Source organism: Nocardiopsis sp. NPDC057823, assembly GCF_042797335.1.
Taxonomy (GTDB): Bacteria; Actinomycetota; Actinomycetes; order Streptosporangiales; family Streptosporangiaceae; genus Nocardiopsis; species Nocardiopsis changdeensis.
Genome location: NZ_JBHVLR010000007.1, coordinates 223649 through 277362, shown reverse-complemented (window position 1 = coordinate 277362; position 53714 = coordinate 223649). Strand labels below are relative to the sequence as shown.

Here is a 53714-nt window from a genome sequence, read left to right as displayed (position 1 = left end):
GCGGGTCCACCGGGATGTCTTCCCCGTCGGCGGCGGATGCGCACCCGGTTGCCGCAATCGGCCACCCGCCCGGGCGTTCAGGCGGGTTGGGGGATGGCGGCCCCGGCGTAGCGGGCGGCGACGGCGTGGGCGACGGCCGCGTCCGGGCACAGGGGGCCGGCCACCACGTCGGCCCCGGACCGTTCCAGCCGCCGCTGGAACAGCCCGGGGGCCAGCAGCCAGGAGGCCACCGCGACGCGCCGGTGCCCGCGGGCGCGCAGCTCGGCGACGCGCTCGGCGACGGTGGGCGCGGCGGTGGCGGCGAACGCGAGGTGGACCGGGGCCTCCAGGCGGCCCGACAGGGCGTCGGCGGCGCGGCGCAGGTCGGCCATGGCGCGGGGGTCGGAGGTCCCCGCGCAGCCCAGGACCACGGCGTCGCCGGGCCGGTACCCGGCGCGGACCAGCCGCCGCACCGCGGTGTCGCGCACGGCCGGGTGGTCGCCCAGGGCGGGGGTGACGACGGCGTCGGCGCGCCCGGCGCGGGCGAGCTGGTCGGGGATGTCGGTACGCACGTGGTAGCCCGCCGCCAGGAACGCCGGCACCACCACCAGGGGGCCCGGGGAGTCGGCGGCGACCCGGCCGACGGTGGGCTCCAGGACGTCGGCGAAGGCCAGGCGGGTGGGCACGCGCGTCAGCTCGGCCACCCGCAGCGCCAGGGAGTGGGCGACGGCGGTGCCGCGCGGGTCGCGGGTGCCGTGCAGGGCCAGCAGCAGGGCGGGGTGTCGGTGCACGGTCCTCACTCGCATCCGGGGGTGTCGTCCAGGGCCAGCCGGTAGCCGCGCTTGACGACCGTCTGGATGATCTTGGGGTCGCCCAGCGCGGTGCGCAGCCGCGCCACGGCGGTCTCCACGGCGTGGGCGTCGGCGTCCTCCCCCAGACAGGTGAGCAGGCGGGTGCGGTCCTGGACCTGGCCGGGGCGGTGGGCCAGGGCGCGCATGAGCCGCATGAGGGTGGGCGAGAGGGTGTGGACGGTGCCGTCGACCAGGACCGCGTGGCCGCGCAGGCGCAGCCGGTGCCCGGCCACGGCCAGGGTCGGGAAGCGCGCGGGCAGCTCCTCGGCCAGGGACCGCACCTGGGCGCCGATCCGGGCGCGCTCGGGCCAGGTGGTGGGGATGTCCTGGGCCATGAGCGGGCGGGCGGTGACCGGGCCCACGCACATGGCCAGCACGTCGCGGCGCAGGGCCTGGACGAGGGCGTCGCCGTGGCCGGTGGCGCGGGCGCGGGCGAGCAGCCCGGCGGCGGCCGGGGCGCTGGTGAAGGTGACGGCGTCCACTCCCCCGCAAGTGATCGCCTCGATGAGCCGGTCCAGGGGGCCGGTCTGCTCGGGCTGGGTCCACCGGTAGACGGGGATCTCCACGACGTCGGCCCCGGCCAGGCGCAGGGCGGCGGTGAAGTCGGGCAGGGGCTCGCCGTGCAGCTGGATGGCCACGCGCAGCCCCTGGACGCCGCGCTGCAGGAGGTAGTCCAGGACCTCGGCGGAGGACTCCGAGGGCGGGGACCACTCCTCGGTGAGCCCGGCGGCGCGGATGGCGCCCTTGGCCTTGGGGCCGCGGGCGAGCAGGCGGGAGGCGCGCAGGGAGTCCAGCAGGCCGTCGACGGTGCCCCAGGTCTCGCAGGCCTCCACCCAGCCGCGGAAGCCGATGCCGGTGGTGGCGACGACGACGTCGGCGGGGCGGCGGACCAGGTCGTCGGAGACCGCGGCCAGGCGCTGGTCGTCGCTCAAGGGGACGATGCGCAGCGCCGGGGCGGCGATCACCTGGGCGCCCTTGCGGCGCAGCAGGGCGGAGAGCTCGTCGGCGCGGCGGGCCGCGGTGACGGCGACGGTGAACCCGGCCAGGGGCGCGGTGGTGGGCGGGCTCGGGGTGCGCGGGCCGGGGGTGAGCGGCGGGGCGGTGGTCATGTGGTGCCCTCCGTACGGGCCCGGGCGCCGATGCGCACGGTGGTGCCGTCGTCGTGGACGGCCCAGGTGTCCAGGGCCACGTCCGGATCGTCCAGACTGCGGCCGGTACGCAGCGAGAAGACGTTCTTGAGCAGGGGCGAGGCGATGGTGGGCTCGCCGGCGCGGTCGCCGACGATGCCGCGGGACAGGACGGCGGCCCCGGTGAAGGGGTCGATGTTGTCGACGGCGTACAGCTCCCCGGTGCGGGTGCGGAACAGGGCGGCCTGGCGTCCGCCGGGCAGCAGGACGGCGACGCCGTCGTCGGGGCGCAGCCGGGCGCTGGGGCAGGCGGCGGTCCAGGCGGAGCCGGTGTCCTCGGCGGCCGGGCGGGCGGCCTCGGTGGCGTAGGCGGTCATGCGTTCTCCCGGGTGCGCAGGGTGGGGATGCCGAGCCCGACGGGCGCGGCGGGGACGGGCTGGTCGCGGGTGGTGGTGAAGGCGATGGTGGGGTCGGGGGTGTCGGGGGCGTTGGCGAAGGACTGGAAGCGGGCCAGCTTGTCGGGGTCGGCCAGGACGGCGGCCCACTCGTCGGTGTAGGAGGCGACGTGGCGGTCCATGGCGGCCTCCAGGTCGGCGGCGATGCCCAGGGAGTCCTCCACGACGACCTCGCGCAGGTGGTCCAGGCCGCCGTCCAGGGCCTCGATCCAGGCGGCGGTGCGCTGGAGGCGGTCGGCGGTGCGGATGTAGAACATCAGGAACCGGTCGATGTAGCGGATGAGGGTGGGCTCGTCCAGGTCCGAGGCCAGCAGGTCGGCGTGGCGGGGGGTGAAGCCGCCGTTGCCGCCGACGTACAGGTTCCAGCCGTGCTCGGTGGCGATGATCCCGAAGTCCTTGCCGCGGGCCTCGGCGCACTCGCGGGCGCACCCGGAGACGGCGGACTTGAGCTTGTGGGGCGAGCGCAGGCCCCGGTAGCGCTCCTCCAGGCGGATGGCCAGCCCCACGGAGTCCTGGACGCCGTAGCGGCACCAGGTGGTGCCCACGCAGGACTTCACGGTGCGCAGCGACTTGCCGTAGGCGTGCCCGGACTCGAACCCGGCCTCGACCAGGCGGGTCCAGATCGCGGGCAGCTGCTCCAGGCGGGCGCCGAACAGGTCGATGCGCTGGCCGCCGGTGATCTTGGTGTAGAGGCCGAAGTCGCGGGCGACCTCGCCGATGACGATGAGCTTGTCGGGGGTGATCTCCCCGCCCGGGATGCGCGGCACGACGGAGTAGGTGCCGTTGCGCTGCATGTTGGCCAGGTGGCGGTCGTTGGTGTCCTGGAGGGAGGCCTGCTCCCCCTCCAGGATGTGGCCGTTGCCCAGGGAGGCCAGGATGGAGGCGACGGCGGGCTTGCAGATGTCGCAGCCGGCGCCGGTGCCGTGGGCCTCGATGAGGGCCGAGAACGTGGTGATGCCGGTGGCGCGCACGATCTCCAGCAGCTCGGCCCGGGAGTGGGCGAAGTGCTCGCACAGGGCCTTGGACTGGGCGATCCCGGCCTTGTCCAGGAGGTTCTTGAGCATGGGCACGCACGAGCCGCAGCTGGTGCCGGCGCGGGTGCACGCCTTCAGGGCGGGGACGTCGTGGTTGCCGTCGCAGATGGCCTGGGCGATGGCGCCCTTGGTGACGGCGTTGCAGGAGCAGATCTGCGCCGAGTCGGGCAGGGCGTCGGCGCCCAGGGCCTCGCCCTGGGGGGTGATCAGGGCCAGCGGGTCGCCGGGCAGGGGCGAGCCCACCAGGGGGCGCAGGGTGGCGTAGGCGGTGGCGTCGCCCACCAGGACGCCGCCCAGCAGGGTGGTGGCGTCGTCGGACAGGACGAGCTTGGCGTAGCGGCCGGTGGCGGCGTCGTTGACCACCACGTCCAGGCAGTCGGCGGTGCGGCCGTGGGCGTCGCCGAAGCTGGCCACGTCCACGCCCAGCAGCTTGAGCTTGGTGGAGGTGTCGGCGCCGGTGAAGGTGGCCCGCCCGCCGACGAGGCGGTCGGCCAGGACCTCGGCCATGGCGTTGCCGGGGGCGATGAGCCCGTAGACGGTGCCGCGGTGGCAGGCGGCCTCGCCGATGGCGTGGATGCGGGCGTCGGAGGTGGTGCAGGTGTCGTCGACGGTGATGCCGCCGCGTTCGCCCACGTCCAGTCCGGCCGCGCGGGCGAGCTCGTCGCGGGGGCGGATGCCCACGGAGAAGACGACCAGGTCGGTGTCCAGGCGGGTGCCGTCGGCCAGGAGCAGGCGGGCGGCGCGGCCGTCGGGGCCGGCCTCCACGGCGGTGGAGGCGGCGCCGGTGTGGACGTGCACGCCCAGGTCGGAGACGAGCCCGGCGAGCAGCGATCCGGCGCCCTCGTCGATCTGGGCGGGCATCAGGTGGGGCGCGAGTTCCACGACGTGGGCGTCCATGCCCAGCAGGCGCAGGGCGTTGGCGGCCTCCAGGCCCAGCAGGCCGCCGCCGATGACGACGCCGGTGCGGGCCCCGGCGCGGGCGGCCGCGGTGATGGCCTCCAGGTCCTCGATGGTGCGGTAGACGTGGCAGCCGGGCAGGTCGTGTCCGGGCACGGGGGGCACGAAGGGGCTGGAGCCGGTGGCCAGGACGAGCCGGTCGTAGGCCAGGGTGCGCCCCGAGGCCGTGGTGACGGTGCGGGCGGCGCGGTCGACGGCGGTGGCCCGCTCGTCGACGTGCACGTCCACGGCGGGGCCGGACAGGTCGCCCAGGGACAGGTCCTCGGCGGTGGCGCCGTCGAAGTAGGAGGACAGGGCGACGCGGTCGTAGGCGGTGCGGGGCTCCTCGCCCACGACGGTGATGTGCCAGTGGCCCGCCGCGTCGCGGTCGCGCAGGGCCTCGACGAGTCGGTGGCCGACCATGCCGTTGCCGATGACGACGAGTTCTTCCATGGGGGTGTTCCTCCCGGTGCGGTTGCGTTTCAGGCAACCTCCGAGGTGTTACCCGGGCGTTGGGCGATGGTGTCGGGCATGTTTCGTTGTGCTGTCACCGCAGGTGGGAGCCGAGTGATGGGGGCATAGTGCGAGCGTGGGCGGGGTCGCGGGCCCCGGTGGGACCTCGGTCACACCCTGTTCGGGAGGGCGCGGGTGGGGGAGGATGGCGGGCGATGACCACCTCTCCGCTCTCCTTCGACGCCTCCGAGCGCGCCCGCCGCGCACTGTCCAGCCTGTCCGCCCTGGCCGTGGGCGACGCCTTCGGCTCCCAGTTCTTCGTGCCCGGCAACCGGTTCCGGCACCGCGCCCGGGAGCTGCCCGAGGGGGTGTGGTCGTGGACCGACGACACCGAGATGGCCGCGTCGGTGTACCGGGAGGTCGTCCGGCACGGGGAGGTGGACGCCGACCGGCTGGCGGGGTCCTTCGCCGCCCACCACGACTTCGACCGCGGGTACGGGCCCGCCACCGGCCGCCTGCTGCGGCTGGTGCGCGAGGGCGCCGACCACCGGGACCTGGCGGCGGGCCTGTTCGACGGGGCCGGGTCGTGGGGCAACGGCGCGGCGATGCGGGTGGCGCCGCTGGGCGCGTTCTTCGCCGACGACCCCGGGGCCGCGGCCGGGTGGGCGGCGGTGAGCGCGCGCGTCACCCACACCCACCCCGAGGCGGTGGACGGGGCGGTCGCGGTGGCGGTGGCCGCCGCCCTGGTGGCACGGGGCGAGGCGGGGGCTCCGGGGACGTTCTTGGGCCGGGTGGCCGACCTGCTGCCCCGGGGCGCGCTGCGGGAGGGGGTGCGGGCCGCGCGAGCGCTGCTCATCGTGCCCGAGCCCGTGGGCGCGGCCCACCGGCTGGGCAACGGCTCGCGGGTGCGGGCCCTGGACACGGTGCCGTTCGCGCTGTGGGTGGCGGCCAAGCACCTGCGCGCGCCGCTGGAGCCGGCGCTGTGGGCCGCGGTCGCGCCGGGCGGCGACATGGACACCGTGGCCGCGATCGTGGGCGGGGTGCTGGGCGCGGACCCGGCGGCGGCCCCGCGGTGGGCCGACCGGGTGGAGGCGCTGCCCGCCTGGGCGCTGGACTGACCGGCCGCCCTGGTCCGCGTTTGGAGGGTTTCGGGGACCCCACCCCCGGTTCCACGGGGTGAATGCGGCTCCAGGGTTCCGAAAGGAGTTCAAGGCCACGATGGAAGGCACGGGCCACCCACCGGGGCCCGTGGACCGACCGGAAGGGGCCTGCCATGACCCAGGACGAGATCATCGCGTTCATCGAAGGACTGCCGGAGGTGGGCACCGTGCGGGCCGGCCCCGAGAACGGGGCGCCGGAGGCGGCGTGGGGGGACGTGTTCTTCTTCCACGAGCCCGGCGGCGACCCCGAACGGCGGCGGAACATGCCGTTCGCGACGGTGGTGGCCTCGGACTACCCCGGGTTCGACACCGCCTCCCGGCTGGACCGGCCCGGGGTGTTCCGGGTGAACATCGCGGTGGGGCGGGAGCTGTTCGAGGAGCTGGTGGGGTACCCGCCGGCCGCGCACGCCGAGCACGCCGACGGGACGGACCCCTCGCAGGCGGACCGGATCATCGCCCACCCGCTGTACGCGGCCCAGGGGTGGGTGGCGGTCGTGTGCCCCGGCGAGGCGACCTCGGAGCGGGTGCGCGCACTGGTGCGGGCGGCGCGCGAGGCGGACGCGGCGCGCAGCGCCCGCCGCACCGGCGGCGCCTGAGAACCGCCGCACCGCGGCCCGGCGGCCGCGGGCCTTCGGGGCGGGGCGTCCGGGAAGGGGCGCAGGGCGTGTTCGTTGGACGCCCTCGTCTGGTTCGGCGCCCGCCCCGAGTGCCGGGGGCGTTCGTCGGGGTCGGGCGCCCGGGCACGGGCGCAGCGGCGAGAGGCGGCCGCGACCGGGATGACCCGCCGGAGCCGTCCTAAGCCCCGGGCCGCTCGCGATCGTGGCGTTCGCGGGCGGCCCGGACGTCCTCCCGGTGCTCGACGGCCCACCGGTCCAGCGCGGTCAGGGGTTCGAGCAGGGTGCGGCCCAGGCCGGTGAGGGAGTACTCCACCCGCGGGGGGACGCTGGCGTGGGCGGTGCGCTCCACCAGGCCGTCGCGGACCAGGGCGCGCAGGGTGAGGGTGAGCATGCGCTGGCTGATGCCGTCGATGGTGCGGTGCAGCTCGCTGTAGCGGTGGGTGCGCCGACCCAGCAGCACGATGACGAGCACGCTCCACTTGTCGCCGATGCGGTCCAGGACCTCCCGGACCGGGCAGTCGTCGGGGTTCACGGCGGGGCCGACACCCTCCCCCGGGGGAACACGGGTGTTCGTTGCGGACATTGAAGTGCCTCCTTGTCCCTGACCTGCGACTCCCCCATACTCACTGATAATGTGGTTACGCACAATATGTAAGTGAGGGGGCGTCGTGGACGAGCAGGACACCGAGCGGACCGCGCCGCAGCAGGCCACCGGCACCACCGACGGGCGCGAGGCGGCCCCCGCGGACCCGGCACCGCCCGCGACACCGCCCCTGGCCATGGTCACGGGCCTGGTGACGGTGGGGACCGAGGACGCGCCCGCGTGCTCGGACGGCGTGTGCTGGTGAGTGGGGAGTTCGTTCCGTGCAGGTAGAGATCTGGTCCGACATCGTCTGCCCGTGGTGCTACATCGGCAAGCGCCGCTTCGAGAGGGCGCTGGAGTCCTTCGCGCACGCCGACGAGGTCGAGGTCACCTGGCGCAGCTTCCAGCTCGACCCCGGCTTCGCCAAGGGCGAGAGCATCCCCGTCTACGACGCGCTGTCCAAGAAGATGGGCGCCCCGCGCGAGCAGGTGCGCGCCATGACCGAGCAGGTCACCCGGGTCGCCGCCGAGGAGGGGCTGGAGTACGACTTCGCCTCCGGCGTCATGGTCAACACCTTCGACGCCCACCGCCTGGTCCACCTGGCCCAGGGCAGGGGCCTGGGCGACGCCGCCCACGAGGCGTTCATGAACGCCCAGCTGGTGCGGGCCGAGGACCTCTCCGACCCCGAGACCCTGGTGAAGATCGCCGTGGAGATCGGCCTGGAGGAGGACGAGGCCCGCGAGGTGCTGGCCGGGGACGCCTACACCGCCGAGGTGAACGCCGACATCGACGCCGCCCGGCGGCTGGGCGCGACCGGGGTGCCGTTCTTCGTGATCGACCGCGCCTTCGGGGTGTCCGGCGCCCAGCCGGTGGAGGTGTTCGCCTCCGCCCTGGAGAAGGCCCACCAGGCCTCCCGCGGCTGACCCCGGCCCCACCGCGCAGGTGAGGACCGCCCGGCCCCGCGCCGACAGGCTTGGTGGAGAAGACACCGCACGCCTGTGAGGAGCACGCCGTGAACACCTCGGCACCCCCCGCCGTACCCGGGACCGCATCCGCCGCCCGGACCGCACCGATCACCTGGGCCGTCCTGGCCTGGTCCGCGGTCGCCCTCGCCCTGGGCCTGGGCTGGGCCGCCGGCCTGCTGCCGCCGGGGGTCCCCGACGGCGACGGGTTCGGCTCCCTGTACGGGCGCTGGGGCGCCGGCGCGGCCGCCTGGACCACCCTGGCCCTGGGGGCCGCGGGCACCGCGACCGCCCTGCTGATGATGCGCCCGGGCCGCGGCGGCCGGGCGGTGGCCTACGCCGCCTGGGGCATGTCGGCGGCCGTGGTGGCGCTGTTCGTGACCGGGAGCCTGCTGGCGTTCCTGGGGTACACGATGATCATGCCGGTGGCGGGCTGGTTCGTGCCCGGCCTGGCCGGGATGTGGATCACCCAGATGATGCTGCCGGAGAACCTGGGCCTGTTCTTCTTCGCCGCCGGCGCGGCGCTGTGGGCGGTGGCCGGGCTCTCGGCCCTGCGGGCCGCGCGCGGCGCCTGCCCGGACTGCGGACGCGCCCACGACTGGACCCCGCACGCCGAGCACGCCACCCGGGTGCGGGCGCTGCGGGCGGGCCGGATCGCGGTCCTGGTCGCCTGCCTGAGCGCCCTGCTGTACCCGTCGATCCGGTTCCCCTGGCTGTTCGGCATCACCCCGGGCATGGGCGAGGGCTTCGCCGAGGAGCTGCGGGCCGACCCGGGCACCCTGTTCATCGGGGTCGGCCTGGGCTCGGCGGGAGTGGTCGGCGCCGTGCTGATGCTGGGGCTGGTGCAGCGCTGGGGCGTGCGGTTCCCGTTCTGGATGGTCGGCCTGGCGGGCCGCCGGGTGCCGGTGGCGCTGGCGGTGGTCCCGGCGACCGCGGTCGCGGTCGCGCTGATCGCCATGGGGCGCAGCGTCATCGTGCAGTTCGCCCTGGACCAGGTGGGCATGACGAGCTCGTCGGCGCTGCACACCGCGATCTTCATGTCGATGGCGGTGTGGGGCGTGGCCCTGGCCGCGGCGGTGGCGGCCTACGCGGTGCGCCGCCGCGCCGAGTGCGGGACCTGCGAGCGCGGCCTGCCCGAGGCCGAGCCGCGCGACCTGCGCACCGCCGCCTGAGAGGCCCCGCGGCCCCGGTCCCCGCACGGGGGCCGGGGCCGCCCGCGTCAGCGGCCGTGGACGGCCATCCGGACGCCCAGGCCGACCAGCACCGTCCCGCTGACGGCATCCGACCAGCGGCGGACCGCCGGGCGCCGGAACCACTCCCCCGCGCGGCCGACCACGGCGGCCAGCCCCAGGTACAGGGCGATCTCCACGGCCACCTGGAGCAGCGCCAGCAGGGCGGTCGTGGCGAACAGCGGCCGGTCCGCCGGGACGAACTGCGGATAGAACGCGACCATGAACGCGGCGGCCTTGGGGTTGGCCAGCATCACCAGGAACCCCTCCCCGAAGGCCCGCCACCAGGCCCGGGCCGCCTCCCGCGGCGGGGGCGCGTCGACGGGGCCGGCCCCGGCGGGGCCGCGCCGGGCGGACAGCAGCGCCTTCACCCCCAGGTACAGCAGGAAGGCCGCACCGGCCACGCGCAGGACGAGGTAGGCGGCCTCGGAGGCCGCCACCAGGGCGGCCAGGCCGGCGCCGACGCACAGCGCCCACACGTACAGGCCCGCCTCCAGGCCCAGGACCGTGGGCACGGCCCCGGGCAGGCCGCGCTGCGCGGCACGGCGCATGATCAGCACCATCGCGGGTCCGGGGGAGGCGGAGATGAGCACCACGGCGACGAGGAACGCGGGCAGGGAGGTCGTCAGGTCCATGCCCCCTATGACACCCCTCCCCCGCCCGCGGCACAATCCGGTTTCCCCGGCGGCCCTTCCGCGGGTCCCGTCCGGCGAAGGCCGCGCGGGGGACGGCCGGTCAGGGGCGGGGGTCCCCGGCCAGGCGGGCGTACAGGTACAGGTCGCGGCGCTCGCCGCCGATCTCCTGCCACCGGCGCATCAGGCCCTCCCGGCGGAACCCGGCGGCCCCGGCCACCCGCAGCGACCCGGTGTTCCACGGCTCGATCGCCAGCTCCAGCCGGGGCACCCCCAGGGCGTCGTGCGCCCAGGCGGAGGCCAGGCGCAGGGCGTGGGCGGCGGCACCGCACCCCCGGTGGCCCGGGGCCACCCAGTAGCCGAGGGAGGCGCGGCCCTCGGACGCGTCGCGCAGCGACAGGGTGATCCCGCCGACCCCGCGCCCGGTGCGGGTGTCGGCGATCACCAGCGGGACGCCGATCCCGCGGGAGAGCACCAGCGCCCGGCTCTCGATGTACCGGCGGGCGGCGGCCTCGTCACAGGGGTCGGGGAGCGTGGTGACGCTGACGGTGTAGGGGTCGGCGGCCGCCGCCACGACCAGGGGCAGGTCGGCCTCCTCCCACAGTCGCAGCAGGAAGGGCGAGGGCCCCGGCGGGGGCGGTGGCGGCAGGAGGGGCGCGCCGCCGGGCCGCGCTCCGGTCAACTGAAGAAGCCCGCCACGCCCCGGCCGGCCGCGTCGGCGGCCCGGCACCACCCCATGCAGGACTCGGCGGCCTGGAGGACATCGGGGTCGAGCGCGGCCTTGGCCCCGTCGTCGGCGGCGCCCCACTGCTCCAGGGCCTTGCGGCACCGCTCGGTGCTCCACTCGCCGTAGCCGGGGACGAAGTCCGAGGGCGCGGGGACCGGGTCGGGCGCGCGGCCGTAGCCGAACTCCGCGACGCTCACCGCGGTCACCCCCACCGCCCCGAGCCCCTCGTCGACGGTCTCGGGCCACCCGGCCCGCATCGGGGAGAAGTCGTTGTTGTCCAGGTACCGGCCGTGGAACTCGCAGATCCACTTGTAGGCGTAGTTGTACATGGTGCCCTGGTCCGGCTCGAAGGGTCCGCCCTCGATGACCGCGCGGATCGCGTCGCGGACGGGGAGGAGGTCCAGGCCGGAGAACTGGGCGTCGAAGTGCTCCAGGTGCTGCTTGAACCGGCCGCCGATCATCCGCCGCAGCTTGTCGTCCCCCGAACCCACGGAGGCGTGCAGGACGTCGAGGTCGACCACGTAGGCCGTCAGCGCGTAACTCATGCGGGAACGCTACCGGCCCCCGCCGACACCGCGCCCCGGACGGTCGCGCCCCCACGGACGGCGGGAGCGGACCGGGCCCCGCCCCGACACACCGGACCGCGCTCGCGGTGCCGGTGCCCGCCCCACCGACGGTGAGCCTTCGCATCGGGTCCGCCCTCCGCGCCCGGGGTCCGGACACACCAGTCGGCCGGCGCCGGCCCGCGCAGGCGGCCCGCTCGGATCAGGACGGCTCGGAACCGGCCGGCGCCGCCCTGTGGCGCCGGTAGTAGCGGGCGACGCGGGCGCGGTTGCCGCAGCGGGAGGGCGAGCACCAGCGGCGCCGGGGGTGGGCGGGCAGGAACAGCATCACGCAACCCTGCGCCTCGCACCGCTTGATCCCGGCGGCCCCCGGCCCGGTGACGAGATCCGCCGCGGCCTCGGCGAACACCGCCGCCAGCACCGCCCCCGCCGGTCCGGAACGGCAGGTCACAGCCCTCACCCCGGTGCCGTCCCGGTGCAGTTCGCGCACGGGCGGCGCGGCGCGCTGGGCGGCGTTGAGCCCGGCCAGGGCCGCCCGGGGCGGGGCCACCCCCTCCAGCAGGGCGTCCACCACCGCCCCGGTGTCGGCGCGCACCGCGTGCAGGGCGGCCAGGTCCGCGGCGGTGGCGGGACCCCGGGCCTCGGCGGGCAGGCGGTCCGCCTCCAGGGACAGCCAGGCGGCCAGCAGCCCGGGGGTGGCGATCAGGTCCGTACGGCGTCCGTCCGGGCCCGCGGGCCGGGTGTTGACCAGGTCCAGGGCCAGGGGTTCTCCGGTGAGGGGTCCGCGCTCATCCATGGACTAATGCTACATGGCGGCATTGACCCATTAGCCGACACCGGAGTAGAACTAATGCATCTTCTCCACAGGAAGGCATGTGACATGTCCGTTCGCACCGCCCCGCCGCTCGCACTCCCCGCCCGGACCGCCCACCGCCGCGTCACCGTCGCCGGGGCGGACGTCTTCTACCGCGAGTCCCTCCCCGAGGCCGAGGACGCCCCGACCCTGCTGCTCCTGCACGGCTTCCCGTCCGGCTCACACCAGTTCCGCCGCCTCATCGACGCCCTGGGGCGGCGGTACCGGCTGATCGCCCCGGACTACCCGGGCTTCGGGCGCACCCGGGAACCGGAGGGGTTCGCCCACACCTTCGACCGCCTGGCCGACGTCGTGGACGCGTTCACCGACGCGCTGGGACTGGAGCGGTACGCGCTCTACATGTTCGACTTCGGGGCACCGGTGGGATTCCGCCACGCCCTGCGGCACCCCGAGCGGATCACCGGCCTGGTGGTGCAGAACGGCAACGCCTACGAGGAGGGCCTGTCGGAGGGGGCGCGGGACTTCATCGCCCTGACGCCGGACGCCCCCGGCGCACGGGATGCCGTCCTGGGACTGCTCACCCCGCAGGGCATCCGCGGCCAGTACGAGACCGGGGCTGCCGCACCGGAGCTGATCGACCCGGACGGCCCGCTGCTGGACGCCGCGTTCTTCGACCGCCCCGGACGCGAGCGGGCCCAGCTGGCGCTGGCCTTCGACTACAAGAACAACGTGGCCGCCTACCCGGCCTGGCAGGCGTGGCTGCGCGGGCACCGGCCGCCGACGCTGATCACGTGGGGCGCCCGGGACCCCTTCTTCCCGGAGCCGGGCGCGCGGGCGTACCTGCGGGACGTGCCCGACGCCGAACTGCACCTGTTCGACACCGGGCACTTCGCACTGGAGGACCACCTGGGGGCCATCGCGCCGCTGGTCGCCGACTTCCTGGACCGGCTCCCGCGGTGAGGGCCCGCTCCCCGGTGTCCCCGACGCGACCCCGGCCGCTCCCGGAGGGGGCCTCCCGTGAAGAATGAGGCCATGGAGTTCTTCTGTTACCACCGCGACCGGCGGGGATCCCTGGCCCTGCGCGAAGAATTGCTGGAAGCGCACTGGTCCTACATGGACCGGTTCGCCGAGGGGATGATCGCGCGCGGGCCGACGTTCGCCGAGGACGGGGAGACGCCGACCGGCAGCGTGCACATCGTGGACCTGCCGGACGCGGCGGCCGCCCGGGAGTTCGCCTTCGCGGAGCCGAACTACCAGGCGGGGGCGTACCGGGACGTGCTGCTGCGCCGGTGGCGCAACCTGCTGGGACGCACCATGTGGGACTTCCCGCGGGCCGAGGGCGGAGGCGATGACGGCCACCTGTTCCTGTTGCTCGGGCTGGGCCCCGAGCACACCGGGGGCGCACCGGACACCGCGGTGCCCGACGACCGGGACGCACTGGTCGCCTACGGGCCGCTGCTGTCCGACGACGGAACGGTCCGGGTGGGGACGGCGGCGCTGGTACGGGCCGCCGACGCCGGGGCCGCGCGGACCGTGCTGGACGGGGAGCGGTACGCCGAGGTCGAGGTCCACCCGTGGGAGTTCGGCGGGCGCCGCTGAACCGGGGCGGGCCCGCACGGCGGTAAACCGCTGGCCGCGCCGGAACGGCCGATGACAGGATGCGGCCCATGACGCAGTACCGGATCCGCGCCGACTACGACGCCCGCACCATCGTGGTCTACCAGGCGTACCCGCCCGCGATCGCCGACGCCGCACTGCGGGCGGGGCGCTTCGTCGCCCCCTTCTCGTTCCAGCGGATGACCTGGATCAAGCCCTCGTTCCTGTGGCTGATGCACCGCAGCAACTGGGCCCGCAAACCGGGGCAGGAACGCGTCCTGGCGGTGCGGATGACCCGGCAGGGCTGGGAGCGGGCCCTGTCCCAGGCCGTACCGACCACCGCCGCCCCAGAGAAGCTGTCCCGGGCCGCCGTGCACCTGCAGTGGGACCCCGAGCGCTCGCTGCGCGGAGCGGCCCTGAACCACTACAGCATCCAGGTCGGCATCGGCCGCCACCTGATCCGCACGTTCGCCGAGGACTGGGTGGTCGGCCTCACCGACCTCACCCCGCAGGTCCACAAGGCGGCGGCGCTCGTCCGCGGCGGGCGCGCCGACCAGGCCCGGCGGCTCCTGCCCCCCGAGCGCGTCTACCCGGTGGGCCCGGACCTGGAGGAGCACCTCACCCCGGCCTAGGAGGCGGCCCGCCGGCCGACGGGCGTGGCGGTGGACGGGGGCGGAGCCGGCCGGATGGTCGGGCGAGCCGTGGCCCGCCGGTGCGGGCGCGCGGCGCCGGACATGGCGGTGAGAGCCCCGTCGAGGTCGCGGTGAGGAACGCACCGGTCGGGGCGCGGCAAATGGATGGCGCCGGCGCACGGTTCTTCGGCAGGGTGGAGGCGGGAACACCGGTGCCGGAGAAAGGGATGCCGACATGGCCAGCAAGTTCACCGAGCTCGCGTTCGACTGCGCGGATCCGAAGGCCCTCGCCCGGTTCTGGTGCGAGGTCCTGGGCTATGAGGTGCAGGGGCGGGAGGACGGCTTCGTTTCCATCGGCTCACCCGGGGTCCCCAAGGGCGCCCGGCGGCCCGGACCGGTCCCCCCGGTGCTGACCTTCGCACGGGTACCGGAGGGCAAGGTCGTCAAGAACCGGCTGCACATCGACGTGAACCCGACCGACCGGGACCAGGCCGAAGAGGTCGATCGGCTGCTGGGGCTGGGCGCCCGGCGCGTGGACGTGGGCCAGGGCGAGGGGGACACCTGGGTGGTGCTGGCCGATCCGGAGGGCAACGAGTTCTGCGTCCTGGCCACACGCCGCCCCTAGGGCTGTTCGGCGGATCGTTCCGGGTCGCGCCCCCGGGCCGACCCGTGGCCGCGCGGCGGGGCCGGGGCGCGGGAAAACGCCTGGCCCCGCCGGAGTGCGCCCTGTGACAATGCTCCACGTGGAAGAGGTCGAGGTGGTCGTCGCCCACCGGGACTGCGCGACACTGCGCGTCGGCGACGTGTTCCTGAAGGTCGACGCCGACCAGAGCCGCACCGACACCGAGGTCGAGGCGATGGCCCTGGCGCCGGTCCCCACCCCCGAGGTCCTGTGGCGCAGACCCCCCGCGCTCGCCCTCGCCGCCCTCCCGGGCCGACCCCTGGGCCGCCTCGGCGAACCGTCCACCGCGTCACCGGCGGCGTGGGCCGCGGCCGGGGCCGCCGTGCGGGCACTCCACGACGCGCCGCCGCCCCCCTGGCCAGGCAGGGACCCCGACCGGCTCGCGGCCGACCTGGACGCCGAGTGCGCCCGCCTCCTCGACGACGGCCTCCTCCCCGCCGACCTGGTCGCGCACAACCGCCGGCTCGCGCAGGCCGCGCTGCGGCCGTGGACACCGGTGTTCGTCCACGGCGACCTGCAACCCGCCCACGTGTTCGTCGACGGCGACGAGGTCACCGGCGTCATCGACTGGACCGAGGCGGGACCGGGCGACGCCCTGTTCGACCTCGCCGTCCTGACCCTGGGCCACGAGGAGCACCTCGGCGACGTCATCGCCGGCTACGGCGCCGACGTCGACCCCGACCTGATCCGCGCGTGGTGGTCCCTGCGCTGCCTGCTGGCGATCCGCTGGCTGGTCGGGCACGGCTTCGACCCGGCGGCGCCGGGCTGCGAGATCGACGTGCTCAAGGCCCGGATGTGAACACCGAGAAAGGACCGACCCGCATGCGGGCAGCACAGTTCCCACGGGCGGTGGCCGCGGCCACCGCGATCGCCTCCTCGCTCGGCCTGGCCGCCCGGGACGCCGTCGTCCTCCACGACTCGAACAAGCTCACCCTCCGGCTGCTGCCCTGCGACGTCCTGGCCCGGGTGGCGCCGACGGCCGAGCAGGTCGCGCGGTTCGAGGTCGACCTCGCACGAAGGCTCGTCGGGGCCGGCTGCCCCGTCGCCGCCCTCGACCCCCGGGTGGAGCCGCGCGTGCACGAACGCGACGGCTTCACGGTCACCCTGTGGACCTACCACGAACCCGTGACCTCCCACCCGGTCCCGCCGGCCGACTACGCCGACGCCCTGGAACGCCTGCACACCGGCATGCGCGGCATCGACCTCCCCGCGCCGCGGTTCACCGACCGGGTCCGGGACGCCCAGCGGCTCGTGGCGGACCGCGACCGCACCCCGGCGCTCACCGACCCCGACCGCGAACTGCTCGGCGACACCCTGGCCACCCTCAAGAGGACCGTCGGCGAACGCGGCGGCGCCGAACAGCTCCTGCACGGCGAGCCCCACCCCGGCAACCTGCTCACCACACGCGAGGGCCCGCTGTTCGTCGACCTGGAGACGTGCTGCACCGGACCCGTCGAGTTCGACCTCGCCCACGCCCCCGAGGAGGTCGGCGCGCACTACCCGGGAGTCGACCACGACCTGCTGCGCGACTGCCGGATCCTCGTGCTGGCGATGGTCGCCACGTGGCGCTGGGACCGCGACGACCGGTTCCCCGACGGACACCGGATGGGCACCGAATGGCTCGCCCGGATCCGGGCCGCCCTCGCCTGAGGAACACCGCGCGCCCCCTCGCGATGAGTTCCGGCCCGGGTAGGGGTCTGTCATAGTGACCGACCCGGCACGAGACACCCGGAGGACACCATGACGACCACCCACGGCGGCCCGGGCACCACCGCGCTCCCCGGCCGCCCGCCCGTCGTCGACCAGGCCACCTGGCAGGCCGCCCGCGACGAGCTCCTCCTCCGAGAGAAGGCCCACACCCGCGAGGGCGACGCCATCGCCGCCGCCCGCCGCCGCCTGCCCATGGTGGAGTTCGACGGGACCGTCGAGGTCGTGGGCGCCGACGGCCCCGTCCCGTTCACGGACCTGTTCCAGGGACGCGACGAACTCGTGGTCTACAGGCACATGTGGAACGACGGAGAGCCCCACCAGGGCCAGTGCTACGGCTGCACCACCGCGGCCTGGCACCTGCGGGACGCCTCCTACCTCAACGCCCGCGGCGTCTCCCTGGCGTTCGTGACCGAGGGCCGCTGGGAGGAGGTGGAGCCCTTCGTCGGGTTCATGGGCTACACCCAGCCCTGGTACTCGGTGCGCGGCCTGCCCGAGCCCGTCGGCGGCGAGATGGGCTACCTCGTCTGCTACCTGCGCGAGGGCGAGCGCACGTTCCTCACCTACTCCACCACCGGCCGCGGCTGCGAGCGGGTCAACGCCTCCATGGGCCTGCTCGACATGACGCCCTACGGCCGCGGCGAGGCGTGGGAGGACAAGCCCGAGGGCTGGCCCGAGGGCGGGGACTCCTGCTGGACCTGGTTCACCGACGCCGACGGCAACCCCACCTGGGGGCCGACCGGCCGCCCCACCCCGCAGTGGACCCGCCCCGGGGCGACCCGGCTGTAGGCCCCGCGGCCGCACCGGACCGCCCGACGGGGGCCGGTCGGGGCGGGGCACGCCGCCGCGCCCCGCCCCGACCGCACGGGCTACAGCAGCAGGAACGAGAAGTCCTGCGCCGTCCTGCGCTTCAGCGGGAAGTCCGCCTTGACACGGCGGGCGACCTCGCCGCGGCTGATGCCCAGGGCCTGGGCGATGAGCCGTTCGGGGCGGACCGGCACGGGGTCCTCGAAGGACACCTCGACCCGGACGGGCCACGGGTCCTCGGGGGCCGGGGGCGCGTCGAGCTCCCAGCAGCCCTCCCAGTCGAGCGCGAACCGGTTGCGCCGGGCGGTCGACGGGTCGAGCAGGACCCGGGCGACGAGGTCCGCCGAGTTGGCGGTGTACCCGGCGAGCAGGTCCGCGGGCAGCGAGCGGACCGGGACGCGCTCATGGACGATGAGCTTGCCGGTCCGGTCGCAGCCGACGCAGTTGACCAGCAGCCAGACATGGAGCAGTTTGCCGTTGGCGTTGACGCGGAACCGGCCGTCCTTGGTGGTGGCGCGCTCACAGGAGCAGTCCACGCAGGTGAGGACGGGCAGGGGCAGGCGGGTGCGCCGCACGGCCCAGGGCAGCACGGAAAAAGTATGTGAGGACAAACCTGATCTCTCTCAAGACCTGACGGAGTGCACGGGAAAGAGAGCCGACGGTGTCCGTCGGCGTCCGATGCGCGAAAAAGCGTCAGGGTCAGAGAGCAGGGGGCGTCATGCGCGCGTTGTCCTCACGTAGGTGAACGGGGCGGGAACACGCTAGGGCCCCGCCGCCCGCCGGGGCAACACATTTATCCGGACGCCGCCGGCCGGCGGGAGGCCCCGGCGCGCGGACCCCTCAGGAGAACGCGTACACGGTGAAGTCGGCCAGCGGGACGTACCCGATCCGCCGGTACAGGGCCGTGCTGGTGGGGTTGCCCGGGTCGGCGAACAGCACCACGTCCGTCGCGCCCGCCGCCAGCGCGGCCCGGCTCACCTCCACCGTGACGGCGCCCGCGTAACCGCGCCCGCGCAGGTGCGCCGGGGTGGAGACGGGGTCCACGCGGACCATGCCCGCGACCATCGGGGTCGTGCCCGCCATGGAGGCGGGCGTACCGTCCGGGGTCTCCCAGAAGGTGAAGCCCTTGTCCCCGAAGCGCGTCTGCGCCCAGTTCCCGGCGTCGATGGCGTCGATGGACTCCTGCTCGCCGACGTCGACGCAGAAGTCCCGGCACCAGCGCACGACCCGCTCGCGGTCCCCCGGGCCCGCGACGCGCGCCCGCCCCGCCGGGACCGGCCCCGGCGCCGTCAGGCCGCCCAGCCGGTGGAGGCGCACGCGCCACCCCCCAGGGGTGGCCGCCGCGCCCGTGCGCCGCTGCCACGCCCGGGCGAAGGCGGCGGCGGTGTCCCGGTCCGCGAGGACGCCGGGCAGGGAGCTGCCCAGGCCGGAAAGGCGGGCGGCGAGGGCGTCGGCCTGCCCGGGGGACACGGCGGTGAGATACAGGCGGCGGCCCCCGAGGCGGTAGAAGAAGGCACCGACCCCGTCCCCGTCCTGCCACCACCCGAACTCGGCCGGGTCGGCGCCCGGCGGGCCCGCTCCGCCGGCGCGCGCCTTCTCCAGCGCCGTCAGCGGTGTGGTGTGCAGGGCCGGGCGCGAGCGCAGGAAGCCCCCGGCCCGGTCGAGGAAGGCGTCGATGTCGTCGGTGAGGTGCCAGCCGTCCGGATGCATGCGCGCCATCCTCCCGGAGGGCCGCCCCCGGCGCCAGACGGTGTTCTCGTGAACCCGCGGTCCGTGCCCGGTGTCGCAGGAGGGCCTCCGGGAGCAGACGCTAGGCGGTCCCCCGGGCGAAGGCGAGGCCGTCCAGGCCGGGCAGGTGGGCCGGGTCCAGCGGCGCGTAGCCGAACCACGGGGACACCCGGGCGGCGGGCTCCGCGCCGGCGAGGGCGGCGGCCAGCCCGGCGGGGTCGACGACGCAGCGCTCGCCCGGGAGCGCGTACAGCATGCCCTCCACGGTGTCGGGGGGCGGGGCGCCCACCCCCCGGTCGCCGATGGCGCCCACGGCGGTGGCCCAGAACGCGTACTCCTCCCCCAGCCGGGTGCCCGCCAGCGCACCCGCGCTCCACCAGCGCACCGGTCCCTGCCACATGGTCATGGTGCTCTCCTGCCGCTGGAAGTGGCTGTTGTGCCCGCTCGCCAGGACGGGTCCGCGTTCGGCGAGGGCGAGCAGCTCGGCGGCCATCATGGCGTCCCGCACGCCCAGCAGCCGGTCCATCCGCCCCGGCGAGGTGTCGGCCATCCAGTGGTGGTAGCGCAGCAGGCCCAGGGCGGTGCGCCCGTCCTGGCGCGCCCGCTCCCACTCCTCCGGGGAGGAGGACGCGATCAGGTGCGGCGCCTGTTCGTCGAGCAGCGCCACCAGGTCGTCGGCGATCAGCCGCAGCCGGGCGGCCTCGGCGGAGCGCCCCACCGACCGGGCCGGGTCCATCATGGCCTCGGGCTCGGTCCACCGGCCGTCGTCGCCGAGCAGGCGGTCGAGCGTGTCGGCGGTGCACGGGAGCAGGTCGGCGCCGACCCGGGCGGCGAGGTGGCCGTGGAGCCCGGTGAGGGCCCGCCGGGGGCTGTCGGCGGCGGTGATCTCCAGCGGGCCGTCGAACCCGGCGAAGCGGACCTGTTCGGACGCGGGCCGCCCCTCGTTGTGGGCGCGCATCCAGCGCACCAGGTCGCGGTTGCCCGGGAAGGCTCCCCACCCGTGGCCGAACCCCTCCTCCATGGCCCGGTCGAGGGTGCCCGTGCCGGAGGTGACGTACCCGTCCACGATCCGCCCCTTCAGGCAGTCGCTCTCCAGCGCGATCGTCCGGTACCCCGCCTGCTCGACGAGGATGCGGAAGAGGTCGTTGCGCAGCCGGAGCAGGGCGTCCTGCCCGTGGGCGGGCTCGCCCAGGGCGAGCAGCCGGGGCCGGGCGGGGAGCAGGTCCAGGACGGCGGCCGCCTCGACGGGGCGTGCGGCCGGTGCGATGTCGATAGCCATGCCTTCAACGCTATCTTTGAAAACCCGGGTGAGACTTTCCGCGGAGAACCCCGGGACCTGCGGCAAGAACCCTCAAAGCCGCTGGTACCCCGAGGTGTCCTACATGCGGGTGCGGGCGTACAGCCGCAGCGCCTCGCGCACGAACTCCGCGCCCTCCCGGTCCCCGTAGGTCCGGGCGAACGCCGGGTCCTCCACGTAGGTGTCGGCCAGGCACGTCACCATCGCGATCGACCGCTCCCTGTCGCCCGCGTGGACCGGGGTGCCCGGGATCGCCAGCCACTCCACGTGCCGGGCCGCCAGCTCCTGGGCCCGGTCGGAGTCCGGGGCGGCGCCCTCCCGCGAGGCGGCCGCCCAGTCGGCGACCAGCGCCTCCGTCGCGCGCTTCCACTCCCGCTGCTCGCGCACGCTCTTGTTGTGCCACCACTCGTTGCCCGCCCGGAACGCCTCCTCGCCCCAGCGCTCCACGACCCCGTCCCGGTAGCGGTCGTTGAACCCCTCGAACATCACGTCCGGGCAGGGGTCCACCCCCTCCTCCCGCGCCCGGAGGGTGTGCCGCACCTCCCGGATGTACCGGTCGATCCGTTCGCGCTCCTGCTCCAGGGCGGCGATGTGCGCCCGCAGCCCCTCCGCCTCGTCGACCTCCTCGGCCAGCACCCGGCCGATGTCGGCCAGGCCCATCCCCGTGCGGCGCAGCAGCAGGATCCGCTGCAGGCGGGCGACCTGCTCGGGACCGTAGTGGCGCAGGCCCCCCGGCCCCGTCCGGGAGGGGGACAGCAGCCCGACCTCGTCGTAGTGGCGCAGGGTGCGGCTGCTGACGTCCGCCCGCGCCGCCAGCTCCCCGATCGTCCACTCCACCGCCGTCCCCCTTCCCGTCACCGGCCCAGCCGGGCCAGTGCGGTGTCGATGACCTCCGCGTGGTCGTCGCGCAGCGCCTGGGCCGCGGTGCGCCCGGTCGCCGCCAGGTAGGCGTCGACCAGCCGGTTCCCGACCGCGTACCCCGCCCCGGCGGGCAGCCCCACCGGGGCGGTGCCGAAGCGCCTGGCGCTCTCGTCGCCGTGCACCCAGGCCGTGAAGTTCTCCATGCCGGTCACCCCCAGCCCCGACACCACCTTGTCGAACACCGCCTCGTCGCGCAGGTGCGGCACGGCGATGCGGGTGCGGCCCAGGTCGTCGCCGTACAGCTCCCGGGCGAAGGCGTCGGCCAGCCCCTCGCCCACCACGTGCTCGCCGACCGTGACGGTCGCCGGGTCCCACACCACCCCGCCCGGGGCGTAGCGCAGGTTGTGGTGCAGCTCGTGCACGGCGGTGGTCTCCAACCGCTCCAGGTTCTCCCGGAACGGCCACAGCGTGATGGTGATGTACCCCCAGATGCCGCCGAACCCGGCCACGCCCAGCACGGTGTCCGTGAAATGGGCGTCGCCCGGGTCGCCCAGGGTGAGCAGCACCGTGACGTCGTGCGGCTCCAGCCCCGGCACGGCCTCGGCCAGCCGGGCCGCGCCGCGTTCCATGGCGGCCCCGATCCGGTTCCACGCGTCGGCCCGCGCCAGGTCCTCCAGTGCCGCCAGGCACCGCTCCTCGTCGCGGTCCAGCGGGAAGCCCATGCCCCGCAGGTGCACGTCCACCAGGTCGACCTCCACGGGCGCGAAGCGGTACATGCCCCGCACGGGTTCGAGCATCTCCGCCAGCAGTCCGGGGCGGTCTTCGGCCGGGGCGCGCAGCACGCGCTCCATGCCGGTACGGGTGTCCACGACAGTGATCTCCATGGCCCCGACGCTAGGGGTTGACGCTGCGTCAACCGCAAACCGGCGGACCGCCGCCCCCGCTCCGGTCAGAAGCCGGTCGCGCCGTCCACCCGCTCGCGCAGCAGGTCGGCGTGGCCGTTGTGGCGGGAGTACTCCGAGACCATGTGCATCAGGATCCAGCGGTGGGAGACGGTGTTCCCCCGCCACTCCCTCCGGGCCAGGGCGTCCAGCGGCAGCGACGCCGACACCTCGCGGGAGCGCTCCACTCCGGCCCGCCACAGCGCGAACGCCTCCCGCACCGGCGCGGTGTCCGCGCCGAGGAAGTCGCCGTCGGGGTCCTGCGGGGACTTGACCGGGTTGGGCGTGTCCTCTCCCATCAGGTGGCGCTGGAACCACGTGAACTCCACGTGCGCCAGGTGCCGCACCAGCCCCAGCAGGGACATCTGCGAGGGCGGCACGGAGCGCTCGCGCAGCCCCGCCTCGTCCAGGTCGGCGCACTTGAGGGCCAGGGTCTCGCGGTGCCAGTCCAGCCACTGGGTCAACATGGTGCGCTCGTCGGCCACGAACCGCGGGAACACACGGGGATCGCTCATGGCCGCGACCCTAGGGGCGCCCCGCAACGGCGGTCAACGGAAAATACCGCCCGCCCCCGCACCCGGCCGGATGGCCGTCGGCCGGGGCGGGCGGTGGGGCGGCAGGACGCCGCCACCGCACCGGCCCCGGCCGGTCGGAGCCCGTTCCCCGAACGTCCTCCCGTGCCGCCGGGCACGAACCGAGACCGGCTAGACGAGCCCCTGGGCGAGCATGGCGTCGGCCACCCGCTCGAACCCGGCCGCGTTGGCCCCCAGCACGTAGTCGCCCGGGGCGCCGTGGCGCTCGGCCGCCTCCTCGCAGCGGTCGTGGACGTCGGCCATGATGCGGGCCAGCTCCGCCTCGGTGTACTCGAACGACCACGACTCGCGGCGGGCGTTCTGGCGCATCTCCAGCACACTGGTGGCCACCCCGCCCGCGTTGGCCGCCTTGCCCGGGGCGAACAGCACCCCGGCCTCGCGCAGCACCCGCACCGCCTCGGGGGTGGTGGGCATGTTGGCGCCCTCCGCGACCGCCGCCACCTCGTTGCGCACCAGGGCGCGGGCGTCCTCGGCGTCCAGCTCGTTCTGGGTGGCGCACGGGAGCGCCACCGCGCACGGCACCTCCCACACGCTGCCGCCCGCCACGTACCGGGCGGCGCCGCCGCGCCGGGCGGGGTAGTCGGCGACCCGGCCCCGCTCCACCTCCTTGATCTGCTTGAGCAGGTCCAGGTCCAGGCCCTTCTCGTCCAGGACGTAGCCGCCCGAGTCGGAGCAGGCCACCACCACGGCCCCCAGCTGCTGCGCCTTCTCCGCCGCGTACAGGGCGACGTTGCCCGACCCCGACACCACCACGCGGGCGCCCTCCAGGGACCGGCCCCGGCGCTCCAGCATCCGCTGGGCGAACAGCACCGCCCCGTACCCGGTGGCCTCGGTGCGCACCCGCGAGCCGCCCCACTCCAGGCCCTTGCCGGTGAGCACCCCCGCCTCCCAGCGGTTGGCCAGGCGCCGGTACTGGCCGAACAGGTAGCCGATCTCGCGGCCGCCCACCCCGATGTCCCCGGCGGGCACGTCGGTGTGCTCGCCCAGGTGGCGGAAGAGCTCGGTCATGAACGACTGGCAGAACCGCTCGACCTCGGCGTCCGAGCGCCCCTTGGGGTCGAAGTCGGAGCCGCCCTTGCCGCCGCCGATGCTCATCCCCGTCAGCGCGTTCTTGAAGATCTGCTCGAAGCCCAGGAACTTCACCACGCCCAGGTCCACGCTCGGGTGGAAGCGCAGGCCGCCCTTGTAGGGGCCCAGCGCGCCGTTGAACTCCACCCGGAAGCCCCGGTTGACGTGCACACGGCCGCGGTCGTCGCGCCAGGGGACACGGAACACGATCTGGCGCTCGGGCTCGCACAGGCGCTCCAGGATCCCGGCCTCGACGTACTCGGGGTGCTGGACCAGCACCGGGGAGAGGGTCTCCAGGACCTCCAGCACGGCCTGGCGGAACTCCGGCTGGTCGGGGTCGCGGCGCACCACCCGCTCGTAGGCGGCCCGCACGGCGGGGTGGTGGTCGGCCAGGCCGGTGACGTGGACGTCGGACATGCGCAACGCGGTCCTCTCGATGGCGGCGCCCCGACGCCGGGCGGGGCGACCGCGACATGACGGGGTCGTGGCTGTTTCGGTGGCGTGCCATCGACGTTACACACGCTCCCACCGGCACCCCCGCCCCCGGGGTACCCCACGGCCGACCGGCCGGGACGGTCCCCCCGGTGTGGTCGAATGGCAGACACCAGCCCCAGGGGCCCCACCGGCCCCGCCCCGCGCGAGGAAACCGATGCCGAACCCGCCCGCCGCACCCCTGCCCGACCTCGTCCGCCGCTGGCAACGGGGCTGGGGGACGGCGCGCTCCCTGCCCGAGCCGGCCGAGGCCGACGGGGCGCTGCGCGTGCGCTTCGGGTTCGCGCACCGCCACTACGAGTACATCCTGCTCGACGCCGACGGCGCCCCCGACACCATCGCCGCCGCCGCCGAGCGCGTCCTGGCCTCGGAGCACACCGACTGGCTGACCGTGCCCACCGCCGCGCCCGACAAGACCGCGCTGCTGCTGGAGGAGGCCGGCCTGGCGGTCGACCCGGGCACCGAGACCCTCATGACCGCGGACCTGGACGAGCACCCGTCCCTGGACCCGCCCCGCCCCTACCGCGTCACCGTCGGCAGGGCCCGCGCGGTGATCCGGGTGCGGGTCTCCACCGCCCAGGGCGAGGAGGCCGCCACCGGGGTCATGGGCATCTCGGCCGACGACGCCGTCGCCGACTCCATCACCACCGAACCCGACCACCGCCGCCGCGGCCTGGGCGCGGCCGTGATGTCGGCCCTGGCCGGGCACGCCCGCCGCGCGGGCGCCGTCCACGGCCTGCTGGTCGCCTCCCCGCAGGGGCGCCACCTGTACACCTCCCTGGGCTGGACGCCCCGTGCCACCGTCCTCATCGCCCGCACGCCGCCCGGAAAACCCCGCGCGCCCGGCCCCGGCCCTGCCCCATCATGGGCGCCATGACAGACCCTCTCCGCCCCGGAACAGCCGTCCCCTCCGCGCCCTCGCCCGCGCGGGAACCGTCCGCGCGACCCGTGCGGATGGGGGTGGTCGGCCTCGGGCAGGGGCTCCACCTGGCCCGCTGGGCCCGCAGGGTCGGCATCGACGTGGCGGCCGGGTGCGACACCGACCCCGCCGCCCGCGAACGGGCCCGCGCCCACCTGCCCGGCGTCCCGCTGGGCGGGCACTGGCGCGACCTGCTCGACGCCGACCTGGACGGGGTGCTCCTGGCCGACGACTTCGACACCCACGCCGCACCCGCCCTGGCCTTCCTCGAACGCGGCGTCCACGTCCTGTCGGAGACCGCCGCCTGCACCGACGCCGAGCAGGGGCGCGCCCTGGTCGAGGCCGCCGACAGGTCCCAGGCCACCTACTCCTTCGCCGAGAACTACGTCCTGCACCCGCACGTGCGGGTCCTGCGCCGGCTGGCCGCCGAGGGCGCCCTGGGCCGGATCTCCCTCATCGAGGCCGACTACCTGCACGGCATGTCACCGGAGGCGGTCCGCGCCCTCACCGGCGACCCCGCGCACTGGCGCGGCCGCATCCCCTCCACCGCCTACTGCACGCACTCGCTGTCGCCGATCCTGGCCGTCACCGGGGCGTGGCCGGTGGAGGTCACCGCGTTCCCCGTCGACACCGCCGACCCGCGCCGGGCCGCCGTGATGGCGGTGCGCCTGTCCACCGGCGCCCTGGCCCTGACCCGCAACGGCTTCCTCCAGGGCGAGTCCGACGCCCACTGGAGCCGGATGTCGGTGCACGGCACCCTGGCCGCCGCCGAATCGGTCCGGGCGGCCGGGGAGCGCGCCTGGTCGGTGCGGGTACGCCGCGAGGGCTGGACCCGCGACGACGGCGCGGCCCACGAGGAGGAGCTCACGGCCCCGCCGGTGCTGCTGGACGGCGCCCCTCTCGCCCGGGGGGAGGAGGGCACGGTGCTGATCCTGCGGGGGTTCCGCGACACGGTCGAACACGGCACCCCGCCCCCGGTCGGGGCGCGCGAGGCGGTGGCCGCCTCCCTGGTCGGGGTGGCCGGCGCCCGCTCGCTGGCCGAGGGGTCGCGGCCGGTCCCCGTACCGCTGCCCTGACCCCGCCCGGCCGACGGCCCCCGGCCTCCGTCCCACCCGCGTGCGCGCGGGACGGACGGAGCAGGGTGCACGCCGCACCGCCACGAAGGAGCGGCCGCCCCGTGCGGGCGGCGGGCCCGGCCGGGGCGGGGGATCACCGCCGCCGCGGCGCCCCGCGCAGCCGGGAGCGCACCCGCTCGGCCCGTTCGTCCGCGGCCCCGTCGCCCCTGGCCGAGCGCCGCCCCATCTTGTACAGGACCTCGGTCGCCAGCGGCACGTCGGGGGCCTTGGCCCAGCGGGCGCGCCGGTTGCGCTCGACGCGCTCCTGCACGTCGGCGCCCGCGTCCAGGTCGGCGGTGGTGCGCCCGCCGGACAGGGCCACGGCCTCCGCGCGCCGGTTGCGGCGCGAGACCCGGCTCTTGGCGCGGGGGACGCCCTTGCGCGAGGCCTTGTCGTTCTCGCCGTACCGGTTGCGGCGGTCACGGGTGTAGGACAGCAGCTTCTCCTCCTGCGGAGAGCGGCGGCGGGTCATGGGCCCTCCCTTCGTTCGCCATCTGCCACCGATCCTGTCCCCCGCCCCGGCCGCGGCGCCACCGGTTTTCCCGCCGCCGGGCCCGTGCGAGGCTGGGCCCGTGAACGACCCCCTCCCCCTGCCCGGCGGCATGATGAACACCGTCACCCGCCGCGGCGACCGGGTGCTGCGCACCGCCCCCGCCACCGCCGCCGCCCTGCACCCCCACCTGCGCGCCCTGCCCGGGGCCGGGTTCGACGGCGCGCCCCGCCCGCTGGCGCTGGGCCCCGACGGCCGGGAGGAGCTGGGCTTCGTCGAGGGCGAGGTGGCGCTGCCCCCGTTCCCCGCCTGGGTCGCCGACGACGCGGTCCTGGCCTCGGCCGCCCGCCTGCTGCGCCGCTACCACGACGCGGCCGCCCGCGTCCCCGTGGACACCGCCGCGCCCTGGCCCGCCGACCTGGCCGACCCGCACGGCGGACCGCTGCTGTGCCACAACGACCCGTGCGTGGAGAACCTCGTGTTCCGCGGGCGCAGGGCGGCCGCCCTCATCGACTTCGACCTGGCCGCCCCGGGCCGCCCGCTGTGGGACGTGGCCGCCCTGGCGTACTACATGGGGCCCACCCTGCCCCCCGAGGCCGCGGCCGGGACGGTCTGGGAGGGCCTGGACACCGCCCGCCGCCTGCGAGTGGTCGCCGACGCCTACGGCCTGTCCGGCGCCGACCGGGCCCTGCTGCCGCGGACGGTGGAGGACTACCTGGCGGTGGCCCGGGCGTTCGTGGCCGGGCGGGTCGCCGCGGGCGACGCGGCGTTCGTCCGCGCCCACGCCGGTTCCGGCGGCTGGGAGCGCTGGGACCGGCGCCGCGACCGGCTCGCCGACCAGCGCCCCCGCCTGGTCCGGGCGCTGGCCTGAGGCCGGCCCCCGGTCAGGGGGTGCGGCGGGTGACCGCCACCAGGTAGCGGCACTCGCCCCGCCCGGGGTTGTGGAACTCGCAGGGGGCCGCCGAGCCCAGCCGCAGGCAGTCGCCCTCCCCCAACCCGTGCACGGCCTCCCCCTCGGTGAACTCCAGGGCCCCCTCCAGGACCCAGATCTGGTGGTGGGTGAAGGCGTAGGCCTCGGCGGGGAAGGCCACCCGCGCGCCCGGCGGCAGGTGCACCTCCACCAGTTCCAGGCGCCCGCCCGAGGCGGGCGAGACGGCCCGGCGGGTGTAGCCGGTGTCGGGGTCGGTCCACACCGGCTGGTCGGCGCGCCGGACCAGCCGGCGCTCGCCGCGCTCGGCGTCGGCGATCAGCTCCGACAGGGTGATGCCCAGGGCCGCCGACAGCCGCCCCAGCAGGGAGGCGGTGGGCTGGACGTCGCCGTTCTCGATCCGGCTGATCATGGTCCGGGAGACCCCGGACAAATCGGCCAGGGCGGCGCCGGTCAGGCCCCGGTCCGAGCGCAGGCGCTGGAGGGTGGTGGCGAGGGCCACAGAGAGGTCATCGCTCATGGTGTTCACTATAGTGAACATATTCGTTTAGCATCCTCACTATGAACGCGATGCCCGCCCTCCACACCGTCCGTGACGCCACCCCGGCCGACGCCGCCGCCTGCGCCGACATCTACGCGCCCTACGTCACCGACACCGCCATCACCTTCGAACTGGAACCCCCCACCGCCCGGGAGATGGCCGCCCGCATCGCCACCGCCCAGGACCGCCACGCCTGGCTCGTCCTGGAGGACGCCGAGGGCACCCTGCTGGGCTACGCCTACGGCGGCACCTTCCGCACCCGCGCCGCCTACGACCGCTGCTGCGAGGTCAGCGTCTACCTCCGCCGCGGCCTGCGCCGCACCGGCGCCGGGCGCACCCTGTACTCGGCGCTGCTGCCCCGCCTGGCCGAACGCGGCATGACCCGCGCCATCGCCTGCATGACCCTGCCCAACGACGCCAGCCTGGGCCTGCACCGCGCCCTGGGGTTCACCGACGTCGGCGTCATGCACCGGGTCGGCCGCAAGCACGACGCCTGGCACGACGTCGCCTGGGCCGAACTCGACCTCACCTCCCCGAACACCTGACCGGCCCGCCCCGGCGACACGGGCCGCTCCCCCCTCCCTCTATCCTCGAAAGATCCCACCTTTTCCGCGCCGCCCCGGGAGAGCCCGTGCCCCCAGCACCCGCCCGCCACCGCCCCACCGGCCTGGCCTTCGCCCTCGCCTCGGCCCTGGCGTTCGGCGGCTCGGGCGTCTTTGCCCGCCCCCTCCTGGACGCCGGCCTGGACTCGGTCCACGTCACCTGGCTGCGCCTGGCCGGGGCCGCCCTCCTGCTGCTGCCCGTCGCCGTGCGCCACCGCCGCCTGCTGACCCGCCGCCCCCTGCTCATCCTCGCCTACGGCGTGTTCCCCATGGCCGGGGTCCAGGCCCTGTACTTCGCCGCGATCGCCCGCATCCCCGTCGGCATCGCCCTGCTCATCGAATTCCTCGGCCCCGTCCTGGTCCTGGTCTGGCTGCGCCTGGTACGCCGCACCAAGGTCCCCCCGGCCGCCGTCGTCGGCGTGATCATGGCCGTCACCGGCCTGGTCCTGCTGCTGGAGGTATGGGCGGGCATGCGCCTGGACGCCGTGGGCGTCGGCCTGGCCCTGGGCGCGGCCGCCGCCCAGGCCGCCTACTTCCTGCTGTCGGACCGCACCGGCCAGGACGCCGACCCCCTGGCCGTCATCGCCTTCGGCTCCCTCACCGCCACCGTCCTGCTGCTGCCCCTGGCCCGCCCCTGGTCCATGGACTGGGAACTGCTCGCCACCACCACCGCCCTGGGCCCGCTGCCGCTGCCCGGCTGGTCCCTGGCCCTGTGGCTGGGCCTGGTCTCCACCGTGATCGCCTACTTCACCGGCATCGCCGCCGTACGCCTGCTGTCCCCGCAGATCGCCGGAGGCGTCGCCTACCTGGAGGTCGTCACCGCCATCGTGCTCGCCTGGATCCTGCTGGGCGAGGCCCTGGCACCCGTGCAGATCCTCGGGGCGGCCGTCATCGTCGCCGGGGCCTTCATCGCCCAGACCGCCGTCCCGGGCACCCCCGAACCCCCCGCCCCCGCGGAGCCCGCCGACCCCGACCGGCCCGCCGCCCTGGCCTGACCGGCCGGGCCGGCAGCCCTCAGCCGCCCCCGCCCACCGCGAACGTCTCCCGCCCCCGGGCCGCACGGCGCCGCGCCGACCACCAGGCGCCCGCCCACGAACAGGCGACCACCGCCGCGATCACCACCCGCGACGTCATCAGGTGCTCGCGCGGGTACAGGGTCCCGGTCAGGTAGAAGTCGATGAACCCCGACTCCATCACCGCTCGCCCGGTCGCCGCCCGCGACCAGTTCTCGATCTCGGTCAGAAAACACGGCCAGTCCACGATGACGATCCCCAGCGCGTAGGCGGCCACCCCCAGGTGGACCCAGAACAGGCGCGGACGCCACCAGGCGGCGAAACCGCCCAGGACGACACAGGCGAAGAACACGAAGTGCAGGGCCGCGGCGGCGTACCCGGCCGCGAGGACGAGGGAGGTCATGCCCCGAAGCTACGCAGCCGTCGGCCCCCCGCCATCCGCACGCGTACTCACCCCGCCTGAGCACCCGTACTCATCCGCACCCGCGCGCCCGCCCTGCGGCCCGGCCGCCCCCCGGTAGCGTGTGCGTCCATGACCACCGCACCCTCCCTCCTCGTCCTGGGCGCCAGCGGCCACCTGGGCGGCGAGGTCGCCCGCCGGGCCCTGGCCGCCGGCCACCGGGTGAGCGCCACCTCCACCACCGGCGCCCCCGCCGCCCCGGGCATCGCCTGGCACGCCCTGGACCTGCGCGACCGCGACGCCGTCACCGACCTGGTCCGACGGGTGCGCCCCGAAGCCGTCGTCAACACCGCCTACCGGCAGGGCGACTGGGCCGTCACCGCCGACGGCGCCGCCCACGCGGCCCTGGCCGCCGCCGCGGCCGGCGCCCGCCTGGTCCACGTCTCCAGCGACGCCGTGTTCTCCGGCACCGCCCCCGCCTACCCCGAGACCGCCCTCCCCGACCCCGTCAACCCCTACGGGGCCGCCAAGGCCGCCGCCGAGACCGCCGTCAAAGCCCTGCACCCCGACGCGGTCATCGCCCGCACCTCGCTGATCATCGGCGGCAACGGCTCCGCCCACGAACAGCGCGTCCACCACCTGGCCGCGGGCGGCCCCGGAGCCCTGTTCACCGACGACGTCCGCTGCCCCGTCCACGTCGGCGACCTGGCCGACGCCCTGCTGGAACTGGCCGCCTCCGACCGCACCGGCGTCCACCACCTGGCCGGACCCGACGCGCTCAGCCGCCACGCCCTGGGCGTGCTCATCGCCCGCCGCGACGGCCTGGACCCCGACCGGCTGCCCCGCGGCCGCCGCGCCGTCTCCGGCCCGCCCGGCCCGCTGGACGTGCGCCTGGACTGCACCGCCACCCGCGCCGTGCTGCGCACGCGGCTGCGCGGGGCCCGCGCCTTCCTGGCCCCGCGCTGACCCGTCCTCACTCCCGGGGCACCAGGGCGCGCAGCCGGGCCGCCTGCCCGTCCAGCACCGCCCGGTCGGCCTCCTCCCACACCGCGTGGATCGAGAAGGGGTCCCCCGCGAACCGGGGGAAGACGTGCAGGTGCACATGGAAGATCTCCTGCCCGGCCGCCTCACCGTCGGCCAGGAACAGGTTCACCCCCTCGCACCGCACCGCGCCGCCGCGCAGGGCCGTCCCCACCCGGCGGGCCACGCTCCACAACCGCGCCCCGACCGCGTCGTCCAGTCCGCCCAGCTCCGCCACGTGGGCGCGCGGCACCACCTGCACGTGCCCCGGCGTCACCGGGTACAGGTCCATGAACGCCACCACCAGGTCGTCCTCGTAGACGGGGCTGGACGTCAGCCGGCCGGCCGCGATACCGCAGAACTTGCACTCGTCGTCCGTCAAAGGACCTCCTCGTGGGCCGAAGACCCGCGGCGGGGGCGCCGCGGCACCACCACCGTCGCACGCGCCCCCCGCCGGGCACCACGCCTTTTCGGCTTCACCGCGCCGCACCGGCCCCGGGCGCCACGGGCCCCATGGCTCCTACCGCCGGCGGCCGGTGCCGCCTATGCTGCCGGTCATGCCAACGCACGAGCGGGAGATCACCGCCCCCGTCGACCTGTGCACACCCCGGGGCCGCCTCGACCCCCGGGCCGTGGGCTGGTCCCGCACCCCACTGCACACCACCGCCCTGCCCCGCGGCCGCGGACGCCGCAAGAAATGGGAGTACTGGTGCGTCCTGACCCCCACGCACCTGGTCGCCCTCACCGTCGCCGACCTCGACTACCTGTCGCTCACCTCCGTCTACCTGCTGGAATACGGGGGAGTGGAGACCGGCCGCAGCCACCTGGGCCCGCTCGGGCACGGGGTGCGCCTGCCCGACACCCTCAACGCCGGACCCACCACCGCCCTGGGCCCGGTCCGCGCCCGCATCACCCCCGGCCCCGACGGCGACCGCCTGCGCTTCGCCTGTGACACCCCCCGGGGCCGCCTGCACGCCGACCTCACCGTCGGCCTGCCAGAGGGGCACGAGACCATGAACGTGGTCATCCCCTGGAGCCCCACCCGCTTCCAGTACACCTCCAAGCACACCGCCCGCCCCGCCCACGGCACCGTCCGCCTGGGCGAGCGCACCCTGGACTTCTCCGGCGGCTGGGGCGTCCTGGACCACGGCCGCGGCATCTGGCCCTACGACACCCTCTGGAACTGGGGCGCCGCCGCCGGAGTCACCGACTCCCACACCGTGGGCCTGCAACTGGGCGGCCGGTGGACCCGGGGCACCGGCCTGACCGAGAACGCCCTGTGCGTGGACGGCCGCCTGACCAAGGTCGGCGAGGAACTCCAGTGGGACTACGACCCCGACGACGACTCCTCGCCCTGGTGGATCCGCTCCCCCTCCGGGCGGATCGACCTGGTGTTCACCCCCTTCCACCGCCGCCTGGACCGCACCGACGCAGGGGTCCTGGTCAACGACACCCGCCAGTGCTTCGGCCACTACACCGGCACCGTCCGCACCGACGACGGCACCGAGATCTCCGTGGACGGCCTCACCGGCTTCGCCGAACACGTGCACATGCGCTGGTGAAACCCCGCGCCGCTCCGGGCGCACCGCCCCCGGCCGGGCTACCGTCGGCGGTGTGAACGACCCGTGGACCCGCCCCCGCGCGAACGCCCGCGGCACCGCCGTGCCGCGGGCACCGGCGGGGCGCCCCGGGCCGGCACCCGAACGTGAGCCCACCTGAACACCGCCCGTAAGGAGCGCTCACCCCTGCGGCACAGGCGATCCCGACGTGGACGATCGAGCGCCGACCCCCCACGCAGGCAAGACGAACAGCCGACAACCGGTCCTGGAACATGCCGTTTCGTCCAAATCCTGCTAGCGTGCGGGACGCGCAACGACAGGCACGATGAGGAGACCTAACCATGGCCCAACAGACGCGCGAGCAGTGGGGAACGCGCGCGGGGTTCCTGATGGCGGCGATCGGATCCGCCGTCGGGCTCGGGAACATCTGGCGATTCCCCTACATCGCCTACGAGAACGGCGGCGGGGCGTTCATGGTGCCCTACCTCGTCGCCCTGCTCACCGCCGGCATCCCGCTGCTCATCCTCGAGTACTCGATCGGCCACAGGTACCGGTCCTCGGCGCCCCTGTCCTACCGGCGGATCTCCCGGCCCGCCGAGGCCATCGGCTGGTGGCAGGTGGCCATCTGCTTCGTGATCGCGGTCTACTACGGCGCGATCATCGCCTGGAGCGCCTCCTACGTCTGGTTCTCCATCACCGGCGCCTGGGGCGAGGACCCCAACGCGTTCTTCTTCGGCGACTACCTCCAGATGAGCGAGGCCCCCGGCGGGATCACCGGCTACGTGCCCGCCGTCGCCTGGCCGCTCATCGCCGTGTGGATCGTGGTCCTGGCCATCCTGGCCCTGGGCGTCCGCAACGGCATCGAAAAGGCCAACAAGGTCTTCATCCCGCTGCTCGTGGTCCTGTTCCTCATCCTCGTCATCCAGGCCCTCACCCTGGACGGCGCCACCACCGGCCTGGACGCCCTGTTCACCCCCGACTGGAGCGCCATGGCCGACGGGAGCGTGTGGGTGGCGGCCTACGGGCAGATCTTCTTCTCGCTGTCCATCGGCTTCGGCATCATGGTCACCTACGCCTCCTACCTCAAGCGCAAGGCCGACCTGACGGGCTCGGCCATGGTGGCGGGCTTCGCCAACAGCTCCTTCGAGCTGCTGGCCGGCATCGGCGTGTTCGCCGCCCTGGGCTTCATGGCCACCGCCGCGGGCACCGCGGTGGACGAGGTCGCCACCTCCGGCATCGGCCTGGCCTTCATCGCCTTCCCGCAGATCATCTCCACCCTGCCGTTCGGCGGGTCGCTGTTCGGCGTGCTGTTCTTCGCGTCGCTGGTCATCGCCGGACTCACCTCGCTGATCAGTATCGTCGAGGTCGTCGTCTCCGCCGTCCAGGACCGCGTCGGCCTGGGCCGCCTCCAGGCGGTCCTGATCGTCGGCGGCCTGATCGCCCTGGTGTCGATCCTGATCTTCCCGACCCACCAGGGCCTGCACTACCTGGACGTGTTCGACCACTTCATCAACCAGTACGGCATCGCCCTGGCCGCCCTGGTGGTCCTCATCGTGTTCGGATGGGTCCTGCGCCGCCTGCCGGCCTTCCAGGAGCACGCCAACAGCGTGTCCTCCATCCGCCTGGGCCGCTGGTGGCGCATCACCCTGGCCGTGGTCACCCCGGTCCTGCTCGGCTTCATGATGTGGGACGCGCTGCGCACCGAACTGACGGAGAACTACGCCGGGTACCCGACCGGGTTCCTGCTCACCGCCGGGTGGGGCGTGGCCATCGGCGCCATCGTCGTCGGCGCCGTCATCGCCCTGGTGCCCTGGAAGCGCGCCGACCAGATGGCCGCCCACGACCGCGAACGCACCGAGGGGACCGGGCAGGTCCACAACAAGGAGGAGGGCCACTGATGTCGGCCAGCGCGATCACCATGATGGTCATCTCCATGGCACTGCTGTGGGGCGGCCTGATCACCGCCATCGTCCACCTGCGCCGCCACCCCGAGGTCCCCGACCAGGACTGACCCGCACACGGCGCACACGGGGGCGGGGCCCGCACCGGGCCCCGCCCCCGCACCCTTCCCCCACCCGGGGCAGCCCTCCCCGGGCCCGGACCTCAGGCCCGGGACAGCTCCCGCACGATCCGCTCGCAGAACGCGGGCAGGTCGTCCGGATTGCGGCTGGTGGTGATCCCGCCGTCGGTGACCACCTCCTCCTCCACCACGTTCCCCCCGGCGTTGCGCACATCGGTGCGGATGCTCGGATACGACGTGAGCGTGCGCCCGCGCACCAGGTCGGCCTCCACCAGCGTCCACGGACCGTGGCAGATCGCCGCGATCGGCCTGCCCGTCGCCGCGAACTCGCGCACGAACCGCACCGCGTCGGCGTCGGCGCGCAGGTTGTCGGGATTGACGGTGCCGCCGGGCAGCACCAGGCCGTCGTAGTCCTGTACCGACGCCTCGGCCACCCGCCGGTCCACAGCGAACCGGTCGGCCGGCTCGATGTCCCCGTTCATCGCCTGGATCTCGCCATCCTTCAACGAGAGCAGCTCGGTGACGGCACCGGCCTCCTCCAGCGCCCGGCGCGGCCGCTCCAGCTCGACCTGCTCCACACCGTCCGCGGCCAGGAACGCCACCCGCCGCCCGCTGAGCACGTCCGCCATGGTCCTCTCCCCCTTCGGTCATCGGATCGGGCCGCACACCGCGCGGCACCGTGGTCACCGCCTACCCGCCCGGCGGGGTCCCTCACACCCCCGGGCGCCTCAGCCCTTGCGCCAGGTCGCGTCCTCCAGGGCCCCCGCGGCCTGCGGCCCCATCAGGGACAGCCCCCCGTCCACGAACAGCGAAGCCCCCGTCACATAGGACGACCCGGGCCCGGCCAGGAACGCCACCGCCTCGGCCACCTCGTCGGCGTGCCCCGGCCGCGGCAGCGGGTACCCCGCGCGCGAGTCCAGCCGCGGCTCCTCCTCGTGCTGCCCGGTCATGGGCGTGGCGATCTCCCCCGGCGCCACCGCGTTCGCGGTGATGCCGTACAGGCCCAGCTCCAGGGCCAGGACCCGGGTGAGCATCCGCAGCCCGCCCTTGGCGACGCAGTACGCCCCCGCCGTCACCCGCGGGTACTCCTCGTGGACGCTGGTGATGTTGACGATGCGCCCGCCCCGGCCCGCGTCGCGCATGTGCTCCGCCGCGATCCTCGCGCACAGGAAGGGCGCGTCCAGATCCACCGACAGGACCTCGCGCCAGCGCTCGTAGCCGGTGTCCAGCAGGTGCTCGCCCGAACCGGTGCCCGCGTTGTTCACCAGGACGCCCACCCCGCCCAGCTCCCCGACCAGGTCGGCGACGGCCTCCGAGCCCCGCACCGGGTCGGCCAGGTCGTGCCTGCGCACCGCCACCCGCCGTCCGATCCGGCGCACCTCCTCCTCGGTGCGCCGCACCCCCTCCTCGTCGCTGTGGTAGGTGACGCCGATGTCGAAGCCGTCCCGGGCCAGGCGGACCGCGGTCGCCCTGCCGATACCGCTGTCGGCACCCGTCACCACGGCCACCCGGTCGTAGTCGTCGAACGCGCTCGCCCCCGCGATGCGGTCGTCCCGTGCCATGTCTCCCCCTCACCTGCGCCGGTGCACACGTTCACGGGGGCGGCTACCCGGCCCCGGCCCGCGCCACACCCCGGCCCGCCGCACGCCGACACCGCCGGGGGTACAGCCCACCGCGTCGCGGCGGCCGGCAGGGCCACCGCCCCAGGACGAGGACCTCCACGACGACGGTGCCCACCGGGACCTCCCCTTTTCCGGCGAACGGCTCTCGAGAGGTCGGACGCCCCTCACCGCCCCCGCGGTCCCCCCTCCTCCCCCTCGTCCTCACGGCGCCCCTCGGTGGGGCGCACCCGCACGTGGGCGCGCTCGCCCTGGGGCCCGAACAGGCCCAGGTAGGAGACCGGCCCCGGGCCGGGGTTGAGGAACCCGTGCGGGATACGGGTGTCGAACTCGGCGACCTCCCCCTGCTTGAGGACCATGTCGTGCGGCCCCAGCAGCAGCCGCAGCTGCCCCTCCAGCACGTACACCCAGTCGTGGCCCTCGTGGCTGCGCTGGTCGGCCTCCACGTGCCCGCGGGGCGGGGGGATGGTGATGCGGAACGCCTGGATGCCCCCGGGGGTCCGCGAGAGCGGCAGGTACTCGACGCCGTCGCGGGTGAAGGGGCGCAGCCGCACCCGCGGGTCGGCGGTGTCGGCGCCCACCAGCTCGTCCAGCGGCACCCCGTGCACCCGGGCCAGCGGCAGCAACAGCTCCAGGGTGGGGCGGCGCCGCCCCGACTCCAGGCGCGACAGGGTGCTCACCGAGATCCCGGTGGTCTCCGACAGGCCGGCCAGGGTGATGCCGCGGTCGCGGCGCAGCTCGCGCAGCCGCGGCCCCACCGCCGCCAGCACCGGGTCGAGTTCGTCGTCCATGGGCGTCAATCTGCCACAGGCGGGACCGCCGGAGAAGGAAGGGCCCCACTGGGGGCCGCAAGGGGGTTGGACCGGATCCCAGTGGGGGTATGTAAGGGGTTACATCATACCCCCATCGAAGGGAGTTTCGATGCCCAAGGTCAACGTCTACCTCCCCGAGGACCTCGCCGAGGCGGTGCGCGAAAGCCGCATCCCCGTCTCGGCCGTGTGCCAGCGCGCCCTGGAACAGGCGGTGCGCCGCCTGGCCGCCGCCCGCGAGGCCCTGCGCGGCCCCGTCCGCGGCCGGGACCTGGACGCCCACCTGCCCCTGTTCACCCCCCGGGCCCGCACCGTGCTGCGCCTGGCCGCCGACCGCCCGGCCCCCGGAACCCCCATCACCACCGCCGACCTGGCCGCCGCCCTGGTCCAGGAGGGCGGCAACCTCGCCCTCCACGTGCTGGGGGCCATGGAGATCACCCCCGCCGCCCTCACCGCGGCCCTGGCCGGATGCGAGGCGGCCGAGGAGGAGGGCCCCAGCGCCCCGCCCGCCTTCAGCTCCCCGGCCGTCCACTGCCTGGAGGCCGCCCTGGGCGAGGCCACCGCCCTGGGGCACAACTACGTGGGCTGCGAGCACCTGCTGCTGGGCCTGGTCGCCGAGGAGGAGGGCGCCGGCGGCGCGGCCCTGCGCTCGCTGGGCGCCGACCCCCGGGCCACCCGCCGCGCGGTCACCGCCGCCCTGGCCGGGTACGTCCACCTGCGCTCCCAGCAGGCCGCCGACCCCGGGCAGGGGCCCGCCGAAGCGCTCGAGGCCCGGCTCACCCCGCTGCTGGCCCGCATCGAACGCCTGGAGGAACGCCTGGACACACAAGGCCGGGACACCCCCACCCGGTAGGCGGGACGCCCCCGCGGGGAGCCGATCCCGCCGCGGGTCAGGGCCCCTCGGCCTCCAGCAGGTCCAGGTAGTCCTGCAGGCGCGCCACCCCCGCCGCCAGGGCGCGGGCCCTGGCCGCCAGCCCCTCCTCCCGGCGGCGCAGCGCCCCCTCCAGCGCCTCCCCGCCGCCCGAGGCCCGCAGCTCCTCCATCACCGGCGCGATCTGCCCCAGCCCGTACCCGCCGCGCCGCAGCTCCGACACCACCCGCACCTCGCGCACCTGCTCGGGCCCGTACACCCGGTACCCCGTCCGCGGATCCCGCACCGGCCGCACCAGCCCGACCCGCTCCCACACCCGCAGCGCCGAGGCCCGCACCCCCACCAGGCGCGCCACCCCGCCGATCCGCAACGGCCCCTCCGCCTCCCGCGCCCGCACCCCCGCCAGCACCGCGGGCGCCTCGCGCCCGCCCGCACCGGCGGCCGCGGCCACCGCCGCCAGCGCACGCGCCGCCTCCCGCACCGCGCCCCGCTCCCGGTGCGCCCCGGCGAAGGCCGCCTCCACCGCCTCCAGCGCCGCGTCCGCCCCACGCGCGTGCAGGACCCGCAGCACCTCACCGGCCGCCATCACCCCCATGCCCGGGGCCAGCGCACGGTAGGCCACCAGCGCCGCCAGGTGCCGCTCGGTGAACCGCCGCTGCCCCGACCCCGTCCGCCGCGCCGGCGGCAGCACCCCCGAGGCCTCGCAGTCGCGCACCGTCTGGGCCGACACCCCCACCGCACGGGCCAGGTCCACCGGCCGCAGCTCCCCCCGGACGACCCCTCCCGCCACCACGGCCTCCCCCTTCTCACCCGCACCACCCCGCCCACCCGTGTTACCGTGGTCGGCGCTCCGAACGACGGTACCGACCACAGGAGCCGGGCGGGGCCCACGCCCCGGGCGCACACCGCCCCGCCACGTCCACACCTTCGGGGTCCCACCCGGGCCGCCCCGGGACCGCGGCACCGCCCGCGCACACCACCGGCGCACGCAGGGACCGGACCCCCTCACACCCGAGGCCCACCGTGAACACCGCCTGGAACACCCGCGCCGAGACCCCCGCCGACACCGCCGCCGTGCACGCTGTCAACGCCGCCGCGTTCGACACCCCCGCCGAGGCCGACCTGGTCGACGCCCTGCGCGCCGACCCGGCCTGGATCGAGGGCCTGTCCATGGTCGCCGTCACCGACCGGGGCACCGTCGCCGCCTACGCCCTGCTCACCCGCTGCCACATCGGCGACTCCCCGGCCCTGTGCCTGGCACCGTGCGCCGTCCTGCCCGAGCACCAGCGCACCGGCGCCGGATCGGCCGCCATCCGGGCGGTCCTGGACGCCGCCCGCGCCCGCGGCGAACGCTTCGTCACCGTCCTGGGCCACCCCGGCTACTACCCCAGGTTCGGGTTCGAGCGCGCCTCGACCTACGGGATCGGGCTGGACATCGAGGTCCCCGACGAGGCCCTCATGGTCCTGTCCCTGGACCCGGCCCACACCCCGCCCGCCGGGACGATCCGCTACGCCGCACCGTTCGGCATCTGACCCCGCACACCGGCCCGCACCCGGTCGGGCAGCGCAGTGGTCGGACCACACAGGGTGTGCGGGGGCGCCGCCGTCCCCGCACACCCCTCCGGGGTCAGGCGAACACCTTGCCGGGGTTGAAGATCCCCGCCGGGTCCAGGGCGCTCTTGACCGCCCGGTGCATGCCCACCACGTCCTCGCCCAGCTCCTTGGCGGCCCCGCGCATCTTCAGCAGGCCCACCCCGTGCTCGCCGGTCACCGTGCCGCCCAGCGCCAGCGCCTCGTCCACGATCACCTCGAACGCCTCCTTGGCCCGCTTCTTCGCCGCCTCGTCCCCGGCCGGGACGATGAACAGCGGGTGCAGGTTGCCGTCACCGGCGTGCGCGATGTTGCCGATGTGGGTGTCGAACCGGCGGGCCGCCTCCTCGATCCGCGCCAGCATGTGCGGCACCTGCGCCTTGGGCACGCACACGTCCTCGGTCAGCAGCGGCCCCAGCCGCTCCAGCGCCGGGTAGGCCAGCCGCCGCGCCGCGAACAGCGCCTCGGCCTCCTCGGCGTCGGTGGAGCGCACCGCATAGGCCGCCCCCTGCGCCTCGAAGCAGCCCAGGATGGTGTCGGCCTCCTGCTCCCCGGCCGCCCCGGGCTGGTCGCTGCGCGCCAGCAGCAGCACCTCCCCCTCCGCCGACAGCCCCATGTTCTTCCACTCGTCCACGGCCTGCAGGCAGAACCGGTCGATGAGCTCCAGCGCCGAGGGCACCACCCCCGACGCCGCCACCGCCGCCACCGCCCGCCCGGCGTCGGTGAGGGAGTCGAAGTAGCCCACCACCGTGTGCTCCACCCCGGTGCGCAGCGGCCGCATCCGCAAGGTCACCTCCGTGACCAGGCCCAGCGTGCCCTCCGAGCCCACCATCAGCCCGGCCAGGTCGTAGCCGGTCACCCCCTTGGCCGTGGACCGGCCCAGCCGCACCACCTGCCCGGTGCCCACCACCGCCTCCAGGCCCAGCACGTAGTCGCGGGTCACCCCGTACTTGACACAGCACAGCCCGCCCGCGTTCGTGGCCACGTTGCCGCCGATCGTCGACCAGGGGGCCGAGGCCGGGTCCGGCGGATACCACAGCCCGTCGTCGGCGACCCTGCGGCGCAGGTCGTCGTTGACCACCCCCGGCTGGACGACGGCGCTCTGCTGGACCGGGTCCACCGACAGCACCCGGTCCATGCGCTCGAAGGAGACCACGACCCAGCCGTCGACGGCGTTGGCCGCGCCCGACAGGCCGGTCCCGGCACCGCGCCCCACCACCGGCACGCGGTGCTCGGCGCACAGGGCCACCACCGCGGCCACGTCGGCGGTGTCGCGCGGGCGCACCACCGCGGCGGGGGTGCCGTAGGGCGCCCACTCGGCCTCGTCGTGGGCGTAGCCCTCCATGATCTCGGGGTCGGTGACGACCTGGTCGGCGCCGATCGCGGCGGCCAGGCTCTGGGCGATGGACATGCTCCTCCTCGGTGCGCGGGCGCCGGCCCGGATCGGGCGGCGCTGACCAGCACCCTAACGACCCGGCTCCGGCCCTTCGCCGCGCGGTGCCCCTGCACCGGGGGGCCGCGGTGCTAGCGTCGCCAGCGGCGGCGGGAAAGGAGCGGGCGATGGCGGAGATCCTGGTCACCGGGGGCACCGGGACCCTGGGGCGGCCGGTGGTGGAGGGGCTGCGGCGCGCGGGCCACGGGGTGCGCTCGCTCAGCAGGCACCCGCGCCCCGACGACCCGCTCTCCCACGCGGTGGACCTGCGCCGGGGCACCGGCCTGGACGAGGCGTTGGAGGGGGTGGACACGGTGGTCCACTGCGCCACCGACCCCCTGGGCGGCGACCTGAGGGCGGCCGCCCGCCTGATCGGCGCGGCGCGCCGGGCCGGGGTGGGCCACCTCCTCTACATCTCGATCGTGGGCGTGGACCGTATCCCGCTGGGCTACTACCGCGCCAAGTACACGGTGGAGCGGGCGCTGGCCGCCTCCGGGCTGGGGTGGACGGTGCTGCGCACCACCCAGTTCCACGACCTGGTGGCGTCGCTGTGCGCGCGGGCGGCCCTGCTGCCGGCGGCGCCGGTGCCGGACGTGGACGTGCAGCCCATCGCGGTGCGCGAGGCGGCGTCCCGGCTGGTGCTGCTGGCCCAGGGGGAGCCGCGGGGCCGGGTGGACGACATGGGCGGCCCGGCGGTGGAGCCCTTCGCCCACCTCATGGACGCCTATCTGCGCTCGCGCGGCCTTGAGCGGCGCACGGTACCGGTGCGCCTGCCGGGGCGGGTGTTCGCGGCCTACCGGGCGGGGGAGCACCTGGCCCCGGACCGGGCGGTGGGCACGGTGACCTTCGCGGACTTCCTCGCCCACCACTGAAATGAACACATCGTTGAAAACCCCATGTTGACATCGTGGGGTCGTCCCCGTCATGCTGGCCCCATGACCACACCCGACCTCACCCCGCCCGACCCCGAAAAAGCCCGCAAACAGCGCACCTACCCCGCACTCACCCGCCTCACCGAACGCCACGCCACCGGCGAGGACCGCATCCGCTGGGAGGCCGACACCCGCCCCATGGCCCCCCTGGACGCCCTGCGCCGCACCGCCGACCTGGCCGCCGGCAGCGCCGAACCCGACACCGGCGAACCCGACGTCGACCACGACGACCTCATGGCCGCCCTCACCCTGCTGCCCCTGGCCCGCGCCGAATTCGACCGCCTCGAACTGAGCCTGCTCCACATGGCCAAAGGACGCGGCATGACCTGGCAGGACATCGCCTTCGGCCTGGGCCTGGGCTCGGCCCAGGCCGCCCGCCAGCGCCACGACCGCCTCACCCGCCGCACCGACTGAAACCCGGGCGGGGGCCCGGAACCACCCGGGCCCCCGCCGCACCTCACCCCAGCACCGGATGGGCCGCCCGCACCACACCGCGCGGATCCCGCTCACGCTTGATCCGCCCCAACCGCTCCAGCACCCCCGGCGAGAACACCCGCCCCAACGGCTCCCCGCCCGCCAGAGCCGTCAACGGCTTGCGCCCGCTCACCTCCACCCCCGCGAACAGCCGCTCCAACCGGCTCCGCACCGCACCCGCCCCACCCGGACCCACCGGCGCCCCGAACGCGTACGCGTAGAACGGCTCGGTCAACGACCCGAACGGCGTCGCCGACGGCCCCGCCAGCGCACCGCCCAACCCCCGCACCTGCACCCCGAACAGCGGATCCAGCGGCTCGGCCGCCAACGCCGCACTCCACTCGCCCACCGCACCCGTCAACAGCTCCGTCCGCGCCAGCCCCGGCGTCGGATCCACCGGATCACCCGAGACCGACCCCAGCCCCGTCAACGGCAGCACCCCCAGGGTGTCGCGCACCGACCCGCCCACCGACGCCAACGGCGCCAGCAGCTTCTCCCCCACCGCCGCCGACCCCAGGAACGCCGCCTGCACCGACACCAGCGGCTCCGCCCCCGGGAACCGGTGCAGACTCCACCACACCGACAACTCCTCCGGAGCCCCCGCCAGGACCTCCGCATACGCCGCAGCCACCCGCGCCGCCCGCTCCACAGGCCACACCACCGCACCCGCGTACAGCTCCGGGGCCTCGAACAGCTCCAGCTCCACCCCCGTCACCACCGCCGCGTCACCACCACCACCGCACAGCGCCCAGAACAGGTCCGGATCCGACTGCGCGCTCACCCGCGCCCGCCCGCCCCCGGCGTCCACCACCTCCCAGGCACGCACCGCGTCGGCCGCCCACCCGAAACGGCGCCCGAACCAGCTCAAACCCCCGCCCAGCGTGTACCCGACCACCCCCACACCCGGCGAACTGCCCGGCAGACCGGTCAACCCGTGCACCGCCGCCGCCTCCTGCACCCGCCCCCACGACACCCCGGCCCCCACCCGCACCCTCCGGCGCACCGGGTCCACCTCCACCCCGTCCAGCGCCCCCGTGCGCACCAGCACCGCCCCCGACGCACTGCCCGTCGCACCGTGCCCCGTCGTCTGCGCCGCCACCGACAGCCCGCGCTCACCCGCCCACCGCACCACCGCGGCCACATCCCCCGCGTCGGCGACCTCCACCACCGCCACCGGCTCCTGCCGCACCGCCAGGTTCCACGGCCGCGACGCCGCCCCGAACCCCGCGTCCCCGCCGGCCAGCACCCGACCGCGCACCACCGTCTCCAAACCCCGCACACCCATCACGGCCCCCTCCTGTCACACCACCGGAACCCCTCACGTCGTCCCGGTGAACCGTCGAACCCATGACGGACCCCACCGCGAGAATGTGACCGATGCACGAGAAAACCTCCGAAGAAAACCGCGCCGCCCTCTTCCAGGAGCACCGGCCCCTCCTGCTGTCCGTCGCCCACCGCATGCTCGGGTCCACCGCGGAGGCCGAGGACGCCGTCCAGGAGACCTGGCTGCGCCTGGCCCGCACCACCGAACGGATCGACAACCCCGCCGGCTGGCTCACCACCGTCACCGGCCGCATCTGCCTGGACCTGCTGCGCTCGCGCACCGCCCGCCGCGAGGACCCCGCCGACCGGCCCGGCACCGAACCCGCCGACCCCGACCCCGGACCCGAACACCGGGCCCTGACCGCCGACGCCGTGAGCACCGCCCTCCTGGTGGTCCTGGACGCCCTCACCCCCGCCGAACGCCTCGCGTTCGTCCTGCACGACGTGTTCGCCGTCCCCTTCGACGACATCGCACCCCTCCTGGAACGCACCCCCGCCGCGACCCGCCAGCTCGCCAGCCGCGCCCGCCGCCGCCTGCGCGGCACCCCCGCCCCCGCCACCACCGCGACGGCCACCGGCCACCACGACACCGTGGTGCAGGCGTTCCTGACCGCGGCCCGCGGCGGCGACCTGACCGGCCTGCTCACCGTCCTGGACCCGCAGGTGACCGCCCGCGGCGACGTCTTCGCCCGCCTGCACGGGGTCCCGGCACTGGCCCGCGGCGCCGGCACCGTCGCCGCCCAGGCCGTCACCTTCTCCCGCCTGGCCCACGGGGCCCGCCCCGTCCGCGTCGACGGCCGCCCCGGCTTCCTGTCCCTGTCCGACCACCGCCCCACCGCGGTCCTGCTGTTCACCGTCACCGACGGCCGTATCACCGCCATCGACATCCACTACGACCCCGACCTGCTCACCGCCCTGTCCTGACCGGGTACCGGTGGCCGCACCCGGACACGGCCACCGGCGCCCCCGCCCGCACCCCGCCCCATCCGCCAGACTGACCCCATGCACACCACCACCGACCCCCGGGAGGCCTGATGCGACTGCGCACCCTGGGCCGCACCGGCCTGCGCGTCAGCGACCTGTTCCTGGGCACCATGGGCTTCACCACCACCGCCGAGGCCACCCGCATGATCGACCGCTACCAGGACGCCGGCGGCAACGTCATCGACACCGCCCCCGTCTACGGCGACAGCGAGGACATCCTCGGCCGGGTCCTGCATGGCACCCGCCGCGACCACTTCGTCCTGGCCACCAAGTTCACCCTGCCCGCCGACCCCGCCAACCCGCTCACCGCCGGATCCCACCGCAAATCCCTGCGCCTGTCCCTGGAACGCAGCCTGCGCCGCCTGCGCACCGACCACATCGACCTGCTGTGGGTGCACTGCCACGACCCGCGCACCCCCGTCGAGGAGACGATGCGCGCCCTGGACGATGCCGTCCGGGCCGGCACCGTCCTGTACACCGGCGCCTCCAACCTGCCCGCCTGGGCGGTGGCCGCCGCCAACACCGGCGCCGACCTGCGCGACCGCACCCCCTTCAGCGCCCTCCAGGTCCCCTACAGCCTCGCCCGCCGCGACATCGAACGCGAACTCCTGCCCATGGCCCGCACCCTGGGCCTGAGCACCGCCGCCTACAGCCCCCTGGGCGGCAGCCTGCTGTCCGGCCGCTTCGCCCGCCCCGACGCCCCCGCCACCGGCCGCGTCGACCCCGCCGACCTCACCGAACACGAACGCGCCCTGGCCCGCACCCTGCACGAGGTCGCCTCCGACGAAGGCGTGGGCGACGCCCCCGCCGCCATCGCCTGGCTGCTCTCGCGCCCCGACCCCGTCCACCCCATCCTGGGCCCGCGCACCGACGCCCAGCTCACCGACCTGCTCACCGCCGCCGACACCACCCTGTCCCCCCACGCCCTGGACCGGCTGGAGGAGGCCTCCCGCACCCCGCTCGGCTACCCCGCCGACCTCATCGCCCAGACCCTGCCCTGGCTCGACGGCCCCCGCGAGGTCCACCCCCGCTGAGGCAGCCGCGGCCACGTGAGCGACCCGACACCGAAACCGCCACCCCCTCCCCCGCACCGCCCCCAGGGCCCCGCCCCCGCCCACGGGCCGTAAAACCACTGGCCACCCCCGCCCCCCACCGCCTACCCTGGGCCACATGCAGTACGTCCTCTACCTCTAACGGCCCCACGCAGACCCGCCCCACGCCCGGCGTGGCCGCGGGTGCCCACGCGTACCCGGACCCCGCCTTCACGGGTCCACCGTCAGAGGAACCGGGAGGCTCCCCGCCCACACGGGTCGAGCCCCCGCACGAGGAGAGACATGCCCACCCTGGACCCCGCCGCCGCGCCCGCCGGCGAACGCGCCCAGCTCACCGCCACCGACCTGCACCTGGCCCGCGGCGGACGCCCCGTCCTGGCCGGCGTCGACATGACCGTCACCCCCCGCTCTCGCTGGGGCGTCGTCGGAGAGAACGGCCGCGGCAAATCCACCCTGCTCCAGGTACTCACCGGAGCCCTGGAACCCGACCGCGGCACCGTCCGCCGCATCGGCACCATCGGCCACGCCGAACAGGAGATGCACACCACCGGCGGCCGCACCGTCGGCGACCTCATCGACATCGAACTCGCCGACGCCCGCACCGCCCTGGCCGCACTGGACGCCGCCGCCGCCCGCATGGCCCGAGGCGAACCCGGAGCCGACACCGACTACACCGCCGCGCTCACCGCCGCCGAGACCCTGGACGCCTGGGACGCCGACCGGCGCGTGGACCTGGCCCTGGAACACCTGGACGCGGTCACCGACCGCACCCGCCCGCTGCACGAGCTGTCGGTGGGCCAGCGCTACCGGGTGCGCCTGGCCGCCCTCCTGGGCGCCGGACACGACTTCCTGCTGCTGGACGAGCCCACCAACCACCTCGACGCCGCCGGCCTGGACTTCCTCACCGCCCGCCTGCGCGAACACCGCAACGGGGTGGTGCTGGTCAGCCACGACCGCGCCCTGCTGTCGGACGTGGCCACCACCGTCCTGGACCTGGACCCCAGCCGCGACGGCCGCCCCCGCGTCCACGGCGGCGGCTTCGCCGGCTACCAGCAGGGCCGACGCGCCGAACGCGACCGCTGGGAGGAGGAGTACGAACAGCAGCAGGCCGAACACGCCCGCCTGACCCAGGACCTGTCCCACGCCCAGAACCGGCTCATCAGCGGCTGGCGCCCCGACAAGGGCACCGGCAAGCACCAGCGGGCCACCCGCGCCGGCGGCCTGGTGCGCGCCGTCCACCGCCGGCGCGCCGACCTGGAGGCCCACGCCGTCACCATGCCCCCGCCGCCGCTGCGGCTGCGCATGCCCGACCTGCCCGCCCGCCCGGGCGCGACCCTGCTGGACGCCGCAGGGGTGAGCGTGGCCGGACGCCTGCACCACCCCGTGGACGTGCACCTGGAGTCGGGGGACCGCCTGGTGGTCACCGGCCCCAACGGGGCGGGCAAGTCCACCCTGCTGGCGGTCCTGGCCCAACTGCTGCAACCCACGACGGGCACGGTCCGCACCGCCCGCGGGGCGCGGGTGCGCCTGCTCGCCCAGGAGTCGCCGCAGGCGCCCTCGCGCCGCGCCCACGAGGTGTTCGAGGCCCGGATGCAGGACCTGGTCGGCCGCGGCGCGCTCCGCGAGGCGGTGCCGCTGTCCTCGCTGGGGCTGCTGTCGGCCGCCGACGCCTCACGCCCGGTGGGCGAGCTGTCCATGGGCCAGCAGCGCCGCCTGGACCTGGCGATGGCGCTGGCCGAGCGCCCGCACGTGCTGCTGCTGGACGAGCCCACCAACCACCTGTCGATCCCGCTGGTGGAGGAGCTCACCGAGGGGCTGGGCGCCACCGCGGCCGCGGTGGTGGTGGCCACCCACGACCGGCAGCTGCGCCGCGACGTGGCCTCCTGGCCCCACCTGCCCCTGGACTCGGCCGTCCGCGTCTAGGGCGCGCCCCTGGGGTCCCGTGCCGCGCTCGGGCCCGCCCGCCGGGCGCCGGAAGGCCCCCAGCGGACGGCCCGCGGCCACGGGTCCTCCTCCGGGACGCCCCCGGCCGGGTTCCGGAATCTCCGGAACCCCGCCGGGCACCTCGCGCACCCCCCGGGGGTCGGGGCTCACAGCCACCGGTTGCGGCGCAGCCGGTGGTAGATCAGGGCGCTGATGAGCACCATCACCGCCATCATCAGCGGGTACCCGTAGTCCCAGTGCAGCTCGGGCATGCCGTCGAAGTTCATGCCGTAGAACCCGGCGATCATCGTGGGGACGGCGATGACCGCGGCCCAGGAGGAGATCTTGCGGACGTCCTCGTTCTGCTCCTTGCCCAACAGCGCCAGGTGCGCCGTCAGGGCGCTGGTGAGCAGCTCGTTGTGCGCGTCGACCAGGTCGTCCACCCGCAGCAGGTGGTCCAGCACGTCCCGGAAGTGCTCGCGGGTGGAGGAGAACTGCGTCATCCGCCCCTTGACGATCTCCTGCAGGACCGGGATGAGGGGGCCCTCGGCCCTGCGGAACTCCAGCACCTCGCGCTTGAGCCGGTAGATCTCCTCGGTGACGTCCTCGCCGCGGGGCCGGAACACCTCCTGCTCCAGGGCGATGATGTCGGTCTCGACCTTGTGCCCGATGACCCCGTAGTGGTCGACGATGTCGTCGATGAACCCGTGCAGCACCGCGGGCGGCCCCAGGCGCAGGAAGTCCGGGTCCTTCTCCAGCCGCTCGCGCACCCCGTCCAGGGGGCCGGCCGGGCCGTGCTGGACACTGACGATGAAGTCGGCGCCCACGAACAGCATGATCTCCCCCGCCTCGACGTCGAAGGCGCGCTCGTCGTAGGAGAGGGTCTTGACCACCACGAACGAGGTCTCGCCGTAGTGCTCGATCTTGGGTCGCTCGTGCGCTTCGAGGGCGTCCTCCACCGCCAGGGGGTGCAGGTCCAACTCCTCCTGGATGAGGGCGAACTCCTCCGCGGTGGGCTCGTGCAGCCCGATCCACAGGAAGCAGTCCTCGGTCTCACCGCGTTCGAGGTCGAACGCGTCGCTGATGTCGCCGTCGATCTCCCGGCGCAACCCGTGCCGGTAGATGGCCTTGTCGATGATCACCCGCAGATCATGGTGCCCCGGCCCCGGGAGCGCAACGCCTTGGCCGTACCCGGCCGCGCCCCGCTCCCGGCCGGGAGCGGCTAGGCGCGGTCGCCGTCCTCCACCACGGGCTGGCGCAAGATGGTGCGCAGCCTCTCGGGCGCGGTCCTGCGCAGGTCGCTGAGGTAGATCTCGTGGTGGCGGCCGCCCAGGCGCAGCCCCTGGGAGGGGATGAACTCGCGGTGCATCCGCTCCAGCACCGGGCCCTCCTCGTCGAAGGGGCCCACGTGCAGGGTCTGCACGCACCGGCCCTCGCTCAGCGGCGCGAGCCGCACGTCCTCCAGCCGGGCGGGGGCGTTCTTGGCGCCGGCCTGCGCGACGGCGGCGGCGAACATGTCCTGCCCGGTCCAGTCCGGGACCATGATCATCAGGGTCCAGTCCCACCGCGACTTGTCGCGCGCGGTGGTGAACGCGTCCATGTCGCCCGACCACCACAGGCCCTCCAGGGGCATGACGACGTGGTCGCGGCCCAGCTCCCTCTTGGCGGCGAACTTGAGCTTGTAGGCCACCGGGTACAGCGCCCGGACCGCCTCGGCGAAGGCGGGGGTGTTGGGGTCCCCGTGGCCGTCGATCATCAGGTAGCGCAGCTCGGGCACGTCCAGGACCCGGAAGTGCCCGGCCCGGGCGCTGTAGGAGTCCAGGGTCTTCTTGAAGTCGGTCTTAGCGGTCATCGTGCACCCGGGCCCGCGCTGCGAGCCACGTCCTTTCCGCCTCCATGAGGCTCAGCGAGTAGGAGAACACCTCGCGCGCCGCGCGGGGCAGCGGCTCCTGGGCGTCCTGGGCCGCGCGGGCGGCGGCGATGCGCTCCTCCAGCGCGGCCAGCCGCTCGCCCAGGACCGCGGCGTACTCGGCCGGGGTGAGCAGGTCCAGGTGGGCGATACCCGCCAGTACCGGGTGGGCGGCGGGGGCCGGGTCGCGCAGGAGGGCGAGCGCCCCCGCCCGGGCGGCCTCGCGCCCGGCACCGGTGGCGTGGAAGACGCGGCGGGACCGGGCGGCGTCCGGGGCCCGGGGGACGTGGACCAGTCCGCGCTTGTGGAGCCGCTCGAGCAGGTAGTAGATCGAGGAGAACCCGATGTCGGTCCAGCGGCGGATGCCGCGCTGCTCGATGACCTGCTCCAGGTCGTATCCGTGGCGGGGGCGCTCCACGACCAGGCCCAGCACGGTCAGTTCTGCGGGTGTCAGCTCCACGCCCCCTATTCTAGCACTAGAATAAGCGGGGCCGTCAGCGCCCGGAAAAGGGGAGGTGGGCGGGGCCGGCGCGGTGGCATACTCGGCCGATGGAACCCACCCTGGAACTGCGCTTCGCACCCGAACTACGGTTCTTCCTGGCCCCGCGCCACCGCGGCGGGACCCTGCGGGCGCGCGCCGACTCCACCTCCACCCTGGCCCACGTGGTCCAGTCGCACGGTGTGCCCATGACCGAGGTCGGCACACTGCTCCTGGACGGGCGCCCCGCCGGGCCCGGCACCATCCCCGCCCCCGGGCAGACCGTGGACGTCCCGCCCCTGCCCCTGCCCCAGGCGGTCCCCTTCCCCTTGCGCTTTCTGCTGGACGTGCACCTGGGCACCCTGGCCCGGCGGCTGCGCCTGCTGGGACTGGACACCGCCTACGACAACGACCGCGACGACCCCTCGCTGTTCCGGCAGGCCAACGCCGAGGAGCGGGTCCTGCTCACGCGCGACCGCGGCCTGCTCTCCCGCGCGGGGCTGCGCGCGGGCGCCCACGTGCGCAACACCCGCCCCGACGAGCAGCTGCGCGAGGTCCTGCACCGGTTCGCCCCCGACCTGGACCCGTGGACGCGCTGCCCGGCCTGCAACGGGGTCCTGGTCCACACCGAGAAGCAGCAGGTGGCCGGCGACCTGCAGGCGGGCACCCGCGCCGCCTACGACGCGTTCGCCCGCTGCCCGGCCTGTGAGCGCGTGTACTGGCCCGGCGCCCACCACTCCCACCTGGCCCGCATCGTGCGCCGGGCTCAGGAGGAGGTCTGGGCCCACCGCGCCTGATGCCCGCCCCGCCCGCGCACCGCGGTCCGGGGCGGGGTCCGCCCACCCCCGTCTAATAACGTTTCGTTGGAAACGTAACTACTAAAACGTATCCAGTTACGTTGGCCTCCGAGGCGCCCGGAAACCCCGGAATCCTGGCCCACGATAAGTGGGCCTTATAATGATGTACATCTTGTGTTGCTACATAAGTGGGACAGTGCGGCCGCATAACGTTGGCACCCCCACCCCACCCCGCCCCCGCGGGGTGCGAAAACGCGATGGGTACAGCCACCACTGAACCCAGGGGCGGGGTTAGCGTGAACCCATGACCGAGCACCCCCGCGCCCCCTGGTACGCCGACCCGCGCTGGACCGCCCCCACCGCCCTGGTCTCGGCCCTGCCCGCCCTGTGGGACACACCCCCGGCCGCGGCCGCCCTGGCCGCCGCCACCGGCGTCACCGCCGCCCTCACCCACCCGCGCGCCCCGCTCACCGCCCTGGCCCTGGCCGCCGCGGCCACCACCGTGACCCCCCTGCTGGGAATCCCCACCTGCCTGCTCGCCTACCGCTGCGGCCGCACCGGGACCGCCCTGCACCCGCGCCACCTGGCCGGCGCCGCCGCCCTCACCCTCGCCCTGGCCGCGGCCGCCCTCACCGGGGCCGCGCCCCTGAGCGCCGACGCCGTTGCCGCCCTGCCCCTGTACGTCGCCCTGCCCTGGGCGGTGGGCGCCCACCGCCGCGCCCTGGACCTGCTGGCCCGCCACCGGCAACAGGAGCAGGAACACCGCGCCCGGCTGCGCGAACGCGCCCGCATCGCCCACGACATGCACGACTCCCTCGGCCACGACCTGGGGCTGCTCGCGGTCCGCGCCGCCGCCCTGGAGGTCGCCCCCGACCCCACCCCCGACCAGGCCCGCGCCGCGGCCGCCGAACTGCGCCGCGGCGCCGCCCGCGCCACCGAACACCTGCGCCAGGTGATCGGCGTCCTGCACCCCCACACCCCCGAGACCACCCCCGCCGACGACCTGCCCGACCTGCTCGACCGGGCCCGCGCCGCCGGCATGGACATCCACACCGACCTGGACCGGGACCACGGCGCCCCCGACCCGGTGGCCCGCGCCGTCCACCGCATCGTCCAGGAGGCCCTGACCAACGCCGCCCGCCACGCCCCCGACGCCCCGGTCACCGTCCGCGTGCACACCAACACGGACGCCACCGATGTCACCGTCGCCAACACCGCGGCCCGCCGCACCCCCCAGCCCCCCGGCGGCGGCACCGGTCTGGCCGCCGCCCGCGAACGCGCCCGCGCCCTGGGCGGCACCCTGCACGCCGGCCCCCACGGGGACGGGTTCGCCGTGCGCGCCCACCTGCCCCACCACGCCCCCGCCACAACACCCCCCGCCGAACAGCCCCCCGCCCCCACCGCCGACCGGCGCCGCCTGCGCCGCGACCTGCTCCTGGCCCTGGCGCTCACCCTGGCCCTGACCTGCACCGCCACCCTCGCCCTGGCCGCCTACACCTGACCCGCCCCAGCCCGCGCCCGGGCCCGCCAGCGCACCGCGGCCACCACCACCCCCGACAGGGCGGCCACCGCCAGCCACACCATGGCACCGGCCGGCACCAGGCCCCCCGACAGCACCGCCCACACCGTGCGCGGATGCGCCCCCGAGGCCGCACCCAACACCACCAGCCACACCACCACCCCTGCGGGCACCAGCACCGGCACCGAGGCCACCAGGGCACGCCACCGCGGCCGCACCGCCAGGCGCCCGCCCCAGGCCCGGGCCCGCCGCAACCGCACCGCGCCCACCACCGCGCTGGAGGCGGCCCCGGCCCCCAGGGCCAGGTCCAGGTACAGGTTGGCGGGCGGCCGCGGCGCCGGGTCGCGCCCCTGCGCCAGGTCCAGCACCCCGGCGGCCAGGGGGTAGGCGGTGTCCAGGTAGGAGAAGGTGTCGTCCAGCACCGCCACCCCCCACTCCCGGTCCGCCGACAGCAGCTGCTGGGCCAGGTGGGAGTACTCGGTGCCGCCGTGCGCCCACCGGCCGTCGTCCAAGAGCCGCCACCCCAGCGTGTAGTCGCCCCCCGCCGTACCGGGGGCGAGCGCCTCTCGCACCGACGCCCGGGACAGGAACACCTCCCCCGACGCGGACCGGCCCGCACCGGTGTAGGGGGCCAGCCACCGCCCCAGGTCGCGGGCGGTGGAGACCACCTCCCCCGACCCCGTGGACAGGTCCGGCGGAAGCGCGCGCACCGGCCGCATCCCCAGGACGCGCAGGTGCCCCGGCGCCATGCCCTCCACGGCCGCCCCCGCCGGCACCGAGGCGCTGTCCCCCATGCCCAGCGGCGCGAACACCCGATCTTGCAGGGCGTCGGCGAACGGCACCCCGGCCACCTCCTGCACCAGGGCCGC

60 protein-coding genes (1 of these 60 cut by a window edge) are annotated in these 53714 nt (G+C 75.4%); 30 read left to right on the top strand and 30 right to left on the bottom strand.

What is annotated here, in order from left to right; genetic code table 11:
• Window positions 1–77 precede the first annotated feature (77 nt).
• Genes ACFVNO_RS15225 through nirB form a run of 4 tightly spaced genes read right to left on the bottom strand, consistent with a single transcriptional unit; the run spans window position 78 to window position 4835 of the window.
• Window positions 78–770, bottom strand: coding sequence for a sirohydrochlorin chelatase (locus ACFVNO_RS15225; protein ID WP_378892942.1), 693 nt, complete (start codon window positions 768–770; stop codon window positions 78–80).
• Window positions 771–775: 5 nt separating this feature from the next.
• The gene (locus tag ACFVNO_RS15220) at window positions 776–1939 is read right to left on the bottom strand and encodes a uroporphyrinogen-III synthase (RefSeq protein WP_220561031.1); all 1164 of its coding nucleotides are present in this window, start codon (window positions 1937–1939) and stop codon (window positions 776–778) included.
• Window positions 1936–2334 (bottom strand): nitrite reductase small subunit NirD, encoded by a 399-nt coding sequence (gene nirD / locus ACFVNO_RS15215; protein ID WP_355261247.1) that lies wholly within the window; start codon window positions 2332–2334, stop codon window positions 1936–1938. The genes ACFVNO_RS15220 and nirD overlap by 4 nt, the downstream gene beginning before the upstream one ends.
• Window positions 2331–4835: a nitrite reductase large subunit NirB gene (gene nirB, locus ACFVNO_RS15210; protein ID WP_355261250.1), complete on the bottom strand. Its 2505-nt coding sequence runs from the start codon at window positions 4833–4835 to the stop codon at window positions 2331–2333. The genes nirD and nirB overlap by 4 nt, the downstream gene beginning before the upstream one ends.
• Window positions 4836–5050: 215 nt before the next feature.
• On the opposite strand from nirB, the gene ACFVNO_RS15205 reads away from it, so the two are divergent.
• Window positions 5051–5953, top strand: a complete 903-nt coding sequence (locus tag ACFVNO_RS15205) for an ADP-ribosylglycohydrolase family protein (RefSeq protein ID WP_378892937.1) — start codon at window positions 5051–5053, stop codon at window positions 5951–5953.
• Window positions 5954–6108: 155 nt separating this feature from the next.
• Window positions 6109–6591 carry a DUF6194 family protein gene (locus tag ACFVNO_RS15200; RefSeq protein WP_355261256.1) on the top strand — a complete coding sequence of 161 codons (483 nt, stop codon included), beginning with the start codon at window positions 6109–6111 and terminating at the stop codon, window positions 6589–6591.
• 199 nt (window positions 6592–6790) lie between these two features.
• On the opposite strand, the gene ACFVNO_RS15195 is transcribed toward ACFVNO_RS15200, so the two are convergent.
• Entirely contained in the window at window positions 6791–7195 is a 405-nt protein-coding gene (locus tag ACFVNO_RS15195) for a helix-turn-helix domain-containing protein (protein ID WP_220561025.1), read from the bottom strand.
• Between the two features lie 85 nt (window positions 7196–7280).
• Between ACFVNO_RS15195 and ACFVNO_RS15190 the strand changes: the two genes are divergently transcribed.
• The 3 genes from ACFVNO_RS15190 (at window position 7281) to ACFVNO_RS15180 (ending at window position 9329) form a co-directional block, all read left to right on the top strand.
• The gene (locus ACFVNO_RS15190; RefSeq protein WP_220561024.1) at window positions 7281–7460 is read left to right on the top strand and encodes a hypothetical protein; all 180 of its coding nucleotides are present in this window, start codon (window positions 7281–7283) and stop codon (window positions 7458–7460) included.
• Window positions 7461–7476: 16 nt separating this feature from the next.
• The gene (locus ACFVNO_RS15185) at window positions 7477–8118 is read left to right on the top strand and encodes a DsbA family oxidoreductase (protein WP_355261263.1); all 642 of its coding nucleotides are present in this window, start codon (window positions 7477–7479) and stop codon (window positions 8116–8118) included.
• 89 nt (window positions 8119–8207) lie between these two features.
• Complete coding sequence (locus tag ACFVNO_RS15180; RefSeq protein ID WP_355261266.1) at window positions 8208–9329, top strand: hypothetical protein; 1122 nt, start codon at window positions 8208–8210, stop codon at window positions 9327–9329.
• A 47-nt stretch (window positions 9330–9376) separates the two neighbouring features.
• On the opposite strand, the gene ACFVNO_RS15175 is transcribed toward ACFVNO_RS15180, so the two are convergent.
• From ACFVNO_RS15175 to ACFVNO_RS15160, 4 genes are all read right to left on the bottom strand, one after another.
• On the bottom strand, window positions 9377–10021 hold the full coding sequence (locus ACFVNO_RS15175) for a LysE family translocator (protein ID WP_355261269.1): 645 nt from the start codon (window positions 10019–10021) through the stop codon (window positions 9377–9379).
• A gap of 100 nt (window positions 10022–10121) precedes the next feature.
• Entirely contained in the window at window positions 10122–10700 is a 579-nt protein-coding gene (locus ACFVNO_RS15170; protein ID WP_355261272.1) for a GNAT family protein, read from the bottom strand.
• Window positions 10697–11290, bottom strand: coding sequence for a hypothetical protein (locus ACFVNO_RS15165; RefSeq protein WP_355261275.1), 594 nt, complete (start codon window positions 11288–11290; stop codon window positions 10697–10699). Before ACFVNO_RS15165 ends, ACFVNO_RS15170 begins: the two co-directional genes overlap by 4 nt.
• Before the next feature lie 220 nt (window positions 11291–11510).
• Complete coding sequence (locus ACFVNO_RS15160) at window positions 11511–12104, bottom strand: CGNR zinc finger domain-containing protein (protein WP_355261278.1); 594 nt, start codon at window positions 12102–12104, stop codon at window positions 11511–11513.
• An 84-nt stretch (window positions 12105–12188) separates the two neighbouring features.
• Between ACFVNO_RS15160 and ACFVNO_RS15155 the strand changes: the two genes are divergently transcribed.
• The 7 genes from ACFVNO_RS15155 (at window position 12189) to ACFVNO_RS15125 (ending at window position 17528) form a co-directional block, all read left to right on the top strand.
• Entirely contained in the window at window positions 12189–13082 is an 894-nt protein-coding gene (locus ACFVNO_RS15155) for an alpha/beta hydrolase (RefSeq protein WP_355261281.1), read from the top strand.
• Window positions 13083–13154: 72 nt separating this feature from the next.
• Window positions 13155–13721 carry a YciI family protein gene (locus ACFVNO_RS15150; RefSeq protein ID WP_378892927.1) on the top strand — a complete coding sequence of 189 codons (567 nt, stop codon included), beginning with the start codon at window positions 13155–13157 and terminating at the stop codon, window positions 13719–13721.
• Between the two features lie 68 nt (window positions 13722–13789).
• Window positions 13790–14350 (top strand): DUF4291 domain-containing protein, encoded by a 561-nt coding sequence (locus ACFVNO_RS15145; RefSeq protein ID WP_355261287.1) that lies wholly within the window; start codon window positions 13790–13792, stop codon window positions 14348–14350.
• Between the two features lie 235 nt (window positions 14351–14585).
• On the top strand, window positions 14586–14975 hold the full coding sequence (locus ACFVNO_RS15140; RefSeq protein ID WP_378892924.1) for a VOC family protein: 390 nt from the start codon (window positions 14586–14588) through the stop codon (window positions 14973–14975).
• 118 nt (window positions 14976–15093) lie between these two features.
• Window positions 15094–15831: a phosphotransferase gene (locus tag ACFVNO_RS15135; protein WP_378892921.1), complete on the top strand. Its 738-nt coding sequence runs from the start codon at window positions 15094–15096 to the stop codon at window positions 15829–15831.
• A 23-nt stretch (window positions 15832–15854) separates the two neighbouring features.
• Entirely contained in the window at window positions 15855–16682 is an 828-nt protein-coding gene (locus ACFVNO_RS15130) for an aminoglycoside phosphotransferase family protein (protein ID WP_355261296.1), read from the top strand.
• Between the two features lie 90 nt (window positions 16683–16772).
• Window positions 16773–17528, top strand: a complete 756-nt coding sequence (locus ACFVNO_RS15125; protein ID WP_355261299.1) for a DUF899 family protein — start codon at window positions 16773–16775, stop codon at window positions 17526–17528.
• Between the two features lie 80 nt (window positions 17529–17608).
• Here ACFVNO_RS15125 and ACFVNO_RS15120 read toward each other — a convergent pair whose 3' ends face one another.
• The 7 genes from ACFVNO_RS15120 to gdhA form a co-directional block, all read right to left on the bottom strand.
• Entirely contained in the window at window positions 17609–18136 is a 528-nt protein-coding gene (locus ACFVNO_RS15120; protein ID WP_220561009.1) for a DUF1062 domain-containing protein, read from the bottom strand.
• A 250-nt stretch (window positions 18137–18386) separates the two neighbouring features.
• Window positions 18387–19256, bottom strand: a complete 870-nt coding sequence (locus ACFVNO_RS15115) for a GNAT family N-acetyltransferase (RefSeq protein WP_378892916.1) — start codon at window positions 19254–19256, stop codon at window positions 18387–18389.
• A gap of 100 nt (window positions 19257–19356) precedes the next feature.
• On the bottom strand, window positions 19357–20553 hold the full coding sequence (locus ACFVNO_RS15110; RefSeq protein ID WP_355261306.1) for an erythromycin esterase family protein: 1197 nt from the start codon (window positions 20551–20553) through the stop codon (window positions 19357–19359).
• Window positions 20554–20652: 99 nt separating this feature from the next.
• Window positions 20653–21408 carry a MerR family transcriptional regulator gene (locus ACFVNO_RS15105; protein ID WP_378892912.1) on the bottom strand — a complete coding sequence of 252 codons (756 nt, stop codon included), beginning with the start codon at window positions 21406–21408 and terminating at the stop codon, window positions 20653–20655.
• Between the two features lie 17 nt (window positions 21409–21425).
• A complete protein-coding gene (locus tag ACFVNO_RS15100) occupies window positions 21426–22316 on the bottom strand; it encodes a DUF2268 domain-containing putative Zn-dependent protease (protein ID WP_355261312.1) in 891 nt (296 codons plus the stop codon).
• Between the two features lie 65 nt (window positions 22317–22381).
• Complete coding sequence (locus ACFVNO_RS15095; protein WP_220561004.1) at window positions 22382–22888, bottom strand: DinB family protein; 507 nt, start codon at window positions 22886–22888, stop codon at window positions 22382–22384.
• Between the two features lie 189 nt (window positions 22889–23077).
• Entirely contained in the window at window positions 23078–24451 is a 1374-nt protein-coding gene (gdhA, locus tag ACFVNO_RS15090) for an NADP-specific glutamate dehydrogenase (protein WP_378892908.1), read from the bottom strand.
• A 232-nt stretch (window positions 24452–24683) separates the two neighbouring features.
• Here gdhA and ACFVNO_RS15085 point away from each other — a divergent pair, with 232 nt between their 5' ends.
• A complete protein-coding gene (locus tag ACFVNO_RS15085) occupies window positions 24684–25403 on the top strand; it encodes a GNAT family N-acetyltransferase (protein WP_378892905.1) in 720 nt (239 codons plus the stop codon).
• A complete protein-coding gene (locus tag ACFVNO_RS15080; RefSeq protein WP_355261321.1) occupies window positions 25400–26521 on the top strand; it encodes a Gfo/Idh/MocA family oxidoreductase in 1122 nt (373 codons plus the stop codon). Before ACFVNO_RS15085 ends, ACFVNO_RS15080 begins: the two co-directional genes overlap by 4 nt.
• Before the next feature lie 133 nt (window positions 26522–26654).
• On the opposite strand, the gene ACFVNO_RS15075 is transcribed toward ACFVNO_RS15080, so the two are convergent.
• Window positions 26655–27032 (bottom strand): hypothetical protein, encoded by a 378-nt coding sequence (locus tag ACFVNO_RS15075; RefSeq protein WP_378892902.1) that lies wholly within the window; start codon window positions 27030–27032, stop codon window positions 26655–26657.
• A gap of 130 nt (window positions 27033–27162) precedes the next feature.
• Between ACFVNO_RS15075 and ACFVNO_RS15070 the strand changes: the two genes are divergently transcribed.
• A complete protein-coding gene (locus ACFVNO_RS15070; protein ID WP_355261824.1) occupies window positions 27163–27921 on the top strand; it encodes a phosphotransferase in 759 nt (252 codons plus the stop codon).
• 13 nt (window positions 27922–27934) lie between these two features.
• Here the strand turns inward: ACFVNO_RS15070 and ACFVNO_RS15065 are convergent, their stop codons facing one another.
• Window positions 27935–28498 carry a helix-turn-helix domain-containing protein gene (locus tag ACFVNO_RS15065; protein ID WP_378892899.1) on the bottom strand — a complete coding sequence of 188 codons (564 nt, stop codon included), beginning with the start codon at window positions 28496–28498 and terminating at the stop codon, window positions 27935–27937.
• Between the two features lie 41 nt (window positions 28499–28539).
• Here ACFVNO_RS15065 and ACFVNO_RS15060 point away from each other — a divergent pair, with 41 nt between their 5' ends.
• Together ACFVNO_RS15060 and ACFVNO_RS15055 are read left to right on the top strand one after the other, a co-directional pair.
• Window positions 28540–29064 carry an N-acetyltransferase family protein gene (locus tag ACFVNO_RS15060; protein ID WP_355261330.1) on the top strand — a complete coding sequence of 175 codons (525 nt, stop codon included), beginning with the start codon at window positions 28540–28542 and terminating at the stop codon, window positions 29062–29064.
• 86 nt (window positions 29065–29150) lie between these two features.
• Entirely contained in the window at window positions 29151–30116 is a 966-nt protein-coding gene (locus ACFVNO_RS15055; RefSeq protein ID WP_355261333.1) for an EamA family transporter, read from the top strand.
• 19 nt (window positions 30117–30135) lie between these two features.
• Here the strand turns inward: ACFVNO_RS15055 and ACFVNO_RS15050 are convergent, their stop codons facing one another.
• Window positions 30136–30537, bottom strand: a complete 402-nt coding sequence (locus tag ACFVNO_RS15050) for a DUF2784 domain-containing protein (RefSeq protein WP_378892895.1) — start codon at window positions 30535–30537, stop codon at window positions 30136–30138.
• 129 nt (window positions 30538–30666) lie between these two features.
• Between ACFVNO_RS15050 and ACFVNO_RS15045 the strand changes: the two genes are divergently transcribed.
• Window positions 30667–31500, top strand: a complete 834-nt coding sequence (locus ACFVNO_RS15045; RefSeq protein ID WP_378892892.1) for a sugar nucleotide-binding protein — start codon at window positions 30667–30669, stop codon at window positions 31498–31500.
• A 7-nt stretch (window positions 31501–31507) separates the two neighbouring features.
• Here ACFVNO_RS15045 and ACFVNO_RS15040 read toward each other — a convergent pair whose 3' ends face one another.
• Window positions 31508–31936, bottom strand: coding sequence for an HIT family protein (locus ACFVNO_RS15040; RefSeq protein ID WP_378892889.1), 429 nt, complete (start codon window positions 31934–31936; stop codon window positions 31508–31510).
• A gap of 175 nt (window positions 31937–32111) precedes the next feature.
• Here ACFVNO_RS15040 and ACFVNO_RS15035 point away from each other — a divergent pair, with 175 nt between their 5' ends.
• The 3 genes from ACFVNO_RS15035 (at window position 32112) to ACFVNO_RS15025 (ending at window position 35124) form a co-directional block, all read left to right on the top strand.
• Window positions 32112–33116: a DUF2804 domain-containing protein gene (locus tag ACFVNO_RS15035; protein ID WP_220560993.1), complete on the top strand. Its 1005-nt coding sequence runs from the start codon at window positions 32112–32114 to the stop codon at window positions 33114–33116.
• Window positions 33117–33454: 338 nt separating this feature from the next.
• Window positions 33455–35011, top strand: coding sequence for a sodium-dependent transporter (locus ACFVNO_RS15030; protein WP_378892886.1), 1557 nt, complete (start codon window positions 33455–33457; stop codon window positions 35009–35011).
• Complete coding sequence (locus ACFVNO_RS15025) at window positions 35011–35124, top strand: methionine/alanine import family NSS transporter small subunit (protein ID WP_355261348.1); 114 nt, start codon at window positions 35011–35013, stop codon at window positions 35122–35124. The genes ACFVNO_RS15030 and ACFVNO_RS15025 overlap by 1 nt, the downstream gene beginning before the upstream one ends.
• Window positions 35125–35216: 92 nt before the next feature.
• Here ACFVNO_RS15025 and ACFVNO_RS15020 read toward each other — a convergent pair whose 3' ends face one another.
• From ACFVNO_RS15020 to ACFVNO_RS15010, 3 genes are all read right to left on the bottom strand, one after another.
• Window positions 35217–35762, bottom strand: a complete 546-nt coding sequence (locus ACFVNO_RS15020) for a type 1 glutamine amidotransferase domain-containing protein (RefSeq protein WP_220560990.1) — start codon at window positions 35760–35762, stop codon at window positions 35217–35219.
• Window positions 35763–35861: 99 nt separating this feature from the next.
• Complete coding sequence (locus ACFVNO_RS15015; RefSeq protein ID WP_378892882.1) at window positions 35862–36695, bottom strand: SDR family oxidoreductase; 834 nt, start codon at window positions 36693–36695, stop codon at window positions 35862–35864.
• Window positions 36696–36919: 224 nt separating this feature from the next.
• Complete coding sequence (locus ACFVNO_RS15010; RefSeq protein WP_378892879.1) at window positions 36920–37543, bottom strand: helix-turn-helix domain-containing protein; 624 nt, start codon at window positions 37541–37543, stop codon at window positions 36920–36922.
• A gap of 130 nt (window positions 37544–37673) precedes the next feature.
• Here ACFVNO_RS15010 and ACFVNO_RS15005 point away from each other — a divergent pair, with 130 nt between their 5' ends.
• The gene (locus ACFVNO_RS15005) at window positions 37674–38414 is read left to right on the top strand and encodes a Clp protease N-terminal domain-containing protein (protein WP_378892876.1); all 741 of its coding nucleotides are present in this window, start codon (window positions 37674–37676) and stop codon (window positions 38412–38414) included.
• Window positions 38415–38451: 37 nt separating this feature from the next.
• Here the strand turns inward: ACFVNO_RS15005 and ACFVNO_RS15000 are convergent, their stop codons facing one another.
• The gene (locus ACFVNO_RS15000) at window positions 38452–39225 is read right to left on the bottom strand and encodes a MerR family transcriptional regulator (RefSeq protein ID WP_378892873.1); all 774 of its coding nucleotides are present in this window, start codon (window positions 39223–39225) and stop codon (window positions 38452–38454) included.
• 230 nt (window positions 39226–39455) lie between these two features.
• Between ACFVNO_RS15000 and ACFVNO_RS14995 the strand changes: the two genes are divergently transcribed.
• Window positions 39456–39965, top strand: a complete 510-nt coding sequence (locus ACFVNO_RS14995) for a GNAT family N-acetyltransferase (RefSeq protein ID WP_378892870.1) — start codon at window positions 39456–39458, stop codon at window positions 39963–39965.
• Window positions 39966–40059: 94 nt separating this feature from the next.
• Here the strand turns inward: ACFVNO_RS14995 and ACFVNO_RS14990 are convergent, their stop codons facing one another.
• Entirely contained in the window at window positions 40060–41433 is a 1374-nt protein-coding gene (locus ACFVNO_RS14990; RefSeq protein WP_378892867.1) for an FAD-binding oxidoreductase, read from the bottom strand.
• A gap of 149 nt (window positions 41434–41582) precedes the next feature.
• Here ACFVNO_RS14990 and ACFVNO_RS14985 point away from each other — a divergent pair, with 149 nt between their 5' ends.
• Window positions 41583–42326, top strand: a complete 744-nt coding sequence (locus ACFVNO_RS14985) for an NAD(P)H-binding protein (protein WP_355261369.1) — start codon at window positions 41583–41585, stop codon at window positions 42324–42326.
• A 63-nt stretch (window positions 42327–42389) separates the two neighbouring features.
• On the top strand, window positions 42390–42800 hold the full coding sequence (locus ACFVNO_RS14980; RefSeq protein WP_378892864.1) for a DNA-binding protein: 411 nt from the start codon (window positions 42390–42392) through the stop codon (window positions 42798–42800).
• Between the two features lie 43 nt (window positions 42801–42843).
• Here ACFVNO_RS14980 and ACFVNO_RS14975 read toward each other — a convergent pair whose 3' ends face one another.
• Window positions 42844–44145, bottom strand: a complete 1302-nt coding sequence (locus ACFVNO_RS14975; RefSeq protein ID WP_378892861.1) for an FAD-binding oxidoreductase — start codon at window positions 44143–44145, stop codon at window positions 42844–42846.
• 92 nt (window positions 44146–44237) lie between these two features.
• Here ACFVNO_RS14975 and ACFVNO_RS14970 point away from each other — a divergent pair, with 92 nt between their 5' ends.
• From ACFVNO_RS14970 to ACFVNO_RS14960, 3 genes are all read left to right on the top strand, one after another.
• Entirely contained in the window at window positions 44238–45107 is an 870-nt protein-coding gene (locus ACFVNO_RS14970) for a sigma-70 family RNA polymerase sigma factor (RefSeq protein ID WP_378892858.1), read from the top strand.
• A 110-nt stretch (window positions 45108–45217) separates the two neighbouring features.
• A complete protein-coding gene (locus tag ACFVNO_RS14965) occupies window positions 45218–46201 on the top strand; it encodes an aldo/keto reductase (RefSeq protein WP_378892855.1) in 984 nt (327 codons plus the stop codon).
• Between the two features lie 300 nt (window positions 46202–46501).
• Window positions 46502–48142, top strand: a complete 1641-nt coding sequence (locus tag ACFVNO_RS14960) for an ATP-binding cassette domain-containing protein (protein WP_378892852.1) — start codon at window positions 46502–46504, stop codon at window positions 48140–48142.
• A 167-nt stretch (window positions 48143–48309) separates the two neighbouring features.
• On the opposite strand, the gene ACFVNO_RS14955 is transcribed toward ACFVNO_RS14960, so the two are convergent.
• The 3 genes from ACFVNO_RS14955 to ACFVNO_RS14945 all read right to left on the bottom strand — a co-directional run bounded on the left by ACFVNO_RS14955 (window position 48310) and on the right by ACFVNO_RS14945 (window position 50511).
• Window positions 48310–49284: a magnesium and cobalt transport protein CorA gene (locus ACFVNO_RS14955; RefSeq protein ID WP_355261387.1), complete on the bottom strand. Its 975-nt coding sequence runs from the start codon at window positions 49282–49284 to the stop codon at window positions 48310–48312.
• 80 nt (window positions 49285–49364) lie between these two features.
• A complete protein-coding gene (locus ACFVNO_RS14950; protein WP_355261390.1) occupies window positions 49365–49994 on the bottom strand; it encodes a GyrI-like domain-containing protein in 630 nt (209 codons plus the stop codon).
• The gene (locus ACFVNO_RS14945) at window positions 49984–50511 is read right to left on the bottom strand and encodes a PadR family transcriptional regulator (RefSeq protein WP_355261393.1); all 528 of its coding nucleotides are present in this window, start codon (window positions 50509–50511) and stop codon (window positions 49984–49986) included. The genes ACFVNO_RS14950 and ACFVNO_RS14945 overlap by 11 nt, the downstream gene beginning before the upstream one ends.
• An 89-nt stretch (window positions 50512–50600) precedes the next feature.
• Here ACFVNO_RS14945 and ACFVNO_RS14940 point away from each other — a divergent pair, with 89 nt between their 5' ends.
• Together ACFVNO_RS14940 and ACFVNO_RS14935 are read left to right on the top strand one after the other, a co-directional pair.
• A complete protein-coding gene (locus ACFVNO_RS14940; RefSeq protein WP_378892847.1) occupies window positions 50601–51326 on the top strand; it encodes a Mut7-C RNAse domain-containing protein in 726 nt (241 codons plus the stop codon).
• Between the two features lie 304 nt (window positions 51327–51630).
• Window positions 51631–52827, top strand: a complete 1197-nt coding sequence (locus tag ACFVNO_RS14935; RefSeq protein WP_378892844.1) for a sensor histidine kinase — start codon at window positions 51631–51633, stop codon at window positions 52825–52827.
• Here the strand turns inward: ACFVNO_RS14935 and ACFVNO_RS14930 are convergent.
• A protein-coding gene (locus tag ACFVNO_RS14930; protein WP_378892841.1) for a serine hydrolase domain-containing protein crosses the window boundary here: on the bottom strand, window positions 52818–53714 show its 3' portion. Its footprint extends 576 nt past the window's final position; the window shows 897 of its 1473 coding nt (coding positions 577–1473); its start codon lies off the right edge, out of view; its stop codon occupies window positions 52818–52820. The genes ACFVNO_RS14935 and ACFVNO_RS14930 overlap by 10 nt on opposite strands.

Coding starts and splice junctions, on each gene's coding strand:
- ACFVNO_RS15220 (WP_220561031.1), bottom strand. CDS start 1,939: ATGACCACCGCCCCGCCGCTCACCCCCGGCCCGCGCACCCCGAGCCCG.
- nirD (WP_355261247.1), bottom strand. CDS start 2,334: ATGACCGCCTACGCCACCGAGGCCGCCCGCCCGGCCGCCGAGGACACC.
- nirB (WP_355261250.1), bottom strand. CDS start 4,835: ATGGAAGAACTCGTCGTCATCGGCAACGGCATGGTCGGCCACCGACTC.
- ACFVNO_RS15205 (WP_378892937.1), top strand. CDS start 5,051: ATGACCACCTCTCCGCTCTCCTTCGACGCCTCCGAGCGCGCCCGCCGC.
- ACFVNO_RS15200 (WP_355261256.1), top strand. CDS start 6,109: ATGACCCAGGACGAGATCATCGCGTTCATCGAAGGACTGCCGGAGGTG.
- ACFVNO_RS15195 (WP_220561025.1), bottom strand. CDS start 7,195: ATGTCCGCAACGAACACCCGTGTTCCCCCGGGGGAGGGTGTCGGCCCC.
- ACFVNO_RS15175 (WP_355261269.1), bottom strand. CDS start 10,021: ATGGACCTGACGACCTCCCTGCCCGCGTTCCTCGTCGCCGTGGTGCTC.
- ACFVNO_RS15165 (WP_355261275.1), bottom strand. CDS start 11,290: ATGAGTTACGCGCTGACGGCCTACGTGGTCGACCTCGACGTCCTGCAC.
- ACFVNO_RS15160 (WP_355261278.1), bottom strand. CDS start 12,104: ATGGATGAGCGCGGACCCCTCACCGGAGAACCCCTGGCCCTGGACCTG.
- ACFVNO_RS15155 (WP_355261281.1), top strand. CDS start 12,189: ATGTCCGTTCGCACCGCCCCGCCGCTCGCACTCCCCGCCCGGACCGCC.
- ACFVNO_RS15150 (WP_378892927.1), top strand. CDS start 13,155: ATGGAGTTCTTCTGTTACCACCGCGACCGGCGGGGATCCCTGGCCCTG.
- ACFVNO_RS15145 (WP_355261287.1), top strand. CDS start 13,790: ATGACGCAGTACCGGATCCGCGCCGACTACGACGCCCGCACCATCGTG.
- ACFVNO_RS15140 (WP_378892924.1), top strand. CDS start 14,586: ATGGCCAGCAAGTTCACCGAGCTCGCGTTCGACTGCGCGGATCCGAAG.
- ACFVNO_RS15130 (WP_355261296.1), top strand. CDS start 15,855: ATGCGGGCAGCACAGTTCCCACGGGCGGTGGCCGCGGCCACCGCGATC.
- ACFVNO_RS15125 (WP_355261299.1), top strand. CDS start 16,773: ATGACGACCACCCACGGCGGCCCGGGCACCACCGCGCTCCCCGGCCGC.
- ACFVNO_RS15115 (WP_378892916.1), bottom strand. CDS start 19,256: ATGCATCCGGACGGCTGGCACCTCACCGACGACATCGACGCCTTCCTC.
- ACFVNO_RS15110 (WP_355261306.1), bottom strand. CDS start 20,553: ATGGCTATCGACATCGCACCGGCCGCACGCCCCGTCGAGGCGGCCGCC.
- ACFVNO_RS15100 (WP_355261312.1), bottom strand. CDS start 22,316: ATGGAGATCACTGTCGTGGACACCCGTACCGGCATGGAGCGCGTGCTG.
- ACFVNO_RS15095 (WP_220561004.1), bottom strand. CDS start 22,888: ATGAGCGATCCCCGTGTGTTCCCGCGGTTCGTGGCCGACGAGCGCACC.
- gdhA (WP_378892908.1), bottom strand. CDS start 24,451: ATGTCCGACGTCCACGTCACCGGCCTGGCCGACCACCACCCCGCCGTG.
- ACFVNO_RS15085 (WP_378892905.1), top strand. CDS start 24,684: ATGCCGAACCCGCCCGCCGCACCCCTGCCCGACCTCGTCCGCCGCTGG.
- ACFVNO_RS15080 (WP_355261321.1), top strand. CDS start 25,400: ATGACAGACCCTCTCCGCCCCGGAACAGCCGTCCCCTCCGCGCCCTCG.
- ACFVNO_RS15075 (WP_378892902.1), bottom strand. CDS start 27,032: ATGACCCGCCGCCGCTCTCCGCAGGAGGAGAAGCTGCTGTCCTACACC.
- ACFVNO_RS15070 (WP_355261824.1), top strand. CDS start 27,163: ATGATGAACACCGTCACCCGCCGCGGCGACCGGGTGCTGCGCACCGCC.
- ACFVNO_RS15065 (WP_378892899.1), bottom strand. CDS start 28,498: ATGAGCGATGACCTCTCTGTGGCCCTCGCCACCACCCTCCAGCGCCTG.
- ACFVNO_RS15060 (WP_355261330.1), top strand. CDS start 28,540: ATGAACGCGATGCCCGCCCTCCACACCGTCCGTGACGCCACCCCGGCC.
- ACFVNO_RS15050 (WP_378892895.1), bottom strand. CDS start 30,537: ATGACCTCCCTCGTCCTCGCGGCCGGGTACGCCGCCGCGGCCCTGCAC.
- ACFVNO_RS15045 (WP_378892892.1), top strand. CDS start 30,667: ATGACCACCGCACCCTCCCTCCTCGTCCTGGGCGCCAGCGGCCACCTG.
- ACFVNO_RS15035 (WP_220560993.1), top strand. CDS start 32,112: ATGCCAACGCACGAGCGGGAGATCACCGCCCCCGTCGACCTGTGCACA.
- ACFVNO_RS15030 (WP_378892886.1), top strand. CDS start 33,455: ATGGCCCAACAGACGCGCGAGCAGTGGGGAACGCGCGCGGGGTTCCTG.
- ACFVNO_RS15025 (WP_355261348.1), top strand. CDS start 35,011: ATGTCGGCCAGCGCGATCACCATGATGGTCATCTCCATGGCACTGCTG.
- ACFVNO_RS15020 (WP_220560990.1), bottom strand. CDS start 35,762: ATGGCGGACGTGCTCAGCGGGCGGCGGGTGGCGTTCCTGGCCGCGGAC.
- ACFVNO_RS15015 (WP_378892882.1), bottom strand. CDS start 36,695: ATGGCACGGGACGACCGCATCGCGGGGGCGAGCGCGTTCGACGACTAC.
- ACFVNO_RS15010 (WP_378892879.1), bottom strand. CDS start 37,543: ATGGACGACGAACTCGACCCGGTGCTGGCGGCGGTGGGGCCGCGGCTG.
- ACFVNO_RS15005 (WP_378892876.1), top strand. CDS start 37,674: ATGCCCAAGGTCAACGTCTACCTCCCCGAGGACCTCGCCGAGGCGGTG.
- ACFVNO_RS14990 (WP_378892867.1), bottom strand. CDS start 41,433: ATGTCCATCGCCCAGAGCCTGGCCGCCGCGATCGGCGCCGACCAGGTC.
- ACFVNO_RS14985 (WP_355261369.1), top strand. CDS start 41,583: ATGGCGGAGATCCTGGTCACCGGGGGCACCGGGACCCTGGGGCGGCCG.
- ACFVNO_RS14980 (WP_378892864.1), top strand. CDS start 42,390: ATGACCACACCCGACCTCACCCCGCCCGACCCCGAAAAAGCCCGCAAA.
- ACFVNO_RS14975 (WP_378892861.1), bottom strand. CDS start 44,145: ATGGGTGTGCGGGGTTTGGAGACGGTGGTGCGCGGTCGGGTGCTGGCC.
- ACFVNO_RS14970 (WP_378892858.1), top strand. CDS start 44,238: ATGCACGAGAAAACCTCCGAAGAAAACCGCGCCGCCCTCTTCCAGGAG.
- ACFVNO_RS14965 (WP_378892855.1), top strand. CDS start 45,218: ATGCGACTGCGCACCCTGGGCCGCACCGGCCTGCGCGTCAGCGACCTG.
- ACFVNO_RS14960 (WP_378892852.1), top strand. CDS start 46,502: ATGCCCACCCTGGACCCCGCCGCCGCGCCCGCCGGCGAACGCGCCCAG.
- ACFVNO_RS14950 (WP_355261390.1), bottom strand. CDS start 49,994: ATGACCGCTAAGACCGACTTCAAGAAGACCCTGGACTCCTACAGCGCC.
- ACFVNO_RS14940 (WP_378892847.1), top strand. CDS start 50,601: ATGGAACCCACCCTGGAACTGCGCTTCGCACCCGAACTACGGTTCTTC.
- ACFVNO_RS14935 (WP_378892844.1), top strand. CDS start 51,631: ATGACCGAGCACCCCCGCGCCCCCTGGTACGCCGACCCGCGCTGGACC.